The sequence below is a fragment of the Vibrio sp. 2134-1 genome, assembly GCF_033339495.1.
The window spans coordinates 354,283-411,953 of record NZ_JAWOUS010000003.1 but is presented as its reverse complement, the minus strand read 5'-3'; the positions used below and the strand labels follow the sequence as shown (position 1 = coordinate 411,953).

Below are 57,671 nucleotides of genomic sequence, written 5' to 3'. Positions count from 1 at the left end.
ACCTCCCACATCAGGATACAGTCCGATATTGATTTCTGGCATAGCAAGGCGTGATGTTGTTGTCACAACTTTATGGCTGGTTCCCATAAAAAGCCCCATCCCACCGCCCATGACAATACCTTCTCCCCAACCGATAATGGGTTTGTTGTAAGTGTGGATGAGATAGTCACACTCATACTCCAACGAGAAATAGTTCGTACAGAACTCTACGATTTTTTCTTTACTCTCGTTATGCATGACGTGATACATAGCTCGAACATCACCACCAGCACAGAATGCTTTTTCTCCAGCGCCAGTCAGTACCACACAAGCCATATGTGGATCATCTTGCCACTTGATAAGCTGATCGTTGAGTTGGACCAACATGTCATACGTCAATGCATTCAATGAAGCGGTGTTTTCTAACGTTGCGATACCAATGCGGTGCACGCCATCTAAGCACTCTATTTCACTAATGGTTACCATCCCTGCCATGTGGCCTCCTATCGGTTTTTCCATTGCGGTGGGCGTTTTTCTAAAAAGGCGCGAACACCCTCAACTTGATCTTCCGTATCAAAAAGATTCAGAAATAACTCTCGCTCTTTCATTAAGCCGTGCTTAAGTGGCGCAGAGCGCATATTTTGAATGAGCGCCTTACATGCGGCGACAGAAGATGGTGACTGGTTCGCAACAGATTCAGCAAGTTCCAGCGCTTTACTTAAAGCTTCACCTTTGGGAACCAACTCCTCAACTAGGCCTAGTTCTTTTGCTTTGTCAGCGCTGACTTGCTCTCCACATAAAATGATACGCTTTGCCCAGCCTTCCCCTACTAACGCTGTGAGGTTTTGGGTACCGCCAGCGCAGGGCAAAAGTCCGACTTTGGCTTCAGGTAAAGCAAGTACCGCTTGCTCTTCAACGACTCGAATATCACAAGCTAATGCCACTTCTAAACCTCCACCCATGGCGTAACCATTAATAGCGGCAATGGAAACACCACGGAATTCCGAGAGCATTTCAAAGGCTTCACCAAAGCATCGCGCCATGTCTAACGCAACCGCTTTGTCACCGTCAGAAAATAGCTTGAGATCTGCACCAGCAGAGAAAAACTTTTCTCCACTGCCGGTTAAAACCAGTGCGTAGACCTGCTTATCATTGTTAAGTGTGAGTATCAGCGACTTCAGTACCTTGAGGCTCTCTGCTGTCCACGTATTGGCTGGCGGGTTGTTCATCGTCACCACCGCAACGTGATTAGTGATCGTATGTTGAATGGCTTCTTGGGTTAATGGCATATCTGAATCCTTTCTCAATGAGCAAATCCAATACTTCGCTACAGCAAGGCCGACTCCTCAGAGAGCAAACGACGTGCGATGATCAAGCGCATGATTTCGTTTGTCCCCTCCAGAATTTGATGCACACGCACATCTCTGAAATGACGCTCCATTGGATACTCTTTGATGTAACCATAGCCGCCATAAAGCTGCAGCGCGTGGTCGCAAACCTGAAAGCCCACATCGGTTGCAAACCGTTTTGCCATAGCGCAATAAGCAGTGGCATCCGGATCATTTCGGTCGAGCTTGCTGGCGGCATAGCGCACTAACTGCCGCGCAGCCACTAGCTCTGTTGCCATGTCTGCCAATTTGAATTGTAAGGCTTGAAACTGCGCAAGCGGTTTGCCGAACTGCTTACGCTCCTGAATGTATTGTGTCGCCTGTTCAAGGGCCTGTTGAGCCGTACCGACGGAACAGGTCGCAATATTTATACGCCCTCCATCAAGCCCTTTCATCGCAAAGACAAAACCTTGCCCTTCTTCGCCCAGTAAATGGCTAGCTGGAATAACGACATTTTCAAAAGTAACCGCTCGTGTTGGTTGGCTGTTCCAACCCATTTTGGGTTCTTTGCGCCCATAGCTGATACCACCTGTTTGAGCAGGAACAACAAATGCAGACACGCCTTTGGCACCCGCTTCTCCAGTTCTCGCCATCACGACCAAAACATCTGTCTCTCCTGCGCCAGAGATAAAGGTTTTGCCGCCATTCAGCACGTAAGTATCACCTTTTTTGCTCGCGGTTGTAGCCAACGAAGCGGCATCCGACCCCGCATTAGGCTCGGTTAAGCAATATGAACCCAACCACTCGCCAGAGACCAGCTTAGGGCAATATTTAGCTCTCACTTCTTCGTTCGAGAAACTCGCGATCATCCAACTCACCATATTGTGGATAGTCATGAAAGCGGTCGTCGACGTACAGCCCATTGAGAGTTGTTCAAAGATAATTGACGCATCCAAACGGCTTAACCCTAAGCCGCCATGTTCTTCTGGTGTGTAGAGACTGAGAAACCCCAGTTCCCCCGCCTCTCTCAATACGTCTTTGGGGAAAATCTGCTTTTCATCCCACTCCGCCGCCATCGGTGCTAAACGCTCATCGGCAAATTGTTGAGCGGTATCGGCAAATGCACGTTGATCTTCATTAAGTTCAAAGTCCATAAAAGCTCCTTTTATTCACTCAGCGCAGTTGGATGGTCAGATTGAGCCCCGTTGGAATATCGTCATCAAACCAACGCGCCGTCACCGTTTTGGTCTCGGTATAAAAACGCACTGCTTGTTTACCATACGCATGTAAATCACCATAGAAACTGCCTCTCCAACCAGTAAAGGAGAAAAATGGTAAAGGGACTGGAATTGGCACATTAATCCCCACTTGACCGACTTGAATGTCATGCTGATATTTTCTCGCAGCAGCGCCATTAGCGGTAAATATAGAAGTTCCGTTGCCGTAAGGGTTGCGATTCACCAACTCAATGGCCTCTTGCAACGTTTCGACTTCCATACAAACTAAAACAGGGCCAAATATCTCTTGCGTGTAAATCGACATGTTCGCTGTTACACCGCTAAACAAGGTTGGGCCAATCCAGTTTCCATCGGGAAAGCCGTCCACTTCACACTGACTGCCATCGAGTTCACACACTGCGCCTTGTTGTTTGCCATCTTCAATTAGGTCCAATACGCGTTGTTTGGCTTGCTCACTGATCAGTGGGCCATAAGCGGCCTGCTCATCATCCCACGGTCCTGGGTGTACTTTCGCCATCGCCAGTTTAAGGTCTGCAATCCATTGTTTTGAATCACCGACAAATACCGCAACAGAAATCGCCATACAGCGTTGCCCCGCAGCCCCAACGGAGGATCCGATTAGGTTATTCACCACTTGATCTTTGTTTGCATCAGGCATGATCACCATGTGATTCTTTGCACCAGCAAAAGCTTGAACCCGTTTAAAATGTTTAGTCCCTGTGGTGTAGATATAACGGGCAACGGGAACCGAGCCAACAAATGACACCGCTCGAATATCAGGATGAGCCAGAAGAAAGTCGACTTGCTCTTTGCGGCCATGAACGATCTGCAACACTCCTTTCGGCGCGCCAGCTTGCTCAAATAGTTCAGCTAAACGAATAGAGGTCAACGGCACTTGTTCGGAGGGTTTAAGCACAAATGTATTGCCCGCAGCGATAGCGATTGGGAACATCCACAACGGAATCATGGCAGGAAAGTTAAATGGCGTAATGCCGCAACACACACCTAGGGGCTGAATCATTGAGTAACTATCAATATCCGTGGCAACGTTTTCGACGGTTTCGCCCATCATGTTGCTGGCAATATTTGCAGCCTGCTCAACAACCTCTATGCCTCGCCACACATCGCCTTTAGCATCCGCTAAAATCTTACCCGTTTCATGAGAAAGCAGTGTGGCAAGCTCATCATGATGCTCTTTGAGCAAGTGCTGATAACGCAGCATGACTCTGGCACGCTCGGATACTGCCACTTCCTTCCAAGATTGGAATGTCTCTTTCGCATTATCAATGGCGGCTTCCATCTCGTGCTCTGTGGAACATGGAACGTACGCAATGACATCATTAGTGGCGGGATTGGTTACCTCAACCCAATCCGATGTTTGAGATTCACGAAACTCGCCACCAATAAACAAGGGAACCAAACGAGTCATCATTTACTCCTTTCTGATTTCAATTAAAGCGGTATTTCAATGCCTATCGCCGTGGCTTCTCCACCACCGATACAAAGTGACGCAACACCCCGCATCACTTTTTTGGCTTCGAGATCACCATTGGTGCCTAACGCTTGTAGCTGACGCAAACTGTGAATCAATGTCACCAGAATTCGTGCGCCACTAGCCCCTATCGGATGCCCAAGCGCACAGGCTCCACCTTTAATATTTACTTTGCTCGTATCTAGTCCAAGTTCCGCCACCGCTAGTTGTGTCACGACGGCAAAGGCTTCATTGATTTCCCACAGGTCCACTTCATAAATTGACCAATCTAGCTGGAACAGCAGTTGCTCAATTGCGTAGACGGGTGCCAAAGTAAATTCTGCAGGTTTTCTGGCATGTGTAGAGTGCGCCTTGATGATCGCAAGTGGTTTAAGCCCCTGATGACGCGCAGTGTCTTCATCCATAAGCACAAGAGCCGCTGCGCCATCTGAAATGGCACTCGAATTAGCAGCGGTCACCGTACCTTTTTCATCGAATGCAGGTTTGAGTTGAGGAATTTTACCAAGGTCAATCGAGCGAGGGTGCTCATCGTAGTCCAGCACCGCTTGTTCTGACTTGGTATTGAGTGAAACCGGCGAAAGTTCATCGGCAAACAAGCCTCGCTCTTGAGCTTCCAACGCACGCTTTGCCGACATCACGGCCCATTCATCCATTTGCTCTCTGGTGAACTTAAGCCTGTCAGCGACTTGCTGAGCATAAACACCCATTAAGTGCCCTTCGTAAGCATCTTGTAGCCCATCGAGAAACATGTGGTCATACGCAGACTGGTGCCCCATACGCATTCCCTTTCTCGCCTCCCTCAGCAAATACGGCGCATTGGTCATACTTTCCATACCACCAGCAATGGCTGAGCGAATCGTTCCAGCTTTAATGAGATCGTGCGCTAACATGACGCTCTTCATGCCAGAGCCACACACTTTGTTAATGGTGGTACACCCTACACCCAAAGGAAGCTCTGCCCCCATAGATGCTTGCCTCGCAGGAGCTTGTCCACACCCTGCTGGAAGCACACATCCCATGAACACTTCATCCACCGAAGTTACATTCACTTCGTGCATTGCCGCCTTGATCGCCAGTGCGCCTAATTGAGGAGCAGAGTAAGTTTGCAACTTGCCTTGAAAGCGCCCAATTGGCGTTCTTTTCGCGCTGACAATCCAGATGTCTTTTCCCATGATTCGCATTCCCTTAAGGTATATGTGAACACTTGGCAGACTGATGACACCCTACATAGAATTACTCACCAAGCGCCACACCAGCCTTTATCGCCTTTTTCACTAACAAACTTTCATTCCGCGATTTCTTGACGTTTACGTAAGCATAGCACTAGCCTTTACAATGAGATGAAAAAACACACCAAGCAGACGTTTATATTTCAAAGTTGATGTTCGGCCTTCCCATTTAAGGTTCGATTTCCAGAAACTGGATTTTTATTCGAGGTAAGTATGTTATGGAAAAATACAAGATCAGTGACCTCGCCAAGGAGTTTGATATTACTACTCGCAGTATCCGGTTTTATGAAGACGTGGGTCTGATTGAACCAGAGCGAAAAGGCAATATGCGCGTTTATCAACGCAGGGATAGAATTCGCCTCAAACTGATTTTAAGAGGGAAACGACTCGGTTTTTCGTTGGCAGAAATTCGTGAACTTTTCGAGCTCTACGACATGCAACAAACCGAAGGACAGTTGTTGAAAATGCTCAATATCATTGAAGAGAAACAAGCCGTCCTACAGCAACAACTCAACGACATCAGCGTCGTTATGGCAGAGTTGAATGCCGCTAAGGAGCGTTGTATTCAAACACTCAAAAGCAAGCAGACATAAACGCTATACTCAATTAGCAACACCGCTACAGGCTTTTCCACCTTACCTCTGATACCGGGAGACGTTATGAAAAGCACCTATACCCCACTCAATTTCGGACTTGGTGATACCATCGATATGCTCCGAGAACACGTTAATGCCTTTGCTACGGAACATATTGCGCCCATCGCCGCTGAGATAGACCGCGATAACCAGTTCCCGAATCATTTATGGCCTTTGTTGGGAGAAATGGGGTTGCTTGGTGTGACCGTCGATGAAGAGCTTGGTGGTGCAGGCATGGGATACCTCGCTCATGTTGTTGCCATGGAAGAAATCAGCCGTGCCTCTGCGTCTGTCGCTTTAAGCTACGGCGCTCATTCTAACCTGTGCGTCAACCAAATCTTTCGTAACGGCACGCCTTCTCAACGCGAAAAATACCTTCCAAAACTCATTGATGGTACGCACGTTGGCGCCCTAGCGATGAGTGAGCCCAATGCCGGTTCAGACGTGATAAGCATGCAACTGAAAGCGGAGAACAAGGGCGACCATTTTGTACTGAATGGCAACAAAATGTGGATAACAAACGGGCCCGATGCTGACGTAGTGGTGCTTTACGCTAAAACGGATGTCAGCGCAGGTTCACGTGGCATTACCGCATTCATTATTGAACGTAACTTCGCAGGTTTCACTCATGCTCAAAAGCTGGACAAACTAGGCATGAGAGGCTCGAATACTTGCGAACTTGTATTTAACCATTGCGTAGTGCCAAAAGAGAATATTCTTGGCGAGTTGAATCAAGGCGTCGAGGTGTTAATGAGTGGGCTGGATTACGAGCGCGTCGTCCTCGCTGCCGGACCACTCGGGATAATGCAAGCTTGCATGGACATTGTGGTCCCGTACGTACATGAACGAGAGCAGTTTGGAAAATCCATTGGCGAGTTTCAGTTAGTTCAGGGCAAGATCGCCGATATGTACTCTCGAATGAGTGCAGCAAAAGCGTATGTATATACCGTCGCAGCGTCTTGTGATCGAGGTAACGCAACACGCAAAGACGCCGCTGGCGCGATTTTGTACAGTGCAGAGCTCGCCACACAAATGGCACTCGATGCAATCCAGTTGCTCGGTGGGAATGGCTACATCAATGAATACCCTGCTGGTCGTTTGCTACGTGATGCAAAGCTTTATGAAATCGGCGCGGGTACCTCAGAGATTCGCCGCATGTTAATAGGCCGAGAGCTGTTCGAAGAATCTCGCTAACGGAACATACGACAAGGAAGTCATTATGGCCATTATCAAAAGTAAAACTAAGCCAACTGACGAGTTATTTCTTTCCAATAAAGCTGCGATGGAAACGTTGGTCACTCAACTTAATCAACACATCGAGACCATCAAACAGGGCGGCGGTGAAAAAGCCATTCAGCACCAGAGGCAAAAAGGAAAACTCCCCGCACGAGAACGCATCGCGCGCTTGCTTGATGACAACACTGACTTTCTTGAAATCAGCCAGTTTGCCGCCTGGCAAGTGTATGACGAAGCGATCCCCTGTGCTGGCGTTATCGCCGGCATTGGTATCATAGAGGGAATTCAATGCATGGTCATCGCCAACGATGCTTCGGTAAAAGGCGGAACCTACTACCCACTCACGGTAAAAAAACACCTTAGAGCGCAAGAGATAGCCCAACGTTGCCAACTCCCCTGCGTGTACTTGGTGGACTCCGGTGGCGCAAATCTCCCTCATCAGTCCGACGTCTTCCCCGACAAAGAACACTTTGGTCGCATTTTCTTTAACCAAGCGAGAATGTCGGCGAAAGGCATCCCCCAAGTTGCTGTTGTGATGGGGCTTTGCACTGCTGGGGGCGCGTACGTTCCTGCCATGGCGGATGTGTCCATTATGGTTAAAGAGCAAGGCACCATTTTTTTGGCGGGGCCACCTTTGGTGAAAGCGGCCACTGGCGAAGTCGTGACGGGTGAAGAGCTCGGCGGTGCAGACGTGCATTGTCGAAAATCTGGTGTCGCAGATTATTACGCTGAAAATGATGAACATGCCCTAATGCTTGCGAGAGAAGCCATTGCCAATGCCAATAGAACAAGACCTGTTAAGCCAGAAAACACCGTGCTTCCTCCCCGCTACGACGCAGAAGAAATCTACGGAATCGTGAATGCAAACTTACGACTGTCATTCGACGTTCGAGAAATTGTTGCCCGCATCGTCGATGATTCTGATTTCGACGAATTCAAAGCCTTGTATGGCAGAACGCTAGTGTGTGGCTTCGCTCGTATTCAAGGACACTTGATTGGTATTGTGGCAAACAACGGTATCTTGTTTTCTGAATCGGCACAAAAAGGCGCGCACTTTATCGAGCTGTGCGCCAAACGGAAAACACCGCTTCTCTTTCTCCAAAACATTACCGGCTTTATGGTCGGAAAAAAGGTTGAAGAAGAAGGCATCGCAAAACATGGCGCCAAGTTAGTGATGGCCGTCGCTTGTGCTGACGTGCCGAAGTTTACCGTGATCATCGGTGGATCGTACGGCGCTGGTAATTACGGCATGTGCGGCCGAGCGTATGATCCAACCATGATGTGGATGTGGCCGAACGCGCGTATTTCTGTGATGGGCGGAGAACAAGCAGCAGGCGTTTTAACACAAGTTCGAAAAGACGCGAAGGAACGTCAGGGGGAAGCGTGGTCAGAGCAAGAAGAGCACATTTTTAGAGAATCGATCATAGACTTGTATGAAACACAAGGACATCCCTATTTTGCGAGTGCTCGGCTATGGGATGACGGAATTATTGACCCTAAAAAAACGCGTCAGGTGTTGAGTCAAGCGTTAACGGCAGCATTAAATGCCCCCATTCCTGATAGCGAGTTTGGCGTCTTCAGAATGTAAACATCCAAAGAAGAATTAAGGAAGTTAGTATGCAGGAAATGCAACCAAGCATTATTCCCAACGCCCAAAGGCAAGATGATGTTCTTTGGCATGTCGATGATAATGGCGTAGCGACCATTACCCTAAACAGAACAGCTAAACACAATGCTTTTGACGCTTGTACGATCGACTTGCTGATCCACCGCCTAGATTATCTCGCTTTACGAACGGATGTGCGGTGCTTGGTATTAAGAAGTAACGGCAAGCACTTTTCATCCGGGGCCGATTTGAATTGGATGCAGTCGATGGCCGACAGCACGAGGCAAGATAACTTCGTTGATGCCCAAAACTTGGCAAGACTCATGGAAACATTAGATTCGTTCCCTCAACCCACCATCGCAGTTGTTCAAGGTTCCGCTTATGGTGGTGCTTTAGGGTTGATTTGTTGTAGTGATATCGCCATCGCAAGCCAAAGTGCCAAATTTTGCTTAAGTGAAGTTAAGCTTGGTTTAGTTCCAGCGACCATTGCGCCTTACGTCATGCGCGCGATGGGGAATAGACAAGCTAGACGCTATATCTTAAGTGGTGAAGTCATTTCAGCCGAAGATGCCGAACGGTTTGGTATTGTGCACGAAGTGAAAGAAGCCAAACAGCTTGAAAATGCGGTCGATAGTGTAATCAAGACGTTGCTACTTAATAGCCCAGATGCGATGCGTAAAGCGAAAACGCTCTGCCATCAATGTCATCAAAACCCCATCGATCAACAACTGATTCACTATACTAGCAAGCTCATTGCGGACATTAGAGTATCACCCCAAGGTCAAGATGGGCTGCAAGCGTTTCTTGAAAAACGTAGCCCAAGTTGGGTCACCAAGTCACAGGACAAGTAATGCTACCTTCCAAAGTAAAGATTGTCGAAGTAGGTCCTAGAGATGGGTTGCAAAATGAATCTCCTGTTGCGACCCAGACTAAAATCCGGCTGATCAACTTACTCTCTGATACTGGGTTAACGCATATTGAGGTGGGCTCTTTTGTCTCACCCAAATGGGTACCACAAATGGCGGACTCAACAGAGGTCATGAAAGCAATAACACGGCGAAATCATGTTACCTACTCTGCCCTGACTCCAAACCTAAAAGGCTTAGAACAAGCGTTGGAGGCTGACGCCAATCAGGTCGCAATTTTCACTTCATCCTCAGAAGGATTCTGCCAACACAATATCAATTGCTCGATTGCAGAAAGCCTAACTCGCTTCGAACCTGTAATGCGATTAGCCACCAAACACGGCATCCCTGTTCGTGGCTATCTATCCTGCGTTGCCGACTGCCCTTACGATGGCCCGACAGCCCCTAAACAAGTGGCGAGCGTGGTCAAATCACTCATCGATTTAGGGTGTTATGAGGTGTCTCTAGGCGACACAATCGGTACAGGCACGCCAAACCGTATCGCTGCTATGCTAGAAGCCGTCATGTTGGTTGCACCTCTCCCCCAACTTGCTGTCCATTTCCACGACACATGGGGACAAGCTCTCGCCAATATTCATCAGGCACTGAGTATGGGCATCAATACCATCGACAGTAGTGTAGCTGGGCTGGGTGGATGCCCATACGCTCATGGAGCATCAGGGAATGTCGCAACGGAGGATGTACTGTATTTATGCCAAGGGTTAGGAATAGAGACGGGGATCGACTTAGAGCTACTAGCTAAAGCTGGCTGGATGATCAGCGAAGAGCTGGGGCGGGAGCCTACATCAAAAGTGTCATTAGCATTGCGTAACCGCGTATTATCACTTTCGTAGAAGGCCATCCGGCACCTCAAATTCTCCCAACCCAAGTTAATTTGCTCTACTTTCGAGTAGGGAAGCGAAACCGCCCGCCAGTACGATAAATAATTAGAGAAAATAAGATAAGCACACAACCTACTAGTTTATTTGCCGTTAGCACTTCGCCATACCACAGCACGCTCAGAATAACCGTCCAAACTGGTTCTAATATCATAATTAGAGCAGCGTTACCTGCCTGAACAAATTTTTGCCCCATGGTTTGCATTACGTAACGCAAGCTCGTCGCTAATAAGGTACTCAACGCAAACCACCACCAAATAGAGGAGTCAACCTCTGCCGGGAAAGATTCCATAAAAAATGAAACCAACAAACCTAAGCAACCTGCTGAAAAAAGTTGCACGCAAGTAAGCAGCAACACAGGTAGTTTTTGAGAGTATTTGCTATTCACATTAAAATGAAGCGCCAAAACCAGTGCTGCACCAAGAAACCACAATTGACTGGCCGATTGTTTCCAGCCACCAACTAAAGAAAGACAAGCAAGACCTAATACAGCGATAGGCAAAGAAAGCCAGAAAATTCGTTGTGGTCGTTGACGAAACATAACCCATGCAACAATCGGCACAAACAGCATGGAAAGGCTCATGATAAATGCGCCCTCCCCGAGAGTATCACTGATAGAAATAGCGTAAATCCATGTCATAACGGCACTGCCTAACAGGAGCCCGACACCACCAGCAGAAAGCACATCTTTTAAGTTTGCTTTCAGCAAAGGTCGGTAACATAGAGGCAGTAAGCAGAGCGAAGCGATAGTAAATCGCGCCCCAATAAAGACAAAAGGTGGTAAACCCTGTATTGTTTCCTTAGAGAATATCCAGCCAAGTGCCGCGATCATCGTCGTCGCAACCAGAATAACCGTCGCTTTGCGTTCTGAGTTAAACATAAGTACTCACAAAATATGGAACACACAATAGCGCAGCAAGAGAGTTTCACTGCGCTATTGTGTAAATTTGAAAGGGGTTTGTGTCGAGCGAAAAAGTGAAAGCCCGATCCTCTCCTGTATTGTTGTCACGCAGATTGAAGTTCTGCTTCTAGATACATTAAATGCAGGCAAAGTCTTAAGGCAAGCCTTTTCGCATACTAAATTACTTTAGCATTCTATACAGCAAGCAAACTGGCTAAAACCAGTACCGGGTGTCGAACTACCTACCCTTCAAAACGCTTAACTTGACTGCGGCAGGAGTAGTATTGCGACTTCAGCGCACCTCAATACAGGTTGAATAAGGCGAATTGCTTTTTACCAATCGCCTCTGCAATGAAAACTTATTGATTAACTACAACGAGCGGTTAAATTGCTCCACGGCCTCTACAACACGGCTAGCGCCATCTTGTATTTCATTCATCACATTACCTGCTTTTTCAGAGAGCTCTAGCGTATCTAGTGCTTCTTTTTGGCATTTAGCGATCAGCTTAACTGCGTTATCTGTTCGCTGTAGGTTTTCACTTACCATTGTGACAATTTCATCGGTGGTTGCATTGGTTCTTGTAGCAAGCTGTCTGACTTCATCAGCAACAACGGCAAAACCTCTACCATGCTCACCCGCACGAGCCGCTTCTATCGCCGCATTTAACGCCAATAAGTTAGTTTGGTCAGCGATACCACTGATGCTATTTACCAACTCGCTAATACGCGATGAGTGCGCTTTAAGCTCATCAATCGCGGTGTTCGCTTGCTGCATTTGATCGGAAAGTATCTGCATCTTTTCTAACGTTGAGCCTATAACCTCTTGCCCTTGCAGGGTTTGTGTTCCAGTTTCTTGGGAGATTTCATTCGCCAATTGCGCAGCCTGGGCCATTTTCTGTTCCTGCATTACCTGCTGGGTAATATCTGTCGCGAACTTAACGACCTTGTAGAGCTCTCCTCTGTCGTTATGGATTGGGTTATATGAAGCCTCTAACCACACCTCTTCACCATAACGGTTAACTCGTTTGAATCGCTCTGATGAAAATTGCCCTTTTGCTAAACGTTGCCAAAACTCACGGTAAGCTTGAGAGCTCGACTCTTCCTGATCACAAAACATGCGATGATGCTTCCCTAGAATCTGATCAAGCGTATAACCCATTGTGTTTAGGAAATTATCGTTGGCTTTTAAAACATGGCCATCTAATGTGAACTCAATCACCGCCATAGAACGACTTAATGCATTTAGCATGTCCTCTTGCTCACGGGATGATTTGATCGTTCGCGTAAGTTCAGAAGCAAAAACAAAAAAGCTTTCTACTTCTCTGCGCTCATTTAAAACAGGCTGGATAATCGTTCTTAACCAAGCTTCCTCACCATTACCTTTCTGTACTTGCAATGCCCCATTCCAGAATACTTTATCTTGAACGGCTTTCTTCATTCGATGAAAGTGATCTGTATTGCGCGAATTTGACGGTACCAATTCAGTAATTGATTTCGTTAAGATCTCATCATCATTTAAGAAAAGTTCTTGCTGTAGTTTAGTATTTGCAGAAGTAATGATGCCTTTACTATCCAATGTTAAGCGGATCATCTCTTCATCTAAACTGGTTTGGATTTGCTGCAGGATTTGCAACTCCTGCTTTAATCGTTGATTTTCTTGTTGAAGCGACTTATTAAAAAACATGACTTTCTCTCATTTGACCGACCTTCGGACTAGTCAAAGGTTTATTATTTGTATACCGAATAAACTGCAAGCGGCAAAATCATTTGGTTGCATATTCAAACGCGATTTCTATTTCTCATCAAAGGACCCCGCTGGGAATACGGCGATTTTTTCTCCAGTGTAACCTAGCGCAGTATACTGAAATTTCTTCAGCGCCCAAGCTGTTTATATATTTATCAATATTAAAGCTCTTTATCGCCAGTTTGAGGTTTGTATTTGTGGATATACTTATATGGAGAAGTGTTGTGTTCAGATCAATAAGCCTTTCCATCAAAAAAGGGCTTTGACTTAGTTCCAATAATTTTTGCCGTTTTATCGCTGTTCCACCCGACTTTTGAGCGATTACCCACTCATTATTCGCTTGCAGTTCTATTAATAGCGCATGGAGCAACCAATAACAGCACACCGACCAACAAGCTTTTGGACATAAATAAGTTACGGTTTTGCTAAATTAGAAAGGCTTAAATTAGCTCAAGTATGGCAGTCAAATTTAGATGATTGTCCAGTATTATTGATGTTGACCGCTTAACGCAGTATGCAAACTGCTAGTTCAGAGCACTCCATTTATTGGCTCCTATGATAGAACACTACCAATCCACCTTTGCTCTCTGCAATAAACTCAAGATTGGCTCACTTCTCAGTTTTTAACAAAATTCTTTTTGAGTGACGCATATTTCTGTCAAACAAGCGGATTATCTTGTAGGTTAATAAATGAGCACTTGTGAATTTAATATACGTATAAAATACAGGTAACACTGGATGAACTACAATGATAGAAAAGAGCTTGTAGGCGTGTTCGCACTAAAGTGTAAGTCGGCAAAAAGAAAGGAATTACATACCAAAGAGAAGGAAGTTGTATATGGAAGGACCAAGAATGTTCTGACGAACATGAAACTACTATTAAATATAGGGGGAAGCTTTGTCTTCTCCCCTCTTTTATTAGCAGAAGAGCTTTCGGGTACTGCACCCTCTTCACTAGGAATAGTTCTAGATGGGCGAATAATAGCAGCCGTAATAGTCGTTTTGGGAACGGCGGTTATAACACCTATAATCAAACACATTTATACCGAACGGAGAAAGAGGAAGTCATTTCTCCTCTACTTTGAAGCTGTTATCCGAGACGCTTTAGCAACGTATGGTGATCAAGTTGATTGGTCGGAAGCCAAAAAGGGCACAGCAGATCTGGATACTCAAGACTGGGCAAAGAGGCTACATCGTGCAGATGTAGCTATACCTCAGCTTTTACTAGGTATGCATGAGGGCTTTGTCAGTGCAAGTCCTGGAAGCTATCCTATCGTTCAAAGCGCGGGAATCACGCCAAAAAGCTTAGAGCATGACATGATCGTCTGGTCACTCAATGAACAGGAAGTGAGACTCATTTCTGCTTTTCTAATTAACCAAAAACAAGCCCAGCTAAGTATTCAAAATCTTTATGACGGTCCATTATATGATCTCATTGGGTCTGAAAGCGAAGAAAAGCAAATGCGGTGGAGACGTGCTGGGCTATGTCTTGTCGATGACCTAGCGAAAATGTACATTGCTGCTGTTCATGCGAGCACATACCTAAAAAAGAATGGCTATAACTGCGACCCTGAAAATAAACGTTGTTAATAGAGTGGGATAGCAAATTTGGCAGCATTATAAAGATAAAGCTCTAGACATGAAGAAAAAGTAGGCCAAATTATGGAGTTTAAATTCAAGTATCAACTTGCCCTTGCACACTTTGGGGGAGAAGTAAGCTTTCCACATACGGTTCTTAACTTTAAACTAACTTTGTGAGCCTCGGGTATCCCTGCTTTTTCTTGGAGTTACTATTTACTGTCTGGCCAGAAGTAATTGTATCGGATTGAACTTGGCTTAGTTTCAAAGCAGACCACCGAGGACATACGATAAGTCTAGGTGCTTTTCCTCCTATATACTTTGGTGATAAACACCCGACGCTGCACACAGAATGTGTTCCCTCTTCGATTTGAATGACAACCTCCTGTAGCTGTCTACAAAGCCATAGGCATTGCCTGTAGCTTTGTCGTATCTGGAACTAAAAACTGGTGAAACAAGCTTACGCACAAATCAATCTATTGATAGTTTATCCACTAAACACGTTTAGGGGCATTTCTTAGCTATAAGTACTCACCGTAAACAAAAAAATTATTAGCAAATAAACAGGTAAGTGCCTCTTCTCATACCGATGATGTACCCCCTCTGTCCAAAACGCGACGATTTTCGTCAACTTCTATTCAGATATCATTCATTTCCACGTTACGATTTCTGATGAATATCGGACGTTCGGATAAATTTAGCTAGGGCAAAATGAAAGACCTGACCCCGAACATTTTCACTAACTCGCACAGGACTTTCTTTATTGCAACCGATAACAGCATGCAAGGGGTTTATCATTGCTCACTTCTAGATCTAAATGAATTGACTAAAGCAGCCCATTTCTGGCTGCTTAGATGAAAAACCACTTTTATTTTAGGACCATAAAAAACGTGATTATGGTTAGATGTGAAATCTACCAAAAGGTCTAGGATAAAAGCGAGTTAGCTAATTTGAGTAAAATAGCTAACTCTGGCTACTCACAACTCACTGCCTGTGTTTGAACATCGATAGTGCATGATAGATCACACCAAGGAGTAGCTACTGTAAATGTTACGTCACCACTCCACATACTTAAATCCATGACATAAACAGTAGGATAGTCTCGCTGTAAGTGGGTTAATGATATATCACCATGCACAGAGCCTGCCTTTTTCTCTTTATTTCCCAATTCACAATATTGGACTGACTTCCCTGTTTTAAATTCATACACAGTGATACATGGATTATCTTTCAAAACATAGGCAGCAAAATTTTCTTTCTTCGTTCTAACTGAATAATCCGAAGCATATAATCTATATTCAGACGCACTTGTGTAAGCTGATACCAACACCAAACATACCGTTAAAATACGTTTAAGTTTCATTCTAAATGCTCCTTTCTTGCAATAAACCTACCACTTGGAATATCAAATCTCCTCCACGCTTTAACATTCGACATAACTGCTTTAAACGTTTGGGCATTGTAATTAACTAATGCAGGAACAAACACTTCTCTAGTACTAGGGCTATTGTCTCCTCGATAAGTTAAATCGACTAAAACATTCCTTACATTGAGAGATAAGTTATCCCAATCAACTACCCCAAATTTTTCTCTCACATCAGGTTTTGTTAACAAAATTCGGGTCTTATCTTCCATATACGCGTAGACTTGTTTAAACATTAGGTGTTGTTGTTTGCGGGTTAGGGTGAGTGTTTTGTTGTCCAATCCTGAATTATTCAACGATTCAAGGGCTGCTTCTTTTTGTATACCCTCGACGCTTAGTAACCAGTTTGAAAGCTCTGGCATCAATCCAGATTTTTGGAATAACTCTCTTAAGTTCAATGCAGAAGGTGATTGTCCTGTTGCACCCGTTGGTGGATTACCCATATCTAAACCTCGGCCAATTGTAACACCAGATCGACCGACCACCACGCCACTATTATTAGGAACATGGGCTTGTCTCGAAAAATAGGGAGATGATGGGTTGTCAACGCCTTCGCTGTCAAAGGTAAATTGTCCCTTGGGTACTGTTAGCCACTTTTCGTCCATCTCATCATCAACAAACTTCCAACCTTCTTTAACAGCCTCATCTAAAGCAAGAATGGTATTTTTACCGACAATCCCATCCACATCACCAAATTGGTAGCTTTTATGTATGGTATGTGTTGGCTTATAGTGGGTTTGAAACTGTTTAACTGCACCTTCTATCACACGGCCAAAATCACCGTCAGCCTCTAAATCGAAACCTAAGTAGATCAATGCCTCTTGAATGGCTTTGACCTCACCTCCTTTACTTCCCTTACTAAGGGCTTCCCCACCACCAGAAGCCAATAACTCCAATTTATCAGATGTTGACAACGGCTCTGAACGCAGAACGAGTTGCTTAACTTTAATTACAGGTGTGTTCTTATCTGCCCCCACATTACCAACAATAGGATGCACATGACAGTGGGATTTACTGCTGACTTCACACTGAATATTGGAATGAGCAAAGGCTGTTTTTGATGTTGTTACGTCTTCAGCAGGCAAAGGAGAACGAACGGAAGATTGACCACTCGTCTTTTTAGGTAATGTCACTTGAAGCTTATCACCAAGTGATAACACCGAAGGATCCGCATCATAATTCGGATTCATTCCTAATAGGGACTTAGCCGAAAGGTTATATAATGCAGCAATACTACTCCACGTTTCAGGTTGGTTCGTCTTAGAGTCAAGTTGACAGGTGTGAAACTCAGATTCAACATCATAAGTTTCAGTCACTTCAATGGTGATTTCATCACCGACATTCACCATATCTGGAGAGTCCTTGTATTTAGGGTTTAAAGTCAGTAATTCTTCGAGTGTTATTCCTTGTCTATGCGCGATTTTAGACAGACTATCCCCACTCTTAATGATGTAAACGATTTTGCCATCCTGCTCTTTCTCTTTTTCTAAAATCGATGCCGTTCGAGTGGAAAACACTGCACCCATATCAAGAAGACAAGCGTGTTCATCGAGCCACTCAGCCGTAATATCATCCAAAAGTAAATCTTGTGAGAGTTTTTCTTTTCTATACAAAAGGTGTTGCCTTGCAATCACTTGATTGTCGATTTTATAAGGCAGCAAAATCGTAGATTGTGGTTTGGATACGATGATCTCCTCGCTGAGCCGCCATTTAGTGGACTCAGTGACATTGAAGCCCCATTTGTTATTGCCCGCGATTTTATACTCGTGGATAAACTCATCATCAATAAAGTGGTAGAAGTAACCTTCTGTAGGCCAACCTAAGCGCTCCCCAACCTGAACAGAAGGCTTAACTGGGATAAAAATATCACGATAAATGGCACTGCCTTTTTTGACTGGAAGAACATTTCCATAGCTCAACGCTGTTTTCTTAGAGCCAGCAAACTGATAGAGCAGAGTTTTAGGCTCATTAACCAATATCGGAGTACTCAAAATAGTACTGATGTTATCTGAATCTTTTGATTTAACCCAAGCGTTGAGGGGAGTCTTTTCTTTGTCAGTTTCAGCTACGACAAACGAATCAATACTGAATGCTTTTACCTCATCGAGTGAACACGCTAACGCCACATTGTATTCCAAGGTAACGTCTTGAGGTGTATCCGTTGACGTATGGTTGTGATTAGTATTGGTTTGTGTTTTCTTTTTATATGTATCTTCAGGTGCCATAAGTGACATTGAATCTACGGGTTTACTTTGATATCTCATCAACTCGACCAGTACAGGTAAATATCGGTCAATGATAGCTAAATAGTGACCGTGTTTGTGTTGGTTTACCTATGCAAGATAACTAAAATCAATTTGATTTGAGGCGTATGCTCTCTCCATCTAAGTTCGGATAACCTTTTGTAGGGCAAATGTACATTAACAGGATGTGAATGAGTAAAAGGCCTACCTTACAATGGGGCAAAGATAAGTTTGGCAAAGAAAGCCCAAGCTTAGTCTTCAGGCTTTATATCAAAACTCATAAAATGAAGCTTTGGATGCCTAAAACAACCCTAACTCACTTCAATTGCTGCCCGCACTAACACTTTTGTTTTGTATCGTAACTGATTTGCTTACTGACGTTCTTTAGTTGCACTCCTACCTTATTAAAGGCCTTTTGAATAGTTGTGGAAACATGCTGGCGGCCCTCTCCTTCAAAAAAGTTAGCTCGATCTTGCTTCGTTTCGAAGACGCAGACTATTTCTAAGCTTTGTGGAAAAGAAGAGAATTTGACGGTATGAGTCACCCAAAGAAAGCCATCGTAGCCTTTTAGCGTATCTTCACAAACTTCGGTCAACACTTCTCTAATTAGATTCTCGACCTTCTTATCTGATTTGCGCATAAATTAAACTTCATTCCTATCTAACGCCTTTAATTAGGTTTCAGTGTACATTGTCTTAAACAGTATTTGGCAGTGGTATTTAGTCAATAGCCTGTAGATGAGGTTATTCGCACGAAGATTTACCGACCTACTCGCTTCGAACTACATCTTACGCTGTTAAAAATAAGCGCTTTGCAACTCTACAAAACGCTTCTAACTTATTAGATTATTTTAAGTGTGTTTCAAGGAATGCAGAAACCTTGTCCATTGCAATGCCGACTGCTTCTGGATGGTCATACAGTTCATAGTGAGACCAATTTTCCAAATTAACCAGCTGTCGGTCTTTTGATTGAACAGAGCGGCCATAAATTTCCTGCCCATCACGATAAGCACCAAATGCCCCGACTTTTTGCCCTACCACGGCCATAACAGGCTGAGTCAATAACGTTTCGGCAAATGCAAAGGCATCCCAGCTCAGTGTTTTCTGTGCATGTGAAAACAGCATACGAGTTGCACCACCTTCGGTTTGTCCACGTGATGTTTTGTAGTATTCAGTAGCTTCGAACACGTCTCGTTCTGTTAATCCATTTTCTTTTGCAAATTCAATATTTGGAGGAAGAAGTTCATCGATTTTCAGCTCTGAGCCGCGAGCTTCGGCTGTTCTCTGTGCAGCCATAGCTTCAAGATTGGCGATAGGGTCGTACATACTAAAGCCTTCACGGAACAAGCGGCCTAAGTTAACAGGCGTAATACCTACGACAGCTTTCAAGCGCTTTTCGGTTAGGGCTGAATTGATCATGTAACCACCACCGCCGCAGATACCGAGTCCACCAATTCTATTCTCATCGACATATGGTAAAGTTACTGCATAGTCGATAACGCGACTGATATCTTCAACACGTTGACTTGGGTCTTCTACGTAGCGAGGCAATCCCCCCGATTCTCCTTGGAAGCTCGCGTCAAATGCGATCACGACGTAACCTAACTCAGCAAGGGCTTTACCATAGACAGCGCTGGATGTTTGTTCTTTACAACTACCAAAAGGATGAACACTTATCATTGTTGGGTAGCGTTTCGATTCATTGAAGCCTTCTGGGAATAAAATTAATGCAGACATATCCCAAGACATATCAGCATTTCTAAAAGTGATTTTTTGCATATTCATAATCAATACCTTAAGAGTAAAAAGCCTTGAGAGCAGAAAGGCTCGAAGCAATTGAGCCTTTCATCGGGAATATTAAAGAGTGCGTTGGAAGAAAGATGCGAGTTGGGATACTGCGTCATCGACGTATTCGGCAACATCATAAAGCGACATATGGTTTGCACCATCAATGGCATACAAGGTTTTATCTGAACTCGCTGCACGTTCTATCAGGTCATCACTCATCCATTTGCTGCCTGCGTCACTACCAACGACAGCAAGAATTGGCTGAGTTAGGAATGCTTCCGCTTTGTGGTACGCATCGTAAGTAATGATCTGGTTTAAGTTACGAGTTAGAGCAAAACCCGGCGCATTTGGATGTTCACAACGTGGTGTGTGGTAATACTCCCAAGCTTCGCGTAGCTCTGCATTTGAGGCATCTTCTTCACGCATCGGAGCTAGAGGAATAGTCGCGAATTCTGTACCATTCGTGTCGGTTGTGCGAGCATTCGAACCAAATTCTAAGTAACCAACAGCGTCAGCATCGTTAACCGAATTATCCCAACCATTACGGAACATTTGGCCAATGTTTACGGCACTAACCATACCCAGTGCTTTGATTCGACGATCATTGATCGCTGCATTTGCACTATAGCCCGCACCAGCACAAATCCCCATTGCGCCAATTTTATCGTTATCGACGTACTCTAACGTTGTCAGATAGTCGACGACTGCGCTCACGTCTTCAGTACTCGTGTAAGGGTTTTCCATTTGGCGAGGCTCACCTGTACTTTCACCTTGATACGAACGGTCAAACGCAATGGCAATTATGCCGCTTTTTGCAAGTTTACTCGCATATAGGCCTGCGGTTTGCTCTTTTACGCCACCACCTGGGTGTGAAACAACAACCGCCGCATATTGTTTACTTGCATCAAAATCTGTAGGGAAGTTGATAACCGCTGAAATCTCAATACCTTGACCATTGATATTTTTGAAAGTGACTTTAGACATAGCGACATTCTCCATTAGAGGTTAACTGTTCATCTCAGGCTGACCTAAGCTTCGATGTAATATTAGTCAACACACTGTTTCGGATAAATATCGTTTTATCTACATGACTGTTTAGTTATACTTAACAAATGAGAATAGAACCTTCTTTAATTTCATCACTGACGTGGTTTGCACATATTGCTCGCCATCGCAGTTTCACTAAAGCAGCCTTAGAAATGGGGGTAACCCGTGCTGCCTTATCACAACACCTAAAAGCGTTAGAACAACAGCTACAAGTTCGGTTAATTAATCGAACCACCAGAAGTATGTCGCTGACGGAAGAAGGCCAACGTCTGCTTGATATTTTGCAACCTTCATTGGTGAACATTGAGCAGGTCGTTAACGAATTGAACGACTCTCATCTTGAGCCTTCGGGATTAATCCGTATCAGTGTATCAAGAACCGCTGCTCGGCTGCTTATTGAGCCCTATCTAGGTGAGTTCCTCTCTCGTTATCCTAAAATACGCCTAGAGCTAATCATGGATGATGGCTTTTCTAACATCGTCGCAGAAGGCGTTGACGCTGGCATTCGCTTAGGATTAAGCTTAGATGAACATATGGTTGCGGTCCCTATTACTCCGCCGTTAACAACGGCAATAGTGGGCTCTCCTGAATACTTTAGGCAAAATGGACTACCTCAAACTCCTGAGGATTTAGAAGGTCACAATTGCCTTGCTTATCGTTTTACCTCTAGCGGAACAATTGATCATTGGTCCCTAACCTCTCCAGATGTTGCAAAGCGCACCCTAGTTTTCGAGCCTAAAGGCAATGCTATTTTTAATGATGACTATAGTATGTTACAAGCTGCAATACAGGGTGTGGGTTTAGTGAAGCATATTGATTTATGGGTGGAAAAGCACATAAATGAGGGAAGATTGACCCGAGTTCTGACACCTTGGTGCAAAGAGTTTCCTGGGTTTTATTTATATATACCTTCACGAGAGCATATGCCGAAAAAAATCCGCGTCTTGATGGATTTTTTAATCGAAAAGCGCGAAGCTCTGAAACTCAAAGAGTAATTACCAAATTGCTTTAAATAAAAAAGCGAGCACGAGGCTCGCTTTTAACTTTCTGTTTTCGTTATATATTACAATAGCTCAACCGATTGTTTAGCTATCACAAATTCCTCGTTAGTAGGAATAACAAGAGCTTTGGCACCTAACAACTCAGATGTTGCAATAACACCTGCGTTACCAAATCTTGCATCTTCGTTACCTTTCTCATCTTCAACAAAACCTAACAGTTTTAGGTTTTTCAAGATTTCACGACGAATTGGTAGTGAGTTTTCACCAATACCACCAGTGAAGATGATGCCGTCTAATGAATCCAGAGCCGCTAGGTAGGAAGTAATGTATTTCGCAACGCGGTAAGTGAAGATCTCAAATGCCAACTTCGCACGTGAATTCCCCGCTTCCATTGCTTCTAGTACGCCACGAGCATCACTTGTCACACCAGATACACCTAAGAAACCTGACTTCTTGTTCATCATCTCGAACACTTCGTCTTTTTCCCAGCCTTTACGGAAAAGGAACTCGATAACACTTGGGTCGAGGTCACCACAGCGAGTACCCATCATTAGGCCAGCTAACGGCGTCAAACCCATACTTGTATCAACACATTCGCCATTTTTAACCGCACTCACTGATGCACCGTTACCTAAGTGCACAGTGATAAAGCTGCTTTCTTCAACCGGCTTATCTAGCATTTTCGCTGCTTCACGGCTTACGTAGTAGTGGCTTGTGCCGTGAGCACCGTAACGACGCACTTTATGCTCTTCGTAAAGCTCGTAAGGAAGTGCGTACATAAAGGCTTTGGCTGGCATTGTTTGGTGGAAAGCAGTGTCAAATACAGCAAATTGAGGCAGTGAAGGGAACGCCGCCATTGCCGCTCTCATGCCTTCAGCGTTCGCTTTGTTATGAAGTGGTGCAAGTTCAGCAAGGCGCTCTACTTCTTGAATAACTGTTTCATCAACTTTCACAGTTCCTTTAAAGGTTTCACCGCCTGCGACAATGCGATGGCCTACAGCGACAAATTTTGAGCTCAAACCTAGAGTTTCGAGTAGTTTTACCACTCGCTCAACAGCGTACTGATGATGGTTACCGCCAGCTGGAATTGCTTCAACGGTTTTTTCTCCCTGATATTTCCAACTGATTTCAGCTTCAGGTAGGCCAAAACACTCACCAATACCTGATACCAAAGCTTCACCGGTTTCAGAATCAATAACAGCAAATTTTAATGAAGAGCTACCAGAGTTGATCACCAGTACAAACGAATTAGACATGAAATAGTTATCCTGTTGTAGAGCAGAGGTTGTAATAGCGCTTGTGCGCTGCGTACTTCTTGTTTGCCCCTCTATTATTCAATAATTTTTTAATCTTTCAACAATCTTTTAGTAAAAGCGATTTGATTGAACAAATTTTGTTGATCTGTAGCAAGTTTTGATTTTATTTGAAGGCTAAAAAATATCACTTGTTAAACATAATTTATGAATAGGTCAATTTGTACAAAGTCAGATATATAAGCTACGTTGTTTATTGGGTGAACAAAAATAACAAACCAATCAATAAATCGGGGTAATAATGTGCCCACTATTGCATTTCTATTAGTGATCTTAGGTTTGATTTTGCTCTGCTGGGGATGGCAGATGACAAAAAACATCTGCTCGAAAACTGACGTAACCGGGTGGACTTTCCTATTATTGTTAATCAGCTGTTTCATTTTTGCTTATGCCGTTTTTTTGCACGCCATCATGCAAAAACCTATTGCTTCTCTCTTAGAAACGGGGGTTTCTCTTATACTTTTTGGCGGCAGTATCTTTGTCGTGCTGGTGATTAAGTGGAGCAACGATTCGATATTAGAGCTTCATACCGTTGCTGAAAGAGAGAAGCGTAATGCCGTCCATGACGCTCTTACTGGGCTCCCTAATCGTAAATACTGCTTTGAGTCTATCGAAGGCAGAATACAATCTAGAGACCCATTCTCGGTGATCCTTTTTGACGTGGTTAATTTTAAACAAGTCAACGATGCAATGGGTCACTTTTGCGGAGACCAGTTACTTATTCAAATTGGTCAACGCCTTCAGGGGAAACTGAAAGGCAATGACCAGATATTCCGCGTTGGTGGTGATGAATTTGTCATCCTGACATCTTCTGCATGCGAGGAAACGGGTAAAAAACTCATAGAAGAACTAGATTCTGCAATGTCTGAACGCTTTCATTTAGATGAGTTTCAAGTTTCCTGCCGCGTTGTTTTCGGTATAAGCACCTACCCATATGACGCCCTAACCAATGATCTTTTGATCAAGCACGCAGATATCGCTATGTATCACGCCAAGCGTAATGGCAATCTTTTTGCGTTTTATAATGAGGATATGAACGTCGGGGCTAAGTACCAACTTGAAATATCTTCTCGTATTCAATGTGCGCTTGAAAAAGAAGAGTTTCAGTTGTATTACCAACCGTTGATTGATGCACACACTAACTTAGCTGTCGGTTTTGAAGCAGTGATTCGTTGGCATGACGAAAATGGTAAAACGATCTCACCCAACGACTTCATTCCTATCGCAGAGCGTAGCAATCAGGTGCACAACATTACCATGTGGGTTCTTAACCAAGTAGAAAGGGATCTGCAAACATTTATAGAGAAAGGCATTAAGCTTCCTGTCCACGTAAACTTATCAGCGAAAGATCTCTCATCTAACTTGCTGTTTAATCGCTTAGAAACTTTGCTCAAAGTAAACCCTCAATTCGCTGACCTAATAAGTTTAGAGATCACTGAAACAATGGCGATCGATAGGGTCGTTGAGCTCAACCCCTTAATTCATCAAATAAAAGGATTAGGTATAAAGATCAGCTTGGATGATTTTGGCACTGGGTATTCATCTTTGTCACTGTTAAGAGATCTTCCGGTTGATCAAATTAAAATCGACCGCTCATTTCTTTCCACAGCAAGCCGCACAGAAGGCTCCCGCTCTATTGTTGAGAACACGATTGCGCTAGCACATGGATTAGGGTATTCGGTCGTAGCAGAAGGCGTTCAAGACATGGACACACTGCATTTTTTGAGAAGTCGAGGCTGTGACATCATTCAGGGTTACTTGTTCTGTCCTGCCCTGCCCTTAGACGAAGTAATAAGTTGGGTAAACAAACACGATGAAAAGCAAAACCGTATTAGACGCGCATAAAAAAGCCGAGCGCTTTGCTCGGCTTTCAATTCTTTTTGTAGCAACTTAAACCGTCGCTTTAATCACTCGTGATTATGCGTCTGTACGACGGCCACGACCGTGACCACGTTCACCACGATGTGCACCACGGTGATCACCACCACGGTTGCGATCGAAACGACGTTCGCCACCTTCGCGATTGCCATCGCGGTTGCCGTCACGGTTACCACGGAAGCCACCTTCGCGACGGCCGCCTTCACGACGATCACCACCACGGTTGCCGCCTTCGCGGTTGCCACGGTAACCACCGCCATCACGACGACCACCATCGCGACGACCACCGTCACGGCGACCACCACGAGACTCGCGGAAATCATCGAAGTCACATACTACAGCACCAACATCTTGTTGACGGATACGTAGTTTGCTTAGCTTGTTCGCCGCGTCTGAAGTCATTGCTTTAGGTAGCTGTACGAATGTGTGACCTTGAGCTAGCTTGATCGCACCGATAGAACCTTTACCTAGACCTAGTTCGTTTGCTAGAGCGCCAACGATGTCTTTAACTTGAACGCCTTGCTCACGACCAACTTGAAGCTGGTAAGTATCCCAGTCTTGGTTGTTGAAGTTACGACCGCCGTCGCGACCACCTTCACGGCGCTCTTTACGACGTTGCTTGTCACGCTCAATTGCTTCAACCATTGGGTCTTCGCCAATGTAGAACAGAGGACGTTTGCCTTGCTGACGCTTAAGAAGCATAGCAGCAAGTGTTGCTGGGTCGATGTCTAGAGAAGTTTGTAGTTTCTCTACCAACTCAGCAAATTTGTCTAGTGCTTTGTGCTCTTTCTCTGCTTCAAGCTCAGCGCCTAGCTTAGCTAGACGAGCTTCAGCAACTTGGTCACGTAGAGGAAGTTGGATTTCTTCCATAGATGACTTAGTTACACGCTCGATAGTGCGAAGCATACGAATTTGGTTAGTGCGAACTAGAAGGATCGCTTTACCCTTACGTCCAGCACGGCCAGTACGACCGATACGGTGGATGTATGACTCAACATCAAATGGGATGTCGTAGTTGAATACGTGCGTAATACGTGGAACGTCAAGACCACGAGCTACAACATCAGTTGCAACTAGAATGTCAATAACACCTTGTTTGATGTGATCAACAGTACGCTCACGTAGAGACTGAGGAATGTCACCGTGCAGTGCAGCTGCTTTAAAGCCACGTGCAGATAGCCAGTCAGCCAGACGCTCAGTATCTTGACGAGTACGTACGAATACGATTGACGCGTCAGTTTCTTCAGTTTCAAGAAGACGAGACATCGCTTCATCTTTCTCTACACCTTTCACTACCCAGAACTGTTGTTGAACTTTGTCTACAGTGTGGTTTTTACCAGCAACGTCAACCGTTACAGGGTCACGAAGGAAACGTTCAACGATCTTCTTCAGCATTGGAGGCATAGTTGCAGAAAACAGAACGCGTTGTGCTGACTCTGGAGCGTGCTCCATGATCGCAGTTACATCATCTACGAAACCCATGTTTAGCATTTCGTCTGCTTCATCAAGAACGAAAGTACTAACTTCGTCTAGGTGTAGACGTTCGCGATTGATAAGATCTTGAACACGGCCTGGAGTACCAACAACTACATGAGCGCCACTTTTAAGAGCACGCATTTGGTCGACAATAGATGCGCCACCGTAAATCTCTAGAACTTTCAAACCTTTGATGTTTTTACCAAGGTTTTTCATTTCCGCTGCAACCTGAATTGCCAGCTCACGAGTCGGAGCAAGTACAATCGCTTGCGGTTTGCGTTGGTTTAGATCGAGTTTGTTGAGAAGAGGCAGAGAGAACGCTGCTGTTTTACCTGTACCTGTTTGAGCTTTACCCAGCGCGTCAGCACCTTCCAATAGGTGTGGGATTGCCGCAGCCTGAATTGGAGTTGGTGACACGAAACCCATTCCGTCTAGAGCAGAAAGGATAGAATCATTCAGAGATAAATCACTGAATTGAATAACAGAATCTTGCATTGGGATCCTACTTAATTAAACAAAAAAACAGTCCCATATGCTCTTCCAATTCGATACTGATCCATCCAGATACTGATTCCATTCAGACGGGAACACAGCACAGTACACAACCGCGATAAGCCATTAGGGACGACTAAGGGAGGCGGATTATTCCTTAAAAGCATAAAAAAATCCAGAAAAAATTGAATTACATCACAATTTATTCTCAACAATGGTATTTTTAGCATATTTTTCCACCAACCCTACCATTCCCCGTAGATTCGCGTAACTCACAGATGAGAATTTCATCAATATTTAAGCCAATTTCTCGTGGTTAAATTGGCAAAATTCACGGCGAAATTACGCTCCACAGGTAGTAATAATAGCTCGCAATGATTATAGTGTGCCCAACTCCATAGGTAATTTAAGAAAAGATGTTTCAAGATAACCCACTACTCGCTCAGCTTAAGCAGCAAATCCAAGAAAACCTGCCTAAAAAAGAAGGCTCAATAAAAGCCACAGATAAAGGCTTTGGCTTTTTGGAAGTGGACAGTAAGACGAGCTTCTTCATCCCGCCTGCGTACATGAAAAAGTGCATGCACGGTGACAAAGTCATCGCCATTATCCGCACCGAAAATGAACGCGAAGTTGCAGAGCCACAAGAGCTGCTGGAACAAGCCGTGACTCGCTTTATTGGTCGAGTAAAAATGTTCAAAGGCAAGCTCAACGTAGCACCTGATCACCCACAGCTTAAAAAGCTATCTCTTAAAGCGAAACTAAAGAAAGGTCTAAAACCTGACGAGTTCGCCGAAGGTGATTGGGTTGTCGCACATCTTATTCGCCACCCTCTAAAAGGCGATAACTCTTTCTTCGTAGAAATTTCTGAAAAAATCACTGACGCGAATGATAAAATTGCGCCTTGGTGGGTAACGCTTGCTCAAAACGATCTACCAAACTCTGAGCCAGCAGGCATCGATAACTGGGAACTGAAAGACGACGCGGAGCTAGAACGCGTAGACATGACTCATGTTCCATTCGTCACTATCGACGGTGAATCGACTAAAGATATGGACGATGCGCTGTACGCGAAGAAAACCGTATCTGGCGATTTCGAACTCACCATCGCTATTGCGGACCCAACCGCCTACATCACACCTGAAGATGAAATGGATAAAGTAGCGCGTGAGCGTGGCTATACTATCTATCTTCCAGGCCGCAACATCCCGATGCTACCTCGCGATTTAGCGGACAACCTATGTTCTCTGATTGAAGGAGAAACCCGCCCTGCTATTTGCTGTACCGTAACGGTAAGTAAAGATGGTGTGATTGGCGACAATATTAAATTCTTCGCGGCAAACATCAAATCACATGCACGCCTAGTATACGATCACGTGTCTGATTGGTTAGAAAACGGCAGCTCTGAAGCATGGACGCCATCTGAAGAGATCGCGACCATCGTTCGTGATCTTTATGAGTTCTCTCTTGCTCGCGCTGAATGGCGTGAGAAAAACGCAGTGGTCTTCCCTGATCGTCCTGACTACCGTTTTGAGCTCAGTGAAGATAACGATGTAATCGCTATCCACGCAGACATGCGCCGCAGTGCAAACCGCCTTGTTGAAGAATCCATGATTACCGCAAACATCTGTGCAGGTCGTACATTACGCGATAAATTTGAAACAGGTGTCTTCAATACGCATGCAGGTATCAAGAACGAGAAGATTGAAGAAGTGGTTCAACTTGTCAATCCAGAAGGCCAGTTGGAGTTCACAGCGGAGTCTATTGCTACACTAGAAGGCTTTGCTGCGTTGCGCCGCTGGTTAGCAGCTCAAGAAACGTCTTATCTAGATAACCGTATTCGTAAGTTCCAAGCATACAGTGAAGTGGGTAATCAGCCTCTGCCTCATTACGCAATGGGTTTAGACATCTATGCAACTTGGACATCACCAATTCGTAAATACGGTGATATGATCAACCACCGTATGTTGAAGGCCGTCATCCTTGGTAAAGAACCCGTACAAAAACCAGATGACCAAGTAGGCGAAGAGCTAGCTCTACATCGTAAACATCATAAAATCGCTGAGCGAAATGTCTCAGATTGGCTATATGCACGCACGCTTGCTGATGAGCCGAGCAAGAAAACTTGTTTCACAGGTGAGATTTTCGATATTAATCGTGCAGGCGCACGTGTCCGACTTCTCGAAAATGGCGCAGCAGCCTTTATTCCTGGTGCACTAATTCTTGATAATAAAGAAAGAATTGAGTGCAATGGCGACAACGGTACCATCTCTATCGATAAAGAGGTCGTATACAAACTTGGGGATACATTGGAAATTGTCCTTACGGACGTAAACCAAGAAAACCGCAGTTTAGTTGCAAAGCCAACCCAGGTATTCGCTGAACAACCAGCAGCACAAACAGAACAGACTGTAAGTGAATAATACCGAATGAAGTTAAAAGGCGCTCTATTGAGCGCCTTTTTTATTTGTTATGTAAAACGATAAGAACGAGTATGCCGAACATTGAGATCATTCGCTTTAATCACTTCACTGCGCGCAAAAGTGAGCGTTACACTGCAACACATAATGGGTTATATATTGTTGAAGAAGGTGCCCTATTAGTTCATCAACCTAATGGTGAGCAATTTGAACTTAAAGCCGGAGATTTCACACTCTATAACTCCGCAGATCTGAGCAGTGCAGAAGCCGTCTCTAGTGACGGAGGCTTTAAAGCACTGGCTTTAGTCTTCAATCCAAATATATTCTGTGACTTTAAGAAAGCGCACCCGATGCTACGTTCCAAAACGGAAGAAAGGCGCTTCTATCCTTTTTCAACGCAATCCAGTAGCGAAGTAGCACAATTGAAGGACATGTTGGTTAAGTTAGCGAGTCGCAATGCTCCAGACTACACACAAAGCCATATCGCAATGGCATTGCTGTCGTTGATGGTTGAGGTAGAGCCAAACATCCTATCTATCATAGATGATGCAAGTAGCCTGAGCGACTCTCAAAAAGCCATTAAGTACATTGAGGGTAATATTGAAAAAGACATCACGCTAGAAGGCTTAGCGGCTCATATGAGCATGTCCATCGCAACCTTAAAACGTCGCCTCGCCGCAGATGATCTTTCGTTTTCTCAGATATTAAAGGTGAAACGGATAAACTTCGCAGCAACCCAACTGCGCAAGTCAGAAAAATCAATAACAGAAATAGCGTTTGAGTCTGGTTTTAAAAGTGCAGCGCATTTCAGTACAGCATTTAAATCCGTTTACAACATGACCCCCAAAGACTTTAGAAACCAAGTCGTTAAGCCTAAAGTATAAATCATGTCGGCATTCGCATCCGTTGGGCTCACCCTATTCCCAAAAACACGCTTGAGGATCACGCTCCAATTCGTTGAGTAAGTCCTCAAGCATTCGGCTAAATGGAAGTGGCTTATAAGGCACCCACCTTAACAGCTCGTTGTGATATGTGGGAACATAGAAATACCAAAGTTGGTTGTCCTCATCAAACATGATCTTCGCGACGGGAGAAGTATACTCGCTATGCTGGGAGTCGAGGAGAAAATGCGCCCGATGAAGCTCAACGCCATTTTCTACTAGCTCATAGAGGCACTTGCCCTGTTCGACAGGCAAGTTAGCATTACGCGCAGAGCAGAGCGATTGAACTGATTTGTATAAACGACTTGTCGCCATTTGGGACACTGACATCAACGTTCTCCCGATGGATGATAGTTAGAGCTGTCGATCCTAGTATATAACCTTTACATCATCACCGATGGTAGTTATCTACCTAACTCAAGTATAAGATAGCTATATTATCATTTGCCCAGATTATCATCTCAATCCACTTGGAAACGCTAGCTCCATCACCTCTTGACTAGAAACAATTCCCCTGTTTAGCGCTAACAGTTCACAAAAGTGTAACCTGAACGCAATATCATAAACTCTGCTTTATCCCGTATATGGAGTTTAATATGTTACGTTTTACTGTGGCGACTTTATTGGCCATAGCAGTCTCCCTCCCTACCATTGCAAAAGAAATCAACATCTCAGGGTCAACGTCGGTTGCTCGCGTGATGGATGTACTTGCTGAGGAATACAACAAAACACACCCAGACGATTACGTTGCTGTTCAGGGCATTGGTTCGAGTGCTGGTATCACCATGGTCAATAAAGGAGTAGCCGAAATAGGCATGAGCTCTCGCTATCTGACTGAAAGCGAAAAAGGTGAAGATCTCAATGTATACCCTATCGCTTATGATGGCCTCGCTGTTGTTGTAAACCGTACCAACTCTGTAGAAAACCTTTCTCAGCAACAGCTGTTTGATATTTACAAAGGTAAGATTAAGAATTGGAAAGAGGTCGGGGGCGCAGATCAGCCTATCGCGGTGGTTACTAGAGAAGCGTCTTCAGGTTCACGTTACAGCTTCGAAAGCTTGCTGGGACTGACCAAAATCGTTAATGATCGCCTCGTCTCGGATATCAGCCCAAACAACTTGGTTGTAAACAGCAACAGCATGGTAAAAACCATTGTTAACCATAACACTCGCGCCATTGGTTTTATCTCTGTAGGGTCAGTAGATCGCTCGATCAAGGCGATTCAGTTAGATGGTATTGACCCAACCTCGACAAACATTAGCAATCATAAGTACAAGTTGGCGCGACCATTCCTAGTGCTATACAAAGTAGATAAGATTAGCGATGCAGGTAAAGGTTTTATCGCTTTCCTTCGTTCAGAGCAGGGACAAAAAGCGATTGCAGATTACGGTTATACGCCAGTAAAAAACTTTAATCAGTAAAAATAAAAAAGAGAGCACCTTGATGCTCTCTTTTCCTATGTAGTGTTCTCTCCGGTTTCGGAATTAGAAATGCAGTTGAATTACAGAGACCACAACCGCACCAGGTCGACGAATACCTTCAATTTCCACTTTAATTTCGCGCTCAATCTCCAAACCTTTTTTGATTGGCGTTACTTTTGTTAACGTGCTGACTGCACGAACATTATTGCCCGCTTTGACAGGGTAAGGGAAACGAACTTGGTTTAAACCCAAGTTAACTACCATTTTAGCTGTTGGGAACATTGGCTTTTCTGGATCAACTGAATCCGTCAGTTTAGGCAGCAATGCTAATGTTAAAAAGCCATGAGCGATAGTTGTCTTAAATGGAGATTCAGTTGAAGCACGCTCTGGATCAGTATGAATCCATTGCATGTCTTCCGTTACCGCACCAAATTGGTTAATACGTTCTTGAGACACATGAACCCAATCACCAGTGTGAATAACTTCGCCAATTTTTTCACTTAACTCGTCATAAAGCTTTTGAGCCTCTGGTGCCATTACGATCGGTGCAGGTTGAGGTGCAACTTCTTCGTTGACGGCTGGCTGCTGGTGATCACGAACTTTTGAGAAAAGAAAGCTATTTTGAGCTTTCCCCAAAAAGTCACTCCAATAATCGCGTAACGTTGGAGACATCCAATTCATAAACTCGGATTGATGAGCAGAAATCGCATCAACTTTGTCTTTAAATAGATTTGTGACCTTCATAAACACCCTTAAGAATTCTAAGCACAACTGGCTATACCAGTTAATTTTGAATTAGTTCACAAAGTCTTGCAAATACTTTCGGGCGAACACATGTACCCTAAAAGCATGTTATATCTTATATATCAGCAAGATAACAATAAAACACCATTTTATTGACGTGCGCCAATATAAAGTAAAAACTCTATAAATTGGTACTTTTTGTCCCTTTTTCACTCCGCTTTCAAACTGTCCAACATCACATCAGTGATCATAAAACAAGCAAACAGTACTTCTATTATAATTCAGCACTTTACAAGTCGGACTATGCTCCTTATTATACCGCCCACAACGGAGAGATGGCTGAGCGGTTGAAAGCACCGGTCTTGAAAACCGGCATACGTTAATAGCGTATCTAGGGTTCAAATCCCTATCTCTCCGCCACTTATTTAGAGAGCTCGCATTTATTGCGAGCTTTCGTCGTTTTAGCTCTTACAAAGACGAGATTTAGAAATCCTCGCTCGTAAACGAATCCAGCACTTCACTATATTCCAGTTAAAAGCCCGCTAATGTTTAGCGGGCTTTTAACTTCGATTTTCTAAAGTTTAAGCAAACTTTTTAATCATTTCAGACAGGTCATTGGTGCAATTTTGCACTTTGGTGTTCATATGATTCGTTTCAGTCATCAGTTCATACGATTCACTGTACTTTAAATTAAGCGACTGGATGTTTTCATTTATTTCATCCGTTACATAAACCTGCTCTTCTATCGCGACCGCAATTTGTTGGTTTCGTTCGACAACGTCTTGAACAAGGGATTCCAGTTGTTGAATGCTATCCAAAGCAGTACCTAACAATGTTACCGTTCCGGTCGACATTTCGTTACCTTTCTCTAACGCAGAAACCGCTGATTTGCTCCCATTTTGAATTCCTTCAATGGCCGATTTAATCTCTGTTGTCGATTCCTGAGTTCTTTTAGCTAAGGTTCTCACTTCATCTGCTACAACGGCAAACCCTCTGCCTTGTTCGCCTGCCCTCGCGGCTTCAATTGCAGCGTTCAACGCTAATAAATTAGTTTGTTCGGCAATACCGTTGATGACTTCAACAACGGTTCCAATTTGCTCGGTTTGTTGGTTCAAACGTATGACCACTTTAGATATTTCGCCGAGCTCATCAACCAACTCTAAAACCGATTGGTTAACATTATCGATAACGCTACGGCTGTCTATCATCGTATTTTGCGCTTCTAACGTAGCCTCGGCGGTCGCTTGAGCATTATTTGATATCTCAGATGAAGAGGCTTGCATCTCGTTGACCGCTGTTGCGACCGAGTCAATCTCCACTTTCTGTGCGCTTAAGTTCTCCGTCACTTGCTGGCTATTTGTCGCAGCACTGTTAGCACTTGCGCGCGTTTCTTCGCAAGAGTCTTTTACAGACACGCCAACGCGCCCCAGTAGCGCATTGGCAAATTGCTTACGCATCTTCATACCCAGCTCAATCTCAGCCAGATCGTTGATTCTTCCGCAATAAATATATTCCATGAGTGGATTGTTGAAGTCTTGCCTAGCCTGTTTAGCGAGCTTCTCAACTGGTCTGGTTAATACATAAATAGAGAAAACGGAAAGTAACGCAACAACGCCAAACGCTATCACTGGTGATTGATTCATTTGTAGAATGAGTAAGCCAATAAGGTTTGAAATTAAAAGGAAGAAGGCCGATCTCATCCACAAACGTGTACGAGGAAGATACATTTTCCACGGCTTACGATTATTTCGAAGCTTCGAATACGCTTTTTCCGCTCGCTGGATGTGTATACGCTCAGGTTTAAATCTCACTGATTGGTATTCCACAACTTCACCATTAGATTTTATAGGAGAAGCAAACGCGTCAACCCAATAATAGCCGCCGTTTTTACGTCGATTTTTGACCATTCCCATCCAGTGTTTGCCAGTTTTCAGGTGAGTCCATAAATCTTTAAAAGCCTGTTTTGGCATATCAGGATGACGCACAACATTGTGGGGTTTACCGATAAGCTCCCCTTCATCAAACCCCGCGACTTCATTAAAGTTTTCACTGGCATATTTGATGTAACTGGAGGTATCGGTAATGGAAACTAGGCTGTAACTCGAGGGGTAATCGTATTCCGTTTCACTCATAAACATGTGTCCTTACATTGATTAATTAACAAACGGCAAATATGAATTCATCAGCATAACATATACATGCATAATGATAGGTTGATTCAAAAATAAAACAAAATTATTGACAAGTTTACTTGTTACTTAATGACTCTAGTCGCATTTTTATCCTCTAATACAAGGCTTCGTTAATATGCACAAGACTGAGCACTGTTCAAAATTAATACACAAAAGCGCTTCCGTACTGAGTTCGTAAATTGTTATAAGTAATCCACTAAAACGAAAACAAGGAAGACAAACGCAATGACTATTCACTTTCGTCAGCTTGCAGCTAAGAGAAACACGACACACTTGTTTATTGACGATTGGAAAATTAACACTCAGCAGTCTTGGGGGATATTCAGCGCGGATGGAGATATTGGCTCTCTGCTTGGAGACCTTATTTGTGATGAAATGTCACCAGATAGTGGGGAAATTGAGCTAAATGGGCTGTCCGTTGCGCAAGTGTCGTTATCAGAGCAACAGCGATTACTGGAAAGAGAATTAGAAAAGGATGATACGGATTTTCTTGATCGTATCGACCAAGGGAGCACTGTTTATTCATTAATCCTAGAGCAGAGCCAAGACACCAACTTAACTGAACAGCTAATTAATGATCTCGACCTAAGTCATCTTAAAGATAGTGGCTTCCGTGTTCTCTCTACCGGAGAAACCAGAAGAGTAATGCTCGCCCGAGCTTTAGCCACACAACCTGACTTAGTATTACTAGATAATCCATTTACTGGCTTAGATATTGCGCACCGAGCTGCTCTCGCTCGCTATTTACACTCGCTTTCTCAAAATGTGCAACTACTCATAACCTTCTCTCGCGAATCTGACATGCCTGAGTGGATCAATAGCATCGCGCTTTTCAGTGCAGGAAAGCTTGATAGTACAATGGATAAGTCCAGTTGGGATAATCATCCAATCATTGGACAAATTAAATCTCAGTCAGAACAACAGAGTGAAGAAATGATGAGCTTGATACGTCAGCATCAGCACTCGACACCATTCAACAACCCAATATTTGAACTAAAGAATGGGGCTGTTGAATACACCGATAAGAAGATTTTTACTGGCTTGAACTGGCGCATAGACAAGGGCCAACATTGGCAGGTCAAAGGTCCAAATGGTTGTGGAAAGAGTACCTTACTTGGATTGATCTTTGGCGATCATCCGCAATGCTACAGCAATGACATTGATATTTTTGGTAAAAAGCGTGGTACTGGCGAGACAATCTGGGAAATTAAGCAGCATATCGGTATGGTGTCTTCAGCGCTACACCTCCAATATCGAGTCAATTGCAGCGCATTAGAAGTCATTTTGTCAGGATTTTACGATTCGATCGGGTTGTATAACCAGCCAACTCGCAAAGAGATGGATATTGCAAACGAGTGGCTCGATATCTTACATATGAGCCAGTACAAAAAAACCTCATTTAAGCAATTAGAGTACGGCCAGCAGCGACTATTACTGATTGCAAGAGCCATCGTGAAACAACCCACATTATTGATTTTGGACGAGCCGTATCAAGGGTTAGATTTTTTGGGTAGACGGTTAGTTAAGAACACACTTGAACTCATCGCTAGAGAGAATTTAAGCCAACTATTGTATGTGTCTCACTACCAAGAAGACCGCTTAGATAGCATCAAAAATGAGTTAGAGTTTGTGTTTGATGAAAATGCTCAGTGTTATAGAGCTAATCTCTACCAATCATAATGACTTCGCTGCGCAAGCTGCTCATAAGGTAATGGTTTGGAGTACAGGTATCCCTGATGATATCTCACTCCCATCTGCTTTAAGTGTTCAGCTTGCGCTATGGTTTCCACGCCTTCAGCGATCAATTGTACTTGTAATTCTTCCGCGAAGTGAACCATCGCTTTTAAGACAGAAGCACTAAGGCTAGGAATACCAATGGTTTCGACAAAGCACTTATCGATTTTTAAGTAATCTATGCGCATGTGCTGTAGAAATGCTAACGAGGTTTGGCCAGTTCCAAAATCATCGATCAGCACATCAATACCATGCACTCGCAGCGCTGCAATGCATTTTCTCGCCTCTGAATCAATGAGCTGACGCTCCGTTATCTCAACCCCTAATGAGACTTTGTTTCGGCTCAACTGTCTGTCGAGCAATTGAATTTTTCTGATCGCGTTTGGTCCGACTAAATAACCAGGCGGCACGTTAATACCAAGGTGGACAGGCTGATCAAAGCCTAATTTACTGAAGTCCTCTGCCGCTTTATCCAGAACGAAATCAGTAAGTAAAAAAACCAATCCACTTTGCTCTGCCGCAGGGACAAACTCATCCGGAGAAATGAACCCCTTACTTTGATGCTCCCATCGCACTAGCGCTTCAAACCCGAATAACTGGCCGGTATCAACGTTAACTTGCGGTTGGTAATACAGGGTCAACTCTCCTCTTTTTATCGCTCTTTTAAGATCCAGTATCAAATTGCGATGAGGATCAATAAACTTATTCAACGCATACAAGCAAAGGTAGATCACGAAAATAATTGGAATTGAGTACAAAAAATAGGAAAGTGTTCTCTGTTTGACGAAAAGATCGCTGGCTTCACTCAAAGCTTCATACTCAAACATTTGCGACGATTTGATACCGATAGGATTACTTCCCGCTCTTAATGCTCCTTCTGGTGAAACTTGATCATGGATAAACAGCGCAGAGCGTTTTAGGCGTAAATCGTTGTTAAACCCTATTGTCGCATTAAAGTAGTCATGATCGATAATCGTTACGGCTTGATAACCCCGCTCTCCTTCCGTTACCACTAGCAAGAACTGATCGTACAAGCTATCAACACTACCAAGCGCTAGCGTTTGTCCCTTGGGAAAGGCGATGTGCTCAGCTAACGGTTTAGAGATACTTCCCAATTTCGAAGAACAAGTAATGACTCCCTCTTTCACAATGAGCATTTCTTCAATATCTCGTTCAAACATTAAGCTTTGCTGGAGCTCTTCACATCGTTCAGGGTGTAGCAACGCCGTGCGGTTTTCTGTCTCTATTTGGAATAAAATTTCATCTGCAATTTGCACATTTTTTTCTAATAAATGATTGAGATTGTTTTGCACGCTTTCACGAGCTAAATACAAAACCTCTCCAATAACCAAGGGAATAGGCAGAAGAAAAATGATGGCTTTTTTAAAAATCGCCTTATTCAGCATATAAAAGTAACCTTTTATAAAACCGATTTACTGAGATGGTACCTCGATTCCGATACCCGCTAGCAACTCACGTTTTTTAACATTATTTGTTTGGATTAACTCAGTATGCGAAACGCTGAGTAATACCGCAAACTAAACAATGTCTTATTCACTCCTGTTCCAATTTAGTATCAAGCGCCTCAAACCTGAGACTTTAATTCGACACCATGTTATGTCTATCGGTACTTGCGAAAGTCTTTACCTGTCTGTTTCTCATCATGTAAGAATTACCCATTAAAATTATTTTTCTTTTCTCAGTGATTAAGAATTATATTTGTCGTAACTCCTACAACACGTTACAACACTCTCATGACGACAAACAAAGCTAATGCTAACCAGGTAAACGAAAAATCACTGCAGTTGTTAATGCAAGTTGCAGTTAGTCCGTTCCCAGTTTCTGCGAAAACGCTAAGCGAGCAATTGAACGTTCCTTTAAGCAGCCTTTACCGACACTTAAAACTGCTTAAAGAATGGAACTTGATCGAAGAAAGCGTTCACGACAAGACATTTGTCGTTGGTCCGGCGGCATTATTACTCATGCACAGCTATGAGACCGCGCAACATGGACTCGACATGGTCGAAACCATACTGGCTAGGTTGGTACAACAAACCGGGGAAATGGCCGCTTATATGGTACCAGCGGGTTATCGTGCGCTTTGTGTCAGACAGAAAGAAAGTATGCAGGCGCTGCGTTGCAGCTTCGTCCAGGGTCAAAGTCAACCTCTGCTGCGCGGTGCCTCATCTAAAGTGATGCTCGCTTTTATGCCTCAAAGTCGATGCGAGAAAATCTTGAGATACTTTAATCAAGATCACCGACGCGACGAGTGGGAAAAAGAGCTCACAACCATCCGTAAACACGGATATGCCGTCAGTACTTCTGAGATTGACCCTGGTGTTTCAGGTATTAGCGCACCGGTAATGAAAGGAAGCAAACTGATTGGCGCAGTCTCGGTGATGGCTCCGGCCCACCGAGTCGAAAAGGATAAGCAGCGCATTATTTTACATGTACTGCAAGCGGCAAGGGCACTACCACCAGAAAGGTAATTCATCATGTTAAGCTTTTTCAAACGCTATAAACTCCATCACACAGTGAAACAGCCGCAACATTACCCTTTTTCTTTTATGACAGTGTGCGAGTATTTACCTCCTATGTCGAAGGGTGCGTTTGAATTAGCTGACCAAAATTTGGAAAATGCTAGTGATTGGCTTTACCAACAACATGATCATGAAACCGCTGAAAACTATGGGCACTTCAACCACGACAAACTGGAGAATGGCGAGTTTCAAGAAGCGTTAAGCCTTTCGCTTTCTCGCCACTCAATTCCTGTTTTAGTAACTAACTGTACCGAGGCAATCTTGTCCATGTTACCTGTGGTCGTGTCCTATCGAGACGAAGTGGGTGTGGTAAATATTGGACATGACATGAACTTGAAACCAACACTTGAACCACGTTTAGGCTCGGCATTCCATTTTGCTCTTTCTCGCTATCAAAACGTGCGATTATTTTTTGCTGGTGTTAGCGAACAAGATACAAAGCAAGAAACGTGGGAATACGCGGAGGATCAAGGTTGTGACTGGGTAACCGATAAAGAGTTTTCTTTTCGTCATCGCAATAATGTTAAGCAACAGATCGGCAATTACCTAGACCACTGCGACCAAATAATCATTAGTATCGACCTTGGATCTCTAAAAACCAAAAACAGCCTTGATGGCGCGTCAGAAATTGATATCCAAATGGTTCTACGCACGATTAGGCAATGTTTGGTTGCAGGTAAAGTGAGAGCAATTCAGCTCGTTGGAGATCGAGATTGTCTGGTGTATTCGAGACAAACGAAAGCCATACTAGAAGAGTTATATCAGATGGCTCCACTCATCGTTCACGCTGCCTAGCGTTGTAAACGTTCAGAATCAGGATCGCGTCCTTCCTGATTCTGAACCAACATGCTTACTTATTATCCTTAACTAACAAATAGTTACACATATAAATCGACACACATCACACTTGCCTCTTGAACTAACCTGACACTTACGTTGTAATAAGGCCGCTAAACTTTGGTATGACATACGAAATAAAAAATAACCAAAGTTCAATAACTAAGCGGCTTCAGAACAAAAAAGTACCGCAGCTATTCCAATTTCAGTGAGCATTTGCTCACGCTCGCTTGATGCCATCTTGTTCCACTCATTAGGACATTTGATGATGCGTCTTTGCAGTATTTTCACTGCGGTTCTTTTTTTACCGCTAACCTCACACGCCACCACTTATGACGTAAAAGATCTATCTGAGTTAGGTCAACTTTGCTCACACAAGAGTTTTAGTATCGAAAGCGATGGCACGACTTATCTCTGTACAGGGAAACTAGTCCTACCCGCTGGTGATAAAATTGTCTCCTCATTACCGGAAAAAGAGATAACATTAAAAGCAGATTATGGAATTGTGTTAGAGGGGAATAATACAATTGGTGAACCCAATAAACGTATCTCTCTACACGCCCTCGCTACCGGATTAACGGTTAACAATGAGAAAGCATCAAACCTCGACGATTACCAAAACAAGCACACTGTTATCTATGGTGATCTTCTATCGGCTTATCCAACAAAGCTGCATAACGTTCTCATCGATGGGGATATAGAGCTAACAGGTGAGGCCCTTCATATTAATGGTGAGTACAACACCATTATTGGTGACATTTTGACTCACAGCACGACCAATATATTTAATACAAACATCTGTGGTAAGGTCGAATCACAAGGCGAAACACTACACCTAAAAACAAACCATCCTTTACAAGACCATTTTGTCGTCGGTGATGTTTCTGCGCACAAATCTCTGATTATAAAAGATATGTCGATCTATGGTACGGCTGAATCTGTAGGATCGTCAGCTACATTAAGTGGCTCATTCTATAGTTCCACCGCAGCAATTAAATACTTCCAAACATTGAACTTCAACAACGCTCCAAATCAGCCTAGTCAAGTTTGTGGTGAAATCCAACAAACGCCAGGAAGTGCACAAACGAAAGCACAAGACAACAAATACACGCAATACTGTGGATTGGGCGAGGCTGATTGTCACTACTCTTCCCAAGTCTGTCCAATCACCCCTCAAGATGTTCCGAATTGCAGCATGCAGCCTCCATCGGAGAACGACTTAAACCTAAGCGTCACACCATCGGACGACATGGCACTGATGTGCGGCGACGATCTTCCGCAATTTACAGCAACAACAACCAATAATGGAGAAGTTGTAAGCGCAGAAGTCAGTGCTGTCCTATCACACCCTGACTTGTTCACTTTAGAGGTGGTTAAAGGTCAGCAGACATTAGGAGCCAACCAATTTATATCTGACGAGAATGGTGAACTTGTTGTTCGAGTGGTTCCGAATAATATTGATACGATCTCGTTAGATACCAACTACACACTAACTTTCACTATGGCGAAAGACACGAGCAAGCATCAAACTGTTCGCTTTATGTTTACGCCATTTATGTTTGAGGCCTACTCAAAGACGAAAAGCGCAACTTTAAATGAAATACGCGTTATTGCAGGTAAACCAGAAAACGTGCATACGCGATTGCTTGCTTGTGCCTCCACCGGCGAACCTGTAGTGGCAAGCAACTACAATGGTACGCCTAAGATTTTTCATCCATTGGTTCAACCATTAGGAGGAAGTGAAGGAAACTTTAGCTATTCAGCGGAATTTAAAGACGGCTTGTCTGAACATGGTCTTATCACGAACGAGTCCGGCATATTTGAAGTGACATTGTCCGATCATTTTGAATGTGAGGGATTTGAAGAATGTCCAGAAGAAGGCAAAGTGGAAGTGAAAGGGACATTTAATGTGCACTCGCGACCATGGACACTCGCTATTTGTGACAACCAACGTGCTTTGCCTTCTGGCACCTCTGAACAAGGAGAAGGGTTTCTTGCTGCCGGAGAACTTTTCTCTCTAACGGTGAAACCAATCATTTGGCAACCTGACGGCTCTGTAAGTGGGTCTGTTGAATCAGCACGCTATTGTGATGCTTCTATCACCCGTAATTTTACGCTTGATGACGCTCCAGCAGCATCGGTTGTCTTGTCGAGTGAGCAACATACGCCATCAGAGACAGCGAACCAAACCTCAAAATTGCTAAAAAGTAGTGACTCACTGGCTCAGGCGCATAATTCAGCCAAGAATGATCAATTCGTCTTTAATGGATTATATTGGGAAGAAGTCGGGAGCTTGAGAGTAAAAGCAAACCTAGAAAGTAAATATCTAGGTATGACTGTGAACGAAGGCTATCGTTACGTTGGTCGTTTTTACCCAAAATATTTTCAAGTGCAAGACCAAGAATGGCACTACCCACATGGCCAAACTTTTGCTTACATGAATCAACCTTTTGAGAAAGTCACTTACGATGTTGTCGCACTCAATGCGAATAAGGAAAACGTGAAGAATTACGTCCACTTTTCGTCTAACCTTCAACAACATTTCGATTTAGGCGAGCTAAGCTCATACTCCGATCGGTTTTTGCCGCCTAAGCCTAAGAAGGTAGACTGGAAACTACTGGGTAGCGCGAGTGTTGGAACGTTTGTTATAGAGAAGCCCTCGACCAATGCGACTTGTAACAATAGCCCATGCTGGAAAAAGAACACGACAGATAAGCAATATCCTGATGGTCCATTCAATACCGAGACTAATAGTGATATCAGCCAAATAGGTTTAGTCTCAGTAAAAGCCGTTGATGAGGTAAACTTCTTCGACGATAGCGAAGTGCTCACAAAACAACCAGACATTCGATTCGGTCGTTTGAACTTTCAAGATGTAGGTGGCAACCAAGGCATGGTGATCAAAGTGCCACTTGCTGTAGAAACTTGGCAAAACGGTCGATTTACGACTAACTTCGATGACAGCTCAACAACGGCGAATGGTGAATATTACTTCAGCACGCCAATTTGGTCTCATGCGCCAGCAAACAACGCCCTGCTTTCTGGCGTTGGAACGATGAGTATTGGCAGAATGACCGATATCGTTGCAAGCCAAATTGACTCAGCGCGAGAGCAAATACAATTCCACCTAGATTTAGACAGCTCAGGCAATCGCATCCCTTGGCTGAAATACGACTGGGATAGCTCTACAAGTGAAGAGGAAAACCCACCCGTCATTGTTACGTTTGGTATTCACCGAGGAAACGATCGCATTATTTATCGTGGTGAACCCAATATGCTTGGCCTAAATTAACGCGAAACGGCAAACAAAAAGAGCCCCTCAATTGAGGGGCTCTTTTCATCACAAACTGATGTAATTTACTTTGCGCCACGACGCGCTTTCAGGCGCTTCACCATAGCAAGACGACGCTCTGCCGACCCTTGGTCTGTTGCCGACTGGTTCGGATTATTACGACGACCTTGACGATTCTTAAATGCTGGTTTTGAGTGCAGCTTTTCAATGTAAGATTCACGCTGTTTTGGTTCATAGCCTGCAAGCTCAATACGGCGAATGCGTTGCTGGATCAGATTTTCAACCTGAACCACCGTGAGCTCTTCATCTCGATTTACAAATGAAACAGCATGGCCTTGCTTACCTGCACGGCCTGTACGACCAATTCGGTGAACGTAATCTTCCGCTAAGAAAGGCATGTCATAGTTCACAACATGAGGTAAGTCTTCAATATCTAGACCTCGAGCAGCGACATCGGTAGCCACCATGACACGTGCTTTACCGGACTTAAACTCTTCTAGCGCACGACGACGAGCGCTTTGAGCACGGTCACCATGACAAACCACCGCTTTGATACCATCAAGTTTCAGCTCTTTTACCACTTCGTTTGCGGTCTCTTTGTAGTTCACAAATACCAACACTTGTTTCCAGTTCTTACGACCAATCAGCTCCGAAAGCAGTTCCGTTTTTCGCTCTTGATCAACTGGATATAACACGTGAGCAACTGTCTGTGCTGTCATATTCGCTCGCTCAACTTCAATACGTTTAGGCTTACGCAGGATATCTTTTGCTAACAGATTTAGTTGGCTCGAAGTCGTTGCGGAAAACATCATAATTTGCGGATCAGTATCCACATCTAGCATGATCTTACGTACTGCGTGAATAAAGCCCATGTCCAAGATACGGTCTGCTTCATCAAACACTAAAAACTCTAAGTGTGCGACCGAGACATTACCTTGTTCAATGTGCTCTTCCAATCGACCAGGTGTAGCCACTAGGATATCTACACCGTTTTCTAATGCCGTTACTTGAGAAGACATTTTACGGCCACCGAAAATCGCAGCCACCGACAGGTTCGTGTACTTCGTGTAAGCTTTGATGTTATCAGCAATTTGTTCAGCAAGCTCACGAGTTGGAGCCAAGATAAGTGCGCGAGCAGTCTTACGAGAAGCGCTACGGTTACTGTCTAGCAACTGCTGAATCATAGGCAGAGAAAACGCAGCCGTTTTACCAGTACCTGTTTGTGCTGTAGCGAAAATATCATGGCCTTTGCGAGCCATTGGAATCGCCTTCTGTTGAATTGGCGTTAACTTTTCATAACCGCATTCTGCCAGTGCTTTAACCACTTCTGGCGCAAAACCTTGAGATGAAAATGACATTGAGCGTATTCCTTAAACAAACCACTAAAAATAGCTTTAAAAATTTAGCCGTGCACTATACCCGAATTTGAGTGATTTATCTCACTTTTCTCATTGAAATCCTACAAAAGAAAAAACGGTGAGCACAGATACATTAATGGTTCACCGTTTTCGTTTAACCTTTGTGCGATCTAATGTTTGATGCCAGATAACTGAAGGAGAATTCGCTCAAGCTCATCCCATGGCAACAGCTGAGAATCTATCACTTCTAATCGTGATTCAAAGCCTTCTAAGCTGATTTCATTCACCGACACGACTCGGTTGGCAACATTAAACGCGTAACAACCTTGATCCGTATTGACCACTGCTTTAACACGCTCTGCGGTCAAGTCCGAAAGCATAGAGAAAAGCTTTTCAAAATCAAACTTATACTCTGCCCCAAACAACCACCCACAACTAAAATAACCCTGCCCTTTGTTCTCTTTGCGCACAAAGGCTTCACCAGGCGCCAACTGGAATTGAGGCTCTTGGTGAGCGTGGTCATGATGATGTGACTCGATATGGGAAGAAGCGCTGCCGTAAACCCGCTCAATATCCAAGACTTCTATCGGCAACTCACCGTCATGAATAAGCTTACTGAATACTTTTGAAGGGGATTGGTCCGTCACCCAGTCATTAAACACATCAATGTCGTGGCTGGAACATAGGTCAACCTTACTACCAATAACCACATCTGCACTGTCTAACTGGTCCACGAAGTTTTGGTTAGAAAGATACTTTTCATCACTTAAGTTACGCGGATCAACCAAGACAATCGTCGCTTTAAGATCAACGTAAGGTTCATACTGCTGTGAGGTAAGCGTCGCGATAACCTGTTTTGGATGACCAAGGCCTGTCGGCTCAATCAATAAACGGTCCGGTTTTTGACGCAATAATGCGGTGATACCTACCGACATCGGCACACCCGCAGTGCAGCACATACAACCACCCGGCACTTCTTTAATCAGCGCACCTTGGTCGGTCATCAATGCACCGTCGATGCCAATCTCACCAAATTCATTGACCAAAACCGCCCAGTTTTCGTTTTCCGGTTTGTTCTTCAGTAGATTTAAAATCGTGGTCGTTTTACCGACACCCAAAAATCCGGTCAGTATGTTGGTTGGTACTCGATTTGACATGCTTATCTCCGACACGTTAGTGCATTAATGCTCCAGCAAAGTATACGGAGAATGTGACTCGCTTCAACGCTTTTTATCGCGCTCATCAAGCTCATTGCGTGATGCGTGGGTATACATTTTTTGAGAATGATCAGAGTGACTTATCAACTCTGAACGCTTCATATCAGAAAGATACATACTGGTGTAAATGACGCAGGCAAAAAACGCGATAATAGCGACTACAATGGGAAGAACTCCGAGTGTGTTTTCGAATTTAAGCGCAGCGATAGCCAATGCGAAAACAACGACAGAGATAAGTGCGATAGACTTACTTTTGTTGCTTTTCATGATAACTCGCCTTTCGTAAGGGTAGCCCCTAATACCTCCTGTATTAGGGGAGTGCCAGTTTGAACAACATCCAACCTGACTGTTCAATGCTACTCCTTTCGCTACTTGTGAAATTTGACAAAGCTAACATTTATTACAACATCAAACGATGAACTTATTACTAGCTTTCAGACACTTAGTGGACTGTAAAGCACTTACTAGCAAATCGACCCGCCGCTGACCAATATGTCGTTTTCATTGGCAATACAAACTTGCGCCACCAGCCTTAGCCCTTCGACTATCATCTCCAGAGACATGGAAGGCTGACTGCCATCTACTGCTTGTTCTGGCAATAATGGGATATGAACAAACCCATGACGAATAGGTTTGTCTTTTAGATAATGTTGGATCCCATAAAAAAGGTGGTTACATACAAATGTTCCGGCACTGTTGGAAATCTGGCTAGGTATCCCCTGCTTTTGCAGCGTTTGAACAATACGCTTTATCGGCAGTGTCGAGAAGTAAGCATCAGGACCATCAGCCACCACGGGTTCATCAATCGGTTGATAACCAACGTTATCTGGAATACGAAAATCATCGACATTAATTGCGACACGTTCTGGGGTTATCGCGCTACGCCCGGCCGCTTGCCCTACAGTAATTACACAGTCTGGCTGGTGCGCTTCTATTGCTTCAATAACGACTTTCACCGAGTCATATCGAACTACGGGGACTGGGCAAGTAACTATCACACCGCCTTTTATGGCCACAGCCTCTAATTGCTTGACCGCTTCTAAGGCGGGGTTAATGGCGTCACCACCAAAAGGTTCAAAACCGGTAATCAGGACTTTCTTCATAACAGCCTTTAGGAAAAGAGTTTTACAAATTATTGCACTCCCCTTCACCCCATCCAATAGCAAAAGTATTGATGAGATAAACCAGACAACATTATGTGACTCATGTCTAACCAGCGAGGGTTTTCACTTTATTGAATCTAGACAAGTTCCGGACTATCGAGACTAACTATCGATGATTAGTGGCAGGACGAGGCTCTATCATTACATGACTCGCGCAGAAACTTGGTTTCCACGCTTAACTTAGGTAGAGTACGCGACCGCAATGCAATTCGAAGAGATTGAATACAATGAATATTGATAACCATGTAATCGAAACGATTGAAGAGTTAGAGGCATTTCTGCATTTAGTAGAAAGCGGCGCTCTGGGTCTTGAAGGTGTCACTGGCGTTGCGCTAGCCACCTCAAATACCGATGGCCGTCCATTTGTTGCCGTATTAGGAGAAAAGCACCAATTGCTCCTTGGCCGCTGGGTTTCGCAGCACGTATATGACAATGGTAAAGACATCGTTCGTAACGGCCCAACCAGAAAACACTAAGCGCTCGACGCCACCTATAACAACACGCCGTCTTATACACCAAGCGTATGCTTTGAAAGCAATGCGCTTGGTATACTCAAAAAATAAAAAAGAAAAGGCTAGCCTTTATTAATTTTGTCGGTATACTGCACATCAGCTCTTACGGAAAGAGCTATTAATGTAATTAAAGATCAAAGTTTCTCTCAGTTCCACATCGAATTCCTCGTTTACGTTCCTGCGACAAAATAGTTATCTCTAAAATCATATAGTAGCACTTGATATTAGCTAAAAATTCAATATTTAAAACAATCAAATATAGAGGTATCTATGTCTAATAAATTAACTGGTTCAGTAAAATGGTTCAACGAAACTAAAGGTTTTGGTTTTATTTCTCAAGACAATGGCGGTGATGACGTATTCGTTCACTTCCGTTCTATTGTTTCTGAAGGCTTCAAAACTCTTACTGAAGGCCAAAAAGTATCGTTCGTTGTTGAACAAGGTAACAAAGGTTTACAAGCAGCTGAAGTAACTGCACTGTAATTCTTTGTGTGGCATCAATGTTGTTGGTGCCACAATCCCCTTCCACTTATTACTGCCCTTACTATTCTCTATCTAAGTTTATATACCCAAATCACTTTCAATAAAGTCACTTTGGTATACATCTTTAGGTAACCACACAACCTACCTTGCAATTCCAGTTTGGAACTAAATTAATCTCATTCATATCTGAATCACTTCGCTTCATGCTTTGCTCATAAAAATAAAGTTTATAAAATAAAAGCGATTGGCGAATATAAGAGAAAAAATGAAATTAAATATATCTGCTCAATAAATAAATTCTAATAATTACGAGCACATTATCCCTAGCTGAGAGATTGAGTTTGCACTGAAATGTCATTACATGAAGCCATTTATCGGACAACACTTCATAGGGACAGCGTGTGGAGTCACACACTTCGGAGCATTTGTTGAGTTAGAGGAAAACCGAATCGAAGGTCTCATTCCTTTATCAACTTTCCAAAATGGTGAGTTCGAATTTGATGCAGTCAAACAAAAAATTTCCATCCAGAGCGCCACGTTTACTTTAGGGACCAAAGTGCACGTGTTGGTTAAAGACACCGATTCGAAACAAAGAAAGATTATGTTCAACTTAAAAAATGCGGAACACGCGGTAGGTTAGCCTGTTTTAGGTTACTTTCTAATCCATTAATCAAAAATAAAAAATAAGCTTTTAATACCGCAATTAACTTGTGACATTTCGCTGACATCGACTCATTCTAAAACCCTAATATCTGACAAAGGAAACGAATCTAATTTTTGTTTCCAGACACCATCGCAGAGTGTATTTCCAGCACTCTGTTTGCCTCGAGAGGTTCTTATGACAGCCTAGGATCTCTCGAGGCTTTTTTGCACCTATTCAAACCACCTGATTCTACATCACAACTATTATCCCCTACACAAGCTGTACTTTTTAACTAGTGCACTAGATCGCGAACTCTGATTTAAGCAACTGATCACACAACCACTTCTAAATTTTGGGTATAAAAGTATAAATACTTTCGTTAACTAGGATGTAAATAATGAAAAACTCGTTTGATCTCACTATGCCCAACGAAGAAGGATACTTTGGTGAATACGGTGGTAGCTTTGTTCCACCTGAGCTTGAACAAATCATGCATGACATCAACGCAGCTTATGAGGAATGCAGCAAAGATCCTGAATTTAAAGCGGAACTCGCTCGCCTGTATAAGCACTTTGTTGGACGACCTAGCCCAATCTTCCATGCGGAAAACTTGTCTAAAAAATACGGAGCAGACATCTACCTAAAGCGCGAAGACTTAAACCATACAGGCGCACATAAAATTAACCACTGCTTAGGAGAAGCCATTCTCGCTAAAAAGATGGGTAAGAAGAAACTAATTGCAGAAACTGGCGCAGGACAACACGGTGTTGCGCTTGCTACAGCCGCGGCATTGATTGGCTTGAAATGCGACATTTACATGGGTGAAGTTGATATCGCCAAAGAACATCCGAATGTCGTCCGCATGAGAATCCTTGGTGCTAATGTCATTCCTGCCACTCATGGGCGCAAAACCCTCAAAGAAGCGGTAGATTCTGCATTCGAAGCTTATCTGAAAGATCCTGATACACAGCTTTATGCGATAGGCTCTGTCGTTGGCCCTCACCCATTCCCTAAAATGGTACGAGATTTCCAATCAATTATCGGTAACGAAGCACGAGTTCAATTCAAAGAAATGACCGGCAAGTTACCCAATAATCTCGTCGCATGCGTTGGAGGTGGTTCTAACGCGATGGGGCTATTTACTGCTTTCTTAGAGGATGAACAAGTCGCCATTCATGGCGTTGAACCTGCGGGCCGCTCTTTGCAAAAGGTTGGCGAGCATGCTGCAACACTCACACTCGGTGAGCCAGGTATCATGCACGGATTTAAGTCTTACATGCTTAAAGATGCGCAAGGCGAACCTCAGGAAGTGTACTCTGTAGCAAGTGGCTTGGATTACCCATCGGTTGGACCTCAGCATAGTTACTTAAAAGACATTGGCCGTGTCAATTACGGCTCAATCAGTGATGACGAAGCGATTGATGCCTTCTTTGAGCTGTCTCGTGAAGAGGGAATAATTCCTGCTATTGAATCCTCACACGCTGTCGCTTACGCGATTAAACTCGCGCAGCAAGGAGAAACCGGCTCGATTTTAATCAACCTATCAGGCCGCGGTGACAAAGACATTGATTTTGTCGTTGAACACTACGGCAAAAAATATGGCATTGAATCACTCATATAGCCTAACTCCGTAGCCTAACCCTACATGCAAAAAGCTACCTGGTACTAGGTAGCTTTTTGTTTTTGTCTACTATTTTAAGAAGCAAGTCCCTTTACTCACTGTTCTCACTATACCTTTAGAGCATAATTCGATTAACCGATAAGAGCTGGAATGCCTGGAAGCTGACCAACAATAGCAAGGGAGCCTGCACAAACGATAAACGCAGTGCCAGGAATCAGATATTTATCTTTGCGCGATAGTTCGTTAGCACGCTCATGGTCGCCGATTAGCCCGAGGTTATCCAACAGCATCGTGATTGCCCAACCGAAGACTGGATTAACGAATGCACAGGCAAAAATACAGATACCTGCACTGAGTGAATCTTTATGTTTATGGATCATCTGCATACCCGCTTCAAGAAGTGGTAAGAATACACCCACAATCAAAGCAACGCGCAGAACAGGTTCCCACATTGCTAGATCCATTGGGTAGCCAATTACCGCCGCCGCAATACACATGAAACCCGTTAACAGTGCGCCACCTGGAATAGGACGTTTGGCAATTGCGGCTGGAATCATGTACGTACCCCAAGAAGAAGCTAAATTACCGCCACCTAATAGTGAACCAACCCCCTGACGAACAGACGCTCCGACCATCGTGTCGTCGACATCCATGAGTACGCCTTTCGCTTCTTTTGGGTAGTTAAGTTCTTGAAACACACGATGGCCGAGATAATCAGGGGACCACATAGCGACTGCCAATAGAGCAAATGGAGTCACGGCAATAAAGTGCTCTAGAGTTGGCCAGCCTAGTTGCCAACCAGTATTTTCACCCCACCAGTAAAATGGACTGAAATTAGGCAGGCCCGGCTCTGTGGTAAAAGCAAACTCAGCGCCCATCAAATAAGCAACAATACCCGCGAGTGCAGAGCACAATGGGATAGCGAGCCAACGTTTATTGATCTTGGCTAAGTAAGCGTAAACCATAACGGTTAGACCTATGACCACAAACGAAATGTAACCTTGGTCCGTACTTGCAGCCCACGCTTCCGTCTTATTAATTTGCCCGAGCAACCCAACAGCACCAAGGTAGATCAACAACCCTCCTCGAACCCCGATACCAGTCAGAGTCATGAGTTTAGAGCCACCTTTGGTTAAGGCGAGAATTAACCCAAAAACACATACCATCAAGCCTAGCGCGAGAGGGTGCCCTCCTGCAGCTGCAATCATAGGAATCAGCGGTATCATTGGGCCATGGGTTCCCGCTAAGTTTGCATTCGGGTTTAGGATGGCAGAAAACAGGATGACGAACAGGGCTCCAGCGATAAGTAATTCGTAACGCACGTTTTCTGCAATGAATTCCGGAGATAAACCAAACTGAGCAGCAAAAGCGGAAACCATGGCAGTGACCATAACCACTTTACCAATGGTTGCTGCTAATGCCGGTACCCAGTCTTCGATTTCAATACTGTAATCACGTGAGGGCAAATGAATTCCCCAGCGACGGAAACTCATGACGGTTAAATCATGATTTAGAAAGTCTTCTCGGTTTTCAAATTCATGCGGTTTTTTGCGCACATCCCTGTAAAAAGTCTTACTTTTGTCAGACATTGAGTCATCCTTTTATGTTTCAACGTTGAACTACGTCAACTAGAGTTTCGCTTGGTAGACAGGCCTTCGACCAATACGAGACAACACCCACATCAAACTTCTAGGCCATACTAAGAAAGCGGCATGAACCAATTTTGATTTTGAGCTTATTAAGCATGTGTTGCTATGGGTAGGAATATTAGACATTAGTAAAAGAACAACAAAAATCTCACTTATTACACAATAATTTAACATCGAGCTAGGACGCTTGAACTTTTATGAGTCATTTTTGAGCAGAGAGCCAAGTAGAACGGCTAATTCCGATTTATACTTTCAAGGTAGAGAGCACTGTGCTCGCATCCACCGCAAAGTAACTATAGATATCTCTGCATTGTATACTTTGTTAAACTCCGCCCTTTAATGAGTAAGGCCCTTAAAAATGATGACTGACGAAGAGAGAATCGAGCTGCAACAGAACAATCCACTGCACGGGTTAAAGCTAGAGACTATGTTGCAAGAGTTAGTAGATTTTTACGGCTGGGACATTCTAGATACAGCAATGCGTTTTAATTGCTTTAACACTAAGCCTTCGATTGCAAGTAGCGTGAAGTATTTAAAGAAAACCGAATGGGCGAGAGAAAAATTAGAAAACTTTTACCTTTATCGCTTTAAGCGCATGCCACGCGCGAGCGAAGAAGAATACAACTTACCGCCAAGAGCTCGTACGTTCCCTCATGGCCTTGAACCTAAAGAACCTATGCCACTAACCGTTGACTCTATTCTTAAGTCACAAGCCAAAGCAGCGTCTGCATTTAAAAAGCGTTCACCTCGCGGACGCCCTGCTCGTCGCCAATAACACTATCTTGAAAAGCAATAGAGCCCTACTGGTAGCTCCAGCAGGGCTCTATTGTTCTTTAAAGGAATGGCTAGAAGCGAAGACTCAAGCTAGTGAGCATTCCCTTTCTCCAGCAACTCCCGTAAGTAAACTCACATGTAGTTTACGTTTTCTATTGATTACGCTTTTTCTTCTTTTTACCCGTACCTGCTGGCTTCGCTCGCGGCTTCATTGGTAAAAAGTAGGCTTCACTCTGATCGTCTTCCACTTCAAAACCGACTACCTGCTCGCGTTCAAGTTGGAACTTATTTTTCTTTTCTATCACTTTGAAATGGTGGTAGTCGTCGTAATCGATAAGAGATAACCCTAAACCTACTTCACCAGCACGACCACTACGACCGATTCGATGCATATAATCAGCAGGGCTACGCGGAAGATCGAAGTTAATCACCACTGGAAGTTTTTCAATATCAAGGCCGCGTGCTGCGATATCGGTGGCAATAAGAACTTGAATCTCGCCAGACTTAAAACCGTCAAGGACACGAGTACGAGCGCCCTGCCCTTTATCACCATGGAAAACTTCAGCGGTAATACCGCGTTTTGACAACTTTTGAGCTAAATGGTTACAGGCATTCTTAGCGTTCACAAAAATCAGAGTCTGTCGCCACTGATGCTGTTTGATTAAGTGCGCGAGTACCGCCGTCTTCTCACCTTTATTTACACTAAACACGCGCTGCACCAAAGTGCTGGCTTCTGCGCTCTGCAACTGAACTTCAACAGGGTCGCGGAGCAACTGCTGAGCCAGCGTCGTGACTTTATCAGGGAAAGTTGCAGAAAATAACAGCGTCTGTTTCTTCTCTGGCAGTAACGCAAGAATCTTATTGAGTTCTTCGGTAAATCCGAGGCTCAACATTCGGTCGGCTTCGTCAAGGACGAGCGTTTCTACTTGGTTCAACTTAATCGCGTTACTGGATACCAGATCAAGTAATCGACCCGGCGTAGCTACGATAATGTCACAGCCACCGCGAAGCGCTAGCATTTGTGGGTTCACCGATACACCACCAAATACGGCAACCGTTTTGATCTTATCTCTAAGATGGTATGAGTAAGATTTGACGTTGTATGCCACCTGTGATGCCAACTCACGAGTTGGAACTAAAATCAGGTGAGAAACGAAGTTACCACGGCGATTGTTTGATCCGTCTTGCTGAACAATTTTTTGCAAGATTGGCAGCGAAAAAGCAGCGGTTTTACCAGAACCCGTATTGGCACCACCAATAATATCTTTCCCTTCAAGGATATCAGGAATAGCACGGGATTGAATAGGCGTCGGTTGGCTGTATTCCAACGCTTCTAGTCGCTCGACTAATGTTGGAATCAGGCCAAGATCGGCAAATGTCGCTTGCTGTGTTTTATCTGTCATTACGATGAGTGGCTCAGTGCTAGTAAAGGCCGTGTATCTTATGCTATTTCGCGACTGGATGTTAGAAATAATGGCCCAAACAGAAGATTGGTGAAAGAAGCACTATAGGGTTCAGGAACTTCCTTTCACTAACATGAGTTAATGGTTTCGGTAACCAATACTCTACGACCAAGATGGTAGAGCTCACGACAAGCAAAGGGAAAAGGAGCCAGGCACTCTGACTCCTGTAAAGCAAAACACATTGTATTTTGGGGAAAGAGATTACAAAGGCAGGCCACATCCGAATCAAAGGCTTAACCACACTATTTAAGCTCTGCGGTTTTAAGAACTTAATATAGCTTGAGAAAATACTATAGCTTGCAGGTGGGCAAAGTTACTTAGAACTTCTACTTAAATTAGTAATGTACGAGTAACTTCAAGTATAGAAAATTACTTAATTCAGTGTCCAAAATTGCTGGTTCGGATCTAGTAAGACAAACGGATTCCCTAAGTTTTTGGGGCTCTTGCTTTAAACGATAATGGAGTACTGTCGAGCTAGAACGTATCTACTCTTCGTGGTTAGTCACAATACATGCTTGTGCAAGCTGTTGATATTCAACTTGCATGGTTATTAGAAAGTCATCTGCATTTTCAAACCTCGCGATTGGCACTCCCAATACAACATCACAGTTAAAAGGAACAAGCATCGCTGTTCCTTTAGGGAGCGCTCGACCTAATCCGCGCATCACCACCGGAATGACAGGACAAGTTTTATGTTCATTAACTAAGTGATAAATCCCTTTCTTTAACCCGCTCATAGTTTCAGGTTCACCGCGACTACCTTCAGGAAAGACAATCAAGATATCTCCTTGATTAAGTGCCTTATGGCACTCATCAAATACAGTATGCCGCTCGCTTTTACTCGGTGAACGATGGATGGGAATAATGCCCAAAATATTGAGTGATAACCATGCTGATACTTTGTTTTTGAGAAAGTAATCGGCTGCTGCCACAGGACGCACCTTATGTACCATACTGATAGGAAAGAGTGCCAGTAATACCAAAGTATCGAGATGACTATTGTGGTTAGCCGCGACCACCATAGGACCATTGCTTGGCAGATTTTGCCGATTAATGATGTTGAGCCCCAAACCAACAAACACCAGTGGTTTCACAAACAGCAAGACGAACAAAACTTTTAAAATTTTCATATCGTCTTCTTAGTAGTAGAGGTAATAAATATAGTGGAAGAATAAGGGGGCGGTGAACATCAGGCTATCAATACGATCTAAAATGCCGCCATGGCCGGGGATAAACTGGCTGGTATCCTTAATTTGTAAGTCACGTTTAACCGATGAAATTACCAAATCGCCAATAAAGCCACTCAAGGCGATAATCATCCCTGCAACTAAACCTTGAACTGAAGTTAATGGTGTCAGGTAAGGTGCCACAAAATAGCTAGTGATGATGATGGTTGCCGCACCACCAATAAAGCCTTCCCATGTTTTGTTTGGACTGACTTTCGGTACGATTTTGTGTTTACCGAAGCTCTTACCCCATACGTATTGACAAACATCACTAAACTGAGTGAATACCAATAAGAACAGTAGCATTCCCATTGAACCGGTCTCTGGATTCTTGCTGGGCAATACCAATAAATATGCCATATGACTAACACAAAATACCGTCAGCATTAGCGCCCAGTGAATGATACCTGCTGAGCGAATGAAACCTTTGGTATCACCAATCAGCACCGCGACCATTGGAAGATAGAGGAAGGTGAAGACAGGAATAAAGATGATATACATGCCATACCAACCGATTGATAACCAGTAGTATTGAAACGGGATCGAAAGGTAAGCCCAGAAGATCACACGTCGATCTGTCATGCGCGTTGGTACTACAGAGAGAAACTCTTTCAGCGCCATAAAACTCAAAAAGGCGACAGAAATCAGCGTGTATTGAGTGGGCAGATAGAGCACAACAAAGACGATTCCGATCATCCACCACCAAGAACGAATGCGAAGTTTAAGCTCGTGGTAATCCTTATTAAGATTATGGCGTGACAAATACAGGTAAACCAAAGTGCCAATCACTAGTACGAGTGTGATGGCGGCCATCATGTATAACGAATGCGTAGGGATATTAATCATGGTTAGTTTCACCTACCGCCTTATCGATTGTCTCGTTGGCTGTTAGAGACTTAGAATGCTTGGCCTGATGATTTTTTTCATGGTTCAATAATAAGTTAGCGAGTTCTTTTTTAGCATTAAAAATACATACCAAACGACGCCAACAAGTTACAGCACAGCCAATTACCATGATTGCAAGCGATATGTCCATCAAATAAATGCCAAGTGATAACGTAAACCAATGGTTAATCGCCATTACTAAAAGAGTTACTGTGAGTAGGGCCATTCGATGCTGCTTAGCCATTGGTCCTCGAAAGTCGGCCGAGCAGTCCATGCTAACACCCAAAACGCGAATGTAAGCTGAGAGTACCGCTAATAGTGCCGCAATCCAAGCTAGAGGCATAGAAAATGCTGAATGAGCAACGAAACCAGCAGCGATAATCAACAGCGGATCGGCAATACGGTCTGGAACATCGTTAAACAACTCACCAGCAGGGGTTTTCTTCCCACCTTCTACAGCGACCATTCCGTCAAATAGATTGCACAATAACCGCATTTGAACCATCAGAGCGAACAGCACTAACCAAATTGGCGTAGGCCAGAAGCGATAACTAGCTGCAAAAGCAAGGCCAATAGCGGCAAAGAGGATGCTCATCAGTGAGATTTGGTTAGGGGTAATGTTTTTTTGGCTCAGCCAAATAGCAATTCGTTTGATAACTGAGATTTTACGCACTGCAAGAGGGCGTCGATTAGACTCGTTTTTGGATTCCATGCAGTCCATGTCCTTAAATAAGTTTTGTCGCTGTTACAGCAATTGCACATATAATTATTGGTTGACCTAAGAAAGCAGCAGCAAACAACGCGGCCTCACCATGTGCGCTCTGGAGTATAAATTTGAACATGTCAGAGCGAACATTCCCAAACCAATACACTAGGTGGTAATCATCTTTAAACACTAGGTCACTGGCAGCAATACTCGCCGATACAACAAACGTTAAAGCTCCTGCACCTTTAAAGTTTGCAACCCTAGATTTCGGGCTAAAACCCGGTTGCATTGCTTTAAATGAGTTAAGCGAGTATTTTTTCGGTTCATGTTGATACGAGCGCCATTCACAAACGCATGTTTGAGTGCTTTCCCGTTCTGATCTGTCCCATTGAATGCGACAATGATTTTTCCTCTGCTCTCAAC

The 57,671-nt window shown here is 43.9% G+C and carries 46 protein-coding genes, 1 tRNA gene and 3 pseudogenes (2 of these 50 only partly in view); 21 read left to right on the top strand and 29 right to left on the bottom strand.

What is annotated here, in order from left to right:
- The 5 genes in view from R7R78_RS06450 to R7R78_RS06430 are tightly spaced (at most 38 nt apart) and all read right to left on the bottom strand, a layout consistent with a single transcriptional unit that may run on beyond the window.
- On the bottom strand, positions 1-474 hold the 5' portion of the coding sequence (locus tag R7R78_RS06450; protein ID WP_054579006.1) for an enoyl-CoA hydratase/isomerase family protein. The gene continues 666 nt to the left of window position 1, outside the view; only the first 474 of its 1,140 coding nucleotides appear in the window; its start codon is at positions 472-474; its stop codon lies beyond the left edge, outside the window.
- Between the two features lie 8 nt (positions 475-482).
- Positions 483-1,268, bottom strand: coding sequence for an enoyl-CoA hydratase (locus R7R78_RS06445; protein ID WP_053349982.1), 786 nt, complete (start codon positions 1,266-1,268; stop codon positions 483-485).
- A 38-nt stretch (positions 1,269-1,306) separates the two neighbouring features.
- Positions 1,307-2,461: an acyl-CoA dehydrogenase family protein gene (locus R7R78_RS06440; RefSeq protein ID WP_225473296.1), complete on the bottom strand. Its 1,155-nt coding sequence runs from the start codon at positions 2,459-2,461 to the stop codon at positions 1,307-1,309.
- Positions 2,462-2,480: 19 nt separating this feature from the next.
- A complete protein-coding gene (locus tag R7R78_RS06435; protein ID WP_225473318.1) occupies positions 2,481-3,974 on the bottom strand; it encodes a CoA-acylating methylmalonate-semialdehyde dehydrogenase in 1,494 nt (497 codons plus the stop codon).
- A gap of 23 nt (positions 3,975-3,997) precedes the next feature.
- Positions 3,998-5,209, bottom strand: coding sequence for a thiolase family protein (locus tag R7R78_RS06430; RefSeq protein ID WP_225473294.1), 1,212 nt, complete (start codon positions 5,207-5,209; stop codon positions 3,998-4,000).
- A 275-nt stretch (positions 5,210-5,484) separates the two neighbouring features.
- Between R7R78_RS06430 and R7R78_RS06425 the strand changes: the two genes are divergently transcribed.
- The 5 genes from R7R78_RS06425 (at position 5,485) to R7R78_RS06405 (ending at position 10,502) form a co-directional block, all read left to right on the top strand.
- The gene (locus tag R7R78_RS06425) at positions 5,485-5,859 is read left to right on the top strand and encodes a MerR family transcriptional regulator (RefSeq protein ID WP_017821195.1); all 375 of its coding nucleotides are present in this window, start codon (positions 5,485-5,487) and stop codon (positions 5,857-5,859) included.
- A gap of 66 nt (positions 5,860-5,925) precedes the next feature.
- Entirely contained in the window at positions 5,926-7,095 is a 1,170-nt protein-coding gene (locus tag R7R78_RS06420; protein WP_169628816.1) for an isovaleryl-CoA dehydrogenase, read from the top strand.
- Between the two features lie 25 nt (positions 7,096-7,120).
- Positions 7,121-8,725, top strand: a complete 1,605-nt coding sequence (locus tag R7R78_RS06415) for a carboxyl transferase domain-containing protein (RefSeq protein ID WP_225473292.1) — start codon at positions 7,121-7,123, stop codon at positions 8,723-8,725.
- Positions 8,726-8,754: 29 nt separating this feature from the next.
- Entirely contained in the window at positions 8,755-9,594 is an 840-nt protein-coding gene (locus R7R78_RS06410; RefSeq protein ID WP_206969244.1) for an enoyl-CoA hydratase-related protein, read from the top strand.
- The gene (locus R7R78_RS06405) at positions 9,594-10,502 is read left to right on the top strand and encodes a hydroxymethylglutaryl-CoA lyase (RefSeq protein WP_225473290.1); all 909 of its coding nucleotides are present in this window, start codon (positions 9,594-9,596) and stop codon (positions 10,500-10,502) included. The genes R7R78_RS06410 and R7R78_RS06405 overlap by 1 nt, the downstream gene beginning before the upstream one ends.
- Before the next feature lie 46 nt (positions 10,503-10,548).
- Here the strand turns inward: R7R78_RS06405 and R7R78_RS06400 are convergent, their stop codons facing one another.
- The 3 genes and pseudogenes from R7R78_RS06400 to R7R78_RS29980 form a co-directional block, all read right to left on the bottom strand.
- Positions 10,549-11,427 (bottom strand): DMT family transporter, encoded by an 879-nt coding sequence (locus R7R78_RS06400; protein WP_225473289.1) that lies wholly within the window; start codon positions 11,425-11,427, stop codon positions 10,549-10,551.
- Between the two features lie 391 nt (positions 11,428-11,818).
- The gene (locus R7R78_RS29985) at positions 11,819-12,223 is read right to left on the bottom strand and encodes a methyl-accepting chemotaxis protein (protein ID WP_372082083.1); all 405 of its coding nucleotides are present in this window, start codon (positions 12,221-12,223) and stop codon (positions 11,819-11,821) included.
- Between the two features lie 129 nt (positions 12,224-12,352).
- Positions 12,353-13,039, bottom strand: a pseudogene (locus tag R7R78_RS29980) (PAS domain-containing protein); the annotation flags it as partial.
- An 891-nt stretch (positions 13,040-13,930) separates the two neighbouring features.
- Here R7R78_RS29980 and R7R78_RS06390 point away from each other — a divergent pair.
- The gene (locus tag R7R78_RS06390; protein ID WP_025541420.1) at positions 13,931-14,782 is read left to right on the top strand and encodes a hypothetical protein; all 852 of its coding nucleotides are present in this window, start codon (positions 13,931-13,933) and stop codon (positions 14,780-14,782) included.
- Between the two features lie 961 nt (positions 14,783-15,743).
- Here the strand turns inward: R7R78_RS06390 and R7R78_RS06385 are convergent.
- The 5 genes from R7R78_RS06385 to R7R78_RS06365 form a co-directional block, all read right to left on the bottom strand.
- Complete coding sequence (locus R7R78_RS06385) at positions 15,744-16,133, bottom strand: hypothetical protein (protein ID WP_225473287.1); 390 nt, start codon at positions 16,131-16,133, stop codon at positions 15,744-15,746.
- On the bottom strand, positions 16,130-18,418 hold the full coding sequence (locus R7R78_RS06380) for a LysM peptidoglycan-binding domain-containing protein (RefSeq protein ID WP_262635722.1): 2,289 nt from the start codon (positions 18,416-18,418) through the stop codon (positions 16,130-16,132). Before R7R78_RS06380 ends, R7R78_RS06385 begins: the two co-directional genes overlap by 4 nt.
- Before the next feature lie 355 nt (positions 18,419-18,773).
- Positions 18,774-19,076 carry a hypothetical protein gene (locus tag R7R78_RS06375; RefSeq protein WP_031781024.1) on the bottom strand — a complete coding sequence of 101 codons (303 nt, stop codon included), beginning with the start codon at positions 19,074-19,076 and terminating at the stop codon, positions 18,774-18,776.
- Between the two features lie 205 nt (positions 19,077-19,281).
- Positions 19,282-20,220, bottom strand: a complete 939-nt coding sequence (locus tag R7R78_RS06370) for an alpha/beta hydrolase (RefSeq protein ID WP_017635745.1) — start codon at positions 20,218-20,220, stop codon at positions 19,282-19,284.
- A gap of 72 nt (positions 20,221-20,292) precedes the next feature.
- Positions 20,293-21,207, bottom strand: coding sequence for an alpha/beta hydrolase (locus R7R78_RS06365; RefSeq protein WP_213895894.1), 915 nt, complete (start codon positions 21,205-21,207; stop codon positions 20,293-20,295).
- 128 nt (positions 21,208-21,335) lie between these two features.
- Between R7R78_RS06365 and R7R78_RS06360 the strand changes: the two genes are divergently transcribed.
- Positions 21,336-22,265: a LysR family transcriptional regulator gene (locus tag R7R78_RS06360; RefSeq protein ID WP_137282529.1), complete on the top strand. Its 930-nt coding sequence runs from the start codon at positions 21,336-21,338 to the stop codon at positions 22,263-22,265.
- 68 nt (positions 22,266-22,333) lie between these two features.
- On the opposite strand, the gene R7R78_RS06355 is transcribed toward R7R78_RS06360, so the two are convergent.
- Entirely contained in the window at positions 22,334-23,527 is a 1,194-nt protein-coding gene (locus R7R78_RS06355; RefSeq protein ID WP_005386205.1) for an acetate/propionate family kinase, read from the bottom strand.
- A 363-nt stretch (positions 23,528-23,890) separates the two neighbouring features.
- On the opposite strand from R7R78_RS06355, the gene R7R78_RS06350 reads away from it, so the two are divergent.
- Positions 23,891-25,429 (top strand): putative bifunctional diguanylate cyclase/phosphodiesterase, encoded by a 1,539-nt coding sequence (locus tag R7R78_RS06350; RefSeq protein ID WP_031781023.1) that lies wholly within the window; start codon positions 23,891-23,893, stop codon positions 25,427-25,429.
- A gap of 72 nt (positions 25,430-25,501) precedes the next feature.
- Here the strand turns inward: R7R78_RS06350 and R7R78_RS06345 are convergent, their stop codons facing one another.
- The gene (locus tag R7R78_RS06345) at positions 25,502-27,433 is read right to left on the bottom strand and encodes a DEAD/DEAH box helicase (protein WP_005375680.1); all 1,932 of its coding nucleotides are present in this window, start codon (positions 27,431-27,433) and stop codon (positions 25,502-25,504) included.
- Positions 27,434-27,846: 413 nt separating this feature from the next.
- Here R7R78_RS06345 and rnb point away from each other — a divergent pair, with 413 nt between their 5' ends.
- Positions 27,847-29,850 carry an exoribonuclease II gene (rnb, locus tag R7R78_RS06340; protein ID WP_170890049.1) on the top strand — a complete coding sequence of 668 codons (2,004 nt, stop codon included), beginning with the start codon at positions 27,847-27,849 and terminating at the stop codon, positions 29,848-29,850.
- A gap of 71 nt (positions 29,851-29,921) precedes the next feature.
- Positions 29,922-30,731, top strand: coding sequence for a helix-turn-helix transcriptional regulator (locus R7R78_RS06335; RefSeq protein WP_053307810.1), 810 nt, complete (start codon positions 29,922-29,924; stop codon positions 30,729-30,731).
- A gap of 33 nt (positions 30,732-30,764) precedes the next feature.
- Here R7R78_RS06335 and R7R78_RS06330 read toward each other — a convergent pair whose 3' ends face one another.
- Positions 30,765-31,118, bottom strand: a complete 354-nt coding sequence (locus tag R7R78_RS06330) for a DUF3024 domain-containing protein (protein ID WP_017635751.1) — start codon at positions 31,116-31,118, stop codon at positions 30,765-30,767.
- 266 nt (positions 31,119-31,384) lie between these two features.
- On the opposite strand from R7R78_RS06330, the gene R7R78_RS06325 reads away from it, so the two are divergent.
- Positions 31,385-32,209, top strand: coding sequence for a phosphate ABC transporter substrate-binding protein (locus R7R78_RS06325; RefSeq protein ID WP_017635752.1), 825 nt, complete (start codon positions 31,385-31,387; stop codon positions 32,207-32,209).
- 63 nt (positions 32,210-32,272) lie between these two features.
- Here the strand turns inward: R7R78_RS06325 and R7R78_RS06320 are convergent, their stop codons facing one another.
- The gene (locus R7R78_RS06320; protein ID WP_005386198.1) at positions 32,273-32,953 is read right to left on the bottom strand and encodes a MaoC family dehydratase; all 681 of its coding nucleotides are present in this window, start codon (positions 32,951-32,953) and stop codon (positions 32,273-32,275) included.
- 329 nt (positions 32,954-33,282) lie between these two features.
- Here R7R78_RS06320 and R7R78_RS06315 point away from each other — a divergent pair.
- Positions 33,283-33,373: transfer RNA gene (locus R7R78_RS06315), tRNA-Ser, on the top strand.
- 161 nt (positions 33,374-33,534) lie between these two features.
- Here the strand turns inward: R7R78_RS06315 and R7R78_RS06310 are convergent.
- Positions 33,535-35,085 (bottom strand): PAS domain-containing methyl-accepting chemotaxis protein, encoded by a 1,551-nt coding sequence (locus R7R78_RS06310; RefSeq protein WP_213916936.1) that lies wholly within the window; start codon positions 35,083-35,085, stop codon positions 33,535-33,537.
- Positions 35,086-35,370: 285 nt separating this feature from the next.
- Here R7R78_RS06310 and modF point away from each other — a divergent pair, with 285 nt between their 5' ends.
- On the top strand, positions 35,371-36,825 hold the full coding sequence (gene modF, locus R7R78_RS06305) for a molybdate ABC transporter ATP-binding protein ModF (protein ID WP_054574373.1): 1,455 nt from the start codon (positions 35,371-35,373) through the stop codon (positions 36,823-36,825).
- Here the strand turns inward: modF and R7R78_RS06300 are convergent.
- Positions 36,813-38,285 (bottom strand): EAL domain-containing protein, encoded by a 1,473-nt coding sequence (locus R7R78_RS06300; protein WP_005386194.1) that lies wholly within the window; start codon positions 38,283-38,285, stop codon positions 36,813-36,815. The genes modF and R7R78_RS06300 overlap by 13 nt on opposite strands.
- 348 nt (positions 38,286-38,633) lie before the next feature.
- On the opposite strand from R7R78_RS06300, the gene R7R78_RS06295 reads away from it, so the two are divergent.
- From R7R78_RS06295 to R7R78_RS06285, 3 genes are all read left to right on the top strand, one after another.
- Positions 38,634-39,368 (top strand): IclR family transcriptional regulator, encoded by a 735-nt coding sequence (locus tag R7R78_RS06295; protein ID WP_005386192.1) that lies wholly within the window; start codon positions 38,634-38,636, stop codon positions 39,366-39,368.
- Between the two features lie 6 nt (positions 39,369-39,374).
- Positions 39,375-40,214, top strand: coding sequence for an arginase family protein (locus R7R78_RS06290; RefSeq protein WP_213960757.1), 840 nt, complete (start codon positions 39,375-39,377; stop codon positions 40,212-40,214).
- A 307-nt stretch (positions 40,215-40,521) separates the two neighbouring features.
- Positions 40,522-43,548, top strand: a complete 3,027-nt coding sequence (locus tag R7R78_RS06285; RefSeq protein ID WP_225473285.1) for a DUF6701 domain-containing protein — start codon at positions 40,522-40,524, stop codon at positions 43,546-43,548.
- 65 nt (positions 43,549-43,613) lie between these two features.
- On the opposite strand, the gene R7R78_RS06280 is transcribed toward R7R78_RS06285, so the two are convergent.
- The 4 genes from R7R78_RS06280 to pcp form a co-directional block, all read right to left on the bottom strand.
- Positions 43,614-44,906, bottom strand: a complete 1,293-nt coding sequence (locus R7R78_RS06280; protein WP_154203928.1) for a DEAD/DEAH box helicase — start codon at positions 44,904-44,906, stop codon at positions 43,614-43,616.
- Between the two features lie 170 nt (positions 44,907-45,076).
- On the bottom strand, positions 45,077-46,063 hold the full coding sequence (locus tag R7R78_RS06275; RefSeq protein WP_225473284.1) for a CobW family GTP-binding protein: 987 nt from the start codon (positions 46,061-46,063) through the stop codon (positions 45,077-45,079).
- Positions 46,064-46,126: 63 nt separating this feature from the next.
- Positions 46,127-46,390: a hypothetical protein gene (locus tag R7R78_RS06270; RefSeq protein WP_017635759.1), complete on the bottom strand. Its 264-nt coding sequence runs from the start codon at positions 46,388-46,390 to the stop codon at positions 46,127-46,129.
- 197 nt (positions 46,391-46,587) lie between these two features.
- Complete coding sequence (pcp, locus tag R7R78_RS06265; RefSeq protein ID WP_225473283.1) at positions 46,588-47,226, bottom strand: pyroglutamyl-peptidase I; 639 nt, start codon at positions 47,224-47,226, stop codon at positions 46,588-46,590.
- A 287-nt stretch (positions 47,227-47,513) separates the two neighbouring features.
- On the opposite strand from pcp, the gene R7R78_RS06260 reads away from it, so the two are divergent.
- The 4 genes and pseudogenes from R7R78_RS06260 (at position 47,514) to trpB (ending at position 50,545) form a co-directional block, all read left to right on the top strand.
- On the top strand, positions 47,514-47,762 hold the full coding sequence (locus R7R78_RS06260; protein WP_005375646.1) for a hypothetical protein: 249 nt from the start codon (positions 47,514-47,516) through the stop codon (positions 47,760-47,762).
- 306 nt (positions 47,763-48,068) lie between these two features.
- Positions 48,069-48,281 carry a cold-shock protein gene (locus tag R7R78_RS06255; protein WP_005375644.1) on the top strand — a complete coding sequence of 71 codons (213 nt, stop codon included), beginning with the start codon at positions 48,069-48,071 and terminating at the stop codon, positions 48,279-48,281.
- A 331-nt stretch (positions 48,282-48,612) separates the two neighbouring features.
- Positions 48,613-48,921, top strand: a pseudogene (locus R7R78_RS06250) (S1 RNA-binding domain-containing protein); the annotation flags it as partial.
- Between the two features lie 400 nt (positions 48,922-49,321).
- Positions 49,322-50,545 carry a tryptophan synthase subunit beta gene (trpB, locus tag R7R78_RS06245; protein WP_225473280.1) on the top strand — a complete coding sequence of 408 codons (1,224 nt, stop codon included), beginning with the start codon at positions 49,322-49,324 and terminating at the stop codon, positions 50,543-50,545.
- Between the two features lie 131 nt (positions 50,546-50,676).
- Here trpB and R7R78_RS06240 read toward each other — a convergent pair whose 3' ends face one another.
- Complete coding sequence (locus R7R78_RS06240; RefSeq protein ID WP_005386175.1) at positions 50,677-52,134, bottom strand: DUF3360 domain-containing protein; 1,458 nt, start codon at positions 52,132-52,134, stop codon at positions 50,677-50,679.
- 418 nt (positions 52,135-52,552) lie between these two features.
- Here R7R78_RS06240 and R7R78_RS06235 point away from each other — a divergent pair, with 418 nt between their 5' ends.
- Positions 52,553-52,969 carry a VF530 family DNA-binding protein gene (locus R7R78_RS06235; protein ID WP_005375544.1) on the top strand — a complete coding sequence of 139 codons (417 nt, stop codon included), beginning with the start codon at positions 52,553-52,555 and terminating at the stop codon, positions 52,967-52,969.
- Between the two features lie 151 nt (positions 52,970-53,120).
- Here the strand turns inward: R7R78_RS06235 and R7R78_RS06230 are convergent, their stop codons facing one another.
- From R7R78_RS06230 to R7R78_RS06210, 5 genes and pseudogenes are all read right to left on the bottom strand, one after another.
- Positions 53,121-54,371, bottom strand: coding sequence for a DEAD/DEAH box helicase (locus tag R7R78_RS06230; protein ID WP_053350636.1), 1,251 nt, complete (start codon positions 54,369-54,371; stop codon positions 53,121-53,123).
- 545 nt (positions 54,372-54,916) lie between these two features.
- The gene (locus R7R78_RS06225) at positions 54,917-55,561 is read right to left on the bottom strand and encodes a lysophospholipid acyltransferase family protein (RefSeq protein ID WP_225473279.1); all 645 of its coding nucleotides are present in this window, start codon (positions 55,559-55,561) and stop codon (positions 54,917-54,919) included.
- A gap of 9 nt (positions 55,562-55,570) precedes the next feature.
- Positions 55,571-56,503 carry a phosphatidate cytidylyltransferase gene (locus R7R78_RS06220; protein ID WP_017635765.1) on the bottom strand — a complete coding sequence of 311 codons (933 nt, stop codon included), beginning with the start codon at positions 56,501-56,503 and terminating at the stop codon, positions 55,571-55,573.
- Positions 56,496-57,263 carry a CDP-alcohol phosphatidyltransferase family protein gene (locus R7R78_RS06215; protein ID WP_080996661.1) on the bottom strand — a complete coding sequence of 256 codons (768 nt, stop codon included), beginning with the start codon at positions 57,261-57,263 and terminating at the stop codon, positions 56,496-56,498. The genes R7R78_RS06220 and R7R78_RS06215 overlap by 8 nt, the downstream gene beginning before the upstream one ends.
- A 4-nt stretch (positions 57,264-57,267) precedes the next feature.
- Positions 57,268-57,671: pseudogene (locus R7R78_RS06210) on the bottom strand (hypothetical protein); it runs 447 nt beyond the window's last position.

Bases quoted from the DNA above. Each gene is read 5' to 3' on its own strand.
- R7R78_RS06415 (WP_225473292.1), top strand. From the start codon at position 7,121: ATGGCCATTATCAAAAGTAAAACTAAGCCAACTGACGAGTTATTTCTT.
- R7R78_RS06240 (WP_005386175.1), bottom strand. From the start codon at position 52,134: ATGTCTGACAAAAGTAAGACTTTTTACAGGGATGTGCGCAAAAAACCG.
- R7R78_RS06375 (WP_031781024.1), bottom strand. From the start codon at position 19,076: ATGCGCAAATCAGATAAGAAGGTCGAGAATCTAATTAGAGAAGTGTTG.
- R7R78_RS06370 (WP_017635745.1), bottom strand. From the start codon at position 20,220: ATGAATATGCAAAAAATCACTTTTAGAAATGCTGATATGTCTTGGGAT.
- R7R78_RS06215 (WP_080996661.1), bottom strand. From the start codon at position 57,263: ATGGACTGCATGGAATCCAAAAACGAGTCTAATCGACGCCCTCTTGCA.
- R7R78_RS06350 (WP_031781023.1), top strand. From the start codon at position 23,891: ATGACAAAAAACATCTGCTCGAAAACTGACGTAACCGGGTGGACTTTC.
- pcp (WP_225473283.1), bottom strand. From the start codon at position 47,226: ATGAAGAAAGTCCTGATTACCGGTTTTGAACCTTTTGGTGGTGACGCC.
- R7R78_RS06270 (WP_017635759.1), bottom strand. From the start codon at position 46,390: ATGAAAAGCAACAAAAGTAAGTCTATCGCACTTATCTCTGTCGTTGTT.
- R7R78_RS06430 (WP_225473294.1), bottom strand. From the start codon at position 5,209: ATGGGAAAAGACATCTGGATTGTCAGCGCGAAAAGAACGCCAATTGGG.
- R7R78_RS06355 (WP_005386205.1), bottom strand. From the start codon at position 23,527: ATGTCTAATTCGTTTGTACTGGTGATCAACTCTGGTAGCTCTTCATTA.
- R7R78_RS06330 (WP_017635751.1), bottom strand. From the start codon at position 31,118: ATGTCAGTGTCCCAAATGGCGACAAGTCGTTTATACAAATCAGTTCAA.
- R7R78_RS06335 (WP_053307810.1), top strand. From the start codon at position 29,922: ATGCCGAACATTGAGATCATTCGCTTTAATCACTTCACTGCGCGCAAA.
- R7R78_RS06445 (WP_053349982.1), bottom strand. From the start codon at position 1,268: ATGCCATTAACCCAAGAAGCCATTCAACATACGATCACTAATCACGTT.
- R7R78_RS06425 (WP_017821195.1), top strand. From the start codon at position 5,485: ATGGAAAAATACAAGATCAGTGACCTCGCCAAGGAGTTTGATATTACT.
- R7R78_RS06390 (WP_025541420.1), top strand. From the start codon at position 13,931: ATGAACTACAATGATAGAAAAGAGCTTGTAGGCGTGTTCGCACTAAAG.
- R7R78_RS06295 (WP_005386192.1), top strand. From the start codon at position 38,634: ATGACGACAAACAAAGCTAATGCTAACCAGGTAAACGAAAAATCACTG.
- R7R78_RS29985 (WP_372082083.1), bottom strand. From the start codon at position 12,223: ATGCAGCAAGCGAACACCGCGATTGATGAGCTTAAAGCGCACTCATCG.
- R7R78_RS06285 (WP_225473285.1), top strand. From the start codon at position 40,522: ATGATGCGTCTTTGCAGTATTTTCACTGCGGTTCTTTTTTTACCGCTA.
- R7R78_RS06325 (WP_017635752.1), top strand. From the start codon at position 31,385: ATGTTACGTTTTACTGTGGCGACTTTATTGGCCATAGCAGTCTCCCTC.
- R7R78_RS06440 (WP_225473296.1), bottom strand. From the start codon at position 2,461: ATGGACTTTGAACTTAATGAAGATCAACGTGCATTTGCCGATACCGCT.
- R7R78_RS06345 (WP_005375680.1), bottom strand. From the start codon at position 27,433: ATGCAAGATTCTGTTATTCAATTCAGTGATTTATCTCTGAATGATTCT.
- R7R78_RS06220 (WP_017635765.1), bottom strand. From the start codon at position 56,503: ATGATTAATATCCCTACGCATTCGTTATACATGATGGCCGCCATCACA.
- rnb (WP_170890049.1), top strand. From the start codon at position 27,847: ATGTTTCAAGATAACCCACTACTCGCTCAGCTTAAGCAGCAAATCCAA.
- R7R78_RS06260 (WP_005375646.1), top strand. From the start codon at position 47,514: ATGAATATTGATAACCATGTAATCGAAACGATTGAAGAGTTAGAGGCA.
- R7R78_RS06320 (WP_005386198.1), bottom strand. From the start codon at position 32,953: ATGAAGGTCACAAATCTATTTAAAGACAAAGTTGATGCGATTTCTGCT.
- R7R78_RS06410 (WP_206969244.1), top strand. From the start codon at position 8,755: ATGCAGGAAATGCAACCAAGCATTATTCCCAACGCCCAAAGGCAAGAT.
- R7R78_RS06235 (WP_005375544.1), top strand. From the start codon at position 52,553: ATGATGACTGACGAAGAGAGAATCGAGCTGCAACAGAACAATCCACTG.
- R7R78_RS06385 (WP_225473287.1), bottom strand. From the start codon at position 16,133: ATGAAACTTAAACGTATTTTAACGGTATGTTTGGTGTTGGTATCAGCT.
- R7R78_RS06300 (WP_005386194.1), bottom strand. From the start codon at position 38,285: ATGCTGAATAAGGCGATTTTTAAAAAAGCCATCATTTTTCTTCTGCCT.
- R7R78_RS06365 (WP_213895894.1), bottom strand. From the start codon at position 21,207: ATGTCTAAAGTCACTTTCAAAAATATCAATGGTCAAGGTATTGAGATT.
- R7R78_RS06360 (WP_137282529.1), top strand. From the start codon at position 21,336: ATGAGAATAGAACCTTCTTTAATTTCATCACTGACGTGGTTTGCACAT.
- R7R78_RS06230 (WP_053350636.1), bottom strand. From the start codon at position 54,371: ATGACAGATAAAACACAGCAAGCGACATTTGCCGATCTTGGCCTGATT.
- R7R78_RS06400 (WP_225473289.1), bottom strand. From the start codon at position 11,427: ATGTTTAACTCAGAACGCAAAGCGACGGTTATTCTGGTTGCGACGACG.
- R7R78_RS06435 (WP_225473318.1), bottom strand. From the start codon at position 3,974: ATGACTCGTTTGGTTCCCTTGTTTATTGGTGGCGAGTTTCGTGAATCT.
- R7R78_RS06405 (WP_225473290.1), top strand. From the start codon at position 9,594: ATGCTACCTTCCAAAGTAAAGATTGTCGAAGTAGGTCCTAGAGATGGG.
- trpB (WP_225473280.1), top strand. From the start codon at position 49,322: ATGAAAAACTCGTTTGATCTCACTATGCCCAACGAAGAAGGATACTTT.
- R7R78_RS06275 (WP_225473284.1), bottom strand. From the start codon at position 46,063: ATGTCAAATCGAGTACCAACCAACATACTGACCGGATTTTTGGGTGTC.
- R7R78_RS06420 (WP_169628816.1), top strand. From the start codon at position 5,926: ATGAAAAGCACCTATACCCCACTCAATTTCGGACTTGGTGATACCATC.
- R7R78_RS06290 (WP_213960757.1), top strand. From the start codon at position 39,375: ATGTTAAGCTTTTTCAAACGCTATAAACTCCATCACACAGTGAAACAG.
- R7R78_RS06280 (WP_154203928.1), bottom strand. From the start codon at position 44,906: ATGTCATTTTCATCTCAAGGTTTTGCGCCAGAAGTGGTTAAAGCACTG.
- modF (WP_054574373.1), top strand. From the start codon at position 35,371: ATGACTATTCACTTTCGTCAGCTTGCAGCTAAGAGAAACACGACACAC.
- R7R78_RS06255 (WP_005375644.1), top strand. From the start codon at position 48,069: ATGTCTAATAAATTAACTGGTTCAGTAAAATGGTTCAACGAAACTAAA.
- R7R78_RS06380 (WP_262635722.1), bottom strand. From the start codon at position 18,418: ATGGCACCTGAAGATACATATAAAAAGAAAACACAAACCAATACTAAT.
- R7R78_RS06225 (WP_225473279.1), bottom strand. From the start codon at position 55,561: ATGAAAATTTTAAAAGTTTTGTTCGTCTTGCTGTTTGTGAAACCACTG.
- R7R78_RS06310 (WP_213916936.1), bottom strand. From the start codon at position 35,085: ATGAGTGAAACGGAATACGATTACCCCTCGAGTTACAGCCTAGTTTCC.